Below are 57671 nucleotides of genomic sequence, written 5' to 3' on the forward strand. Positions count from 1 at the left end.
GCTTGAGGTAGTCGCTGGAGGAGAGCCCGGCGAAGACGCCGGTGCGGGTGCCGCGGACCGAGCGGGGGTCGATGCCGGCGCGTTCGAAGCTCTCCCAGGCGGTCTCCAGGAGGAGGCGCTGCTGGGGGTCCATGGCGAGGGCCTCGCGCGGGGAGATGCCGAAGAAGTCGGCGTCGAAGTCGGCGGCGTCGTGCAGGAATCCGCCCTCGCGGGTGCGGGAGCTGCCTTCGTGGGCGGGTACGGCGTCGTAGAGGGCGTCGAGGTTCCAGCCCCGGTCGGCGGGGAACGGCGCGATGGCGTCGGTGCCGTCGGCGAGGAGCTGCCACAGGTCCTCGGGCGAGCGGACGCCGCCGGGCAGTCGACAGGCCATGCCGACGATCGCGAAGGGCTCGTCGTCGCCGTGCGGGGCGTGCGCGGCGACGGGCGCGGCGGGTGCGGCGGTGAGGCCGTCGAAGAGTTCGGCGTCGAGGAAGGCGGCGAGTTCGGCGACGGTCGGGTGGTCGAAGACGAGGGTGGCGGGCAGCCGCAGGCCGGTGGCGCCGCTGAGACGGTTGCGGAGTTCGACGGCGGTCAGGGAGTCGAACCCGAGGTCGCGGAAAGCGCGTTGGGCATGCAGCAGGTCGGGGTCGGCGTGGCCGAGGACGGCCGCCGCGTAGGTGCCGACGAGGTCGCGCAGGGCGGTGTGCCGGTCGTCGGCGGAGAGTCCGGCGAGACGTCCGCGGAGGGCGTCGGTGCCGGAGGCGGTGCCCGCTTCGGCGGTGCGGCGGGCCGGTCCCCGGTACAGGGCGCGCAGCAGATGCGGTATCTCGTCGGTCTCGGCGCGGAGTTGACCGGTGGAGAGGCGGATGGGCACCAGGTGCGGGCGCTGTTCGGTGAGCGCGGCATCGAAGAGGGCCATGCCGTCGGCGGCGGAGAGAGGCAGTACACCGGAGCGGCGGACCCGGGCGAGGTCGGTGGCGTCGAGTTGGCCGGTGAGGGCGCTGGTGTCGGCCCACAGGCCCCAGGAGAGGGAGGTGGTGGGCAGTCCGGCGGCGCGGCGGCGGTGGGCGAGCGCGTCGAGGTAGGTGTTGGCGGCGGCGTAGTTGGCCTGCCCTGCGTTGCCGAAGACTCCGGCGCCCGCCGAGAACAGCACGAGGTCGGCGAGGTCGAGGTCGCGGGTGAGGCGGTCGAGGTTGCGGGCGGCATCGGCCTTGGGGGCGAGGACGGTGCGCAGCCGGTCGGGGGTGAGGGCTTCCAGGGCGCCGTCGTCGACGGTGCCCGCGGCGTGCACGACGGCGGTGAGGGGGTGTGCGGCCGGGACTGCGGCGAGGAGCGCGGCGAGGGCGTCGGGGTCGGCCGCGTCGCAGGCGGCGACGGTGACCTCGGCGCCGGACTCGCGCAGTTCGGCGGCGAGTTCGGCGGCGCCGGGGGTGTCGGGTCCGCGCCGTCCGGTGAGGAGGAGGTGGCGCATGCCGTGCCGGGTGACGAGGTGCCGGGCGAGGATGCCGCCGAGGACTCCGACGCCGCCGGTGACCAGAACGGTGCCCTCGGGGTCCCAGCTGCGCGGCAGGGTGAGGACGATCTTGCCGTAATGCTTGGCCTGCGCCATGTGCCGGAACGCGGCGCGGGCGTGGCGGACGTCCCAGGTGACGGTGGGCAGCGGAGCGAGGGCACCGGTCGCGAAGAGGTCCGTGAGGTCGCGGAACATCTCCTGGATGCGGTCCTCGCCCGCCTCGCGCAGCTCGTACGCCTGGTAGAGGGCGACGGCCGGGTGGTCGACGACGACCTGTCCGGGGTCGCGGACGTCGGTCTTGCCCATCTCGACGAGGCGGCCGCCGGGGGCGAGCAGGCGCAGGGAGGCGTCGATGAACTCGCCCGCGAGGGAGTTGAGGACGACGTCGACGCCGCGTCCGCCGCTGGTGGCGCGGAAGCGGTCCTCGAAGTCGAGGGTGCGGGAGGAGGCGAGGCGGTCGCCGGCCCAGCCGTCGGCGCGCAGCAGGTCGCGCTTGTGGTCGCCCGCGGTGCCGTACACGTCGGCGCCCCAGTGCCGGGCCAGTTGGGCGGCGGCCATGCCGACTCCGCCCGCGGCTGCGTGCACGAGGACGGACTCGCCCGCCTGCAGGTGGGCGAGGTCGCGGAGGCCGTAGTAGGCGGTGAGGTAGGCGACGGGCACGGAGGCGGCCTGGGCCCAGGTCCAGCCGTCGGGGGTGGGCGCGACCATGCGGGCGTCGGCGACGGCGTGGGTGGCGAAGCCGCCGGAGACCAGGCCCATCACGCGGTCGCCGGGGGCGAATCCGGTGACGTCCGCTCCGACGGCGGTGACGACACCGGCCGCCTCGGCGCCCAGGAGCACGGCGGGGCCGGGGTACATGTCGAGGGTGTTGAGGACGTCGCGGAAGTTGAGTCCGGCGGCGCGCACCTCGATGACGAGTTGTCCGGCGGCGGGCGTGGTGAGCTCCTCGGGGCAGGGCACGAGGTCGAGCTTGTCGACGGAGCCCTTCTCGGGGATGTCGAGACGCCAGGTGTCGGTGCCGGTGGGCACGGTGAGGACGTCGTCGCCGCGCGGGCGGGTCAGGCGCGGGGCGTACGCGGCGCCCTGGCGGAGGGCGAGTTGCGGCTCTCCGGAGGCGAGGGCGGCGGGCAGTGCGAGCCAGGAGTCGGTGTGCGGGTCGAGGTCGGCGAGGACCAGGCGGCCCGGGTACTGGGCCTGGGCGGACCGCACCAGCCCCCAGACGGCGGCGCCGCGCAGGTCGTGGGCGGGGTCGCCGCTCGCGGTGGCGACGGCGCCGCGGGTGACGACGACCAGCGGGGTGGTGTCGGTGCGGTCGTCGGCGAGCCACTCCTGGACGGTGGCGAGCACCTCGTCGAGGACGGTGTCGGGGACGTCGGAGGTGCTGTCCCCGTCGGCGGCGGCCCCGGCGAACAGGACGGCGACGGAGGGGAGTTCTGCGACGGCGTCGGAGACGGTGGTGTGACGGGGCAGCGGGTCGCCGCTGCCGTCGGGTGCGACGGGTTCGGCGGCGGGGTCGCCGAGGACGGCCCAGTCGGTGGCGGCAGGTGCGGCGGCGGGCGGGGTGACGGGGGTCCAGTCGAGGCGGAACAGCCAGTCGCGGGCGGCGCGGGCCGACGCGTCGAGGGTCTCGGCGGCGACCTCGCGGACGGTGAGCCGCTCGATGGCGGCGACGGGTGCCCCGGTGGGGTCGGTGAGGTGGACGGAGACGGTGTCCCGGCCGTCCGGGGAGACCCGTACCCGCAGAGCGGTCGCGCCGGTGGCGTGCAGGGCGACCCCGGACCAGGCGAACGGCACCACGGTGCGGCCGTCGGCGGCGCCCGGGGCGAGGTGGGCGGCGTGCAGGGCGGCGTCGAGGAGCGCGGGGTGGATGCCGAAGCGTCCGGCGTCGCCGGCGACCGCCTCGGGCAGGACGACCTCGGAGAACAGGTCGTCGCCGCGGCTCCAGACGGCGCGGACTCCCTGGAAGACCGGGCCGAAGGCGTAACCGCGGTCGGCGAGCGTCGAGTAGAAGCCGTCGGAGGCGAGAGCGGTGGCGCCGCGCGGGGGCCACACGGTGAAGTCCTCGGGCCGTTCGACGGCGGGTGCGCCGGGTTCGGTGAGGGTGCCCTGGGCGCGCAGGGTCCAGAGGTCCTCGGTGTCGCCGTCCGGTCCGGTGGCGCGGGTGTGCACGGTGACGGGCCGGCACCCGCCCTGGTCGGGTACGCCGACGCCGATCTGGACCTGGACCTCGCCGCGCTCCTGGAGGACGACGGGCGCCTGGAGGGTGAGTTCGTCGACGCGACCGCAGCCGAGGACGTCGCCGGCGCGGATCACGGACTCGACGAGCGCGGTGCCGGGGACGATCACGGTGCCGGACACGGCGTGGTCGGCGAGCCAGGGGTGGGTGCGCAGCGACCAGCGCGCGGTGGCCACCAGGCCGTCGCCACCCGCGAGTTCGACGGAGGCGCCGAGCAGGGGGTGGTCCGGGGAGTCGAGTCCGGCGGAGCTGACGTCGCCGCCGAGGTCGGCGAAGCGCGGCCAGTAGTGCTGCCGTTGGAAGGGGTAGGTGGGGAGGTCGACGCGGCGGGGCCGCAGACCCTCCCAGTGAACGCCCCAGTCGACGTCCGCGCCCAACGCCCACGCCTCGCTCAACGACAGCGCAAAACGCTCCAAACCACCCTCGTCACGCCGCAGCGTCCCCACCACACCCGCACGCACCCCCGCATCCTCAATCGTCTCCTGCACCCCCGTCGCCACCACCGGATGCGCACTGATCTCCGCAAACACCTGAAAACCATCAGCAAGCAACGCACGCGTCGCCGCCTCGAACTCCACCGTCCCCCGCAAATTCCGATACCAATACGAACCATCCAACTCGACGGTGTCAATCACAGAACCCGACACCGTCGAATAGAACGGCACCGCACCCGAACGCCCCACCACCGAAGAAAGCAACTCCGCCAACTCACCCTCAATACGCTCCACATGCACAGAATGAGACGCATAATCCACCGCAACCCGACGAACCCGAACCCCCAACCCCTCACACCGCTCCACAAAAACATCCAACACATCCGCATCACCCGACACCACCACCGACGACGGCCCATTCACCGCCGCCACACCAATACGACCCCCGAACTCCCCCAACAACGACCGCACTTCCTCCACACCCCGCGCAACCGAAACCATCCCACCCAAACCCGAAAGAGCCCGCAACGCCCGCGACCGCAACGCAACAACCCGCGCACCATCCTCAACCGACAAACCACCCGCCACCACCGCAGCAGCAATCTCCCCCTGCGAATGACCCACCACCGCAGCAGGCTCCACACCACCCACACGCCACACCTCAGCCAACGACACCATCACCGCCCACAAAGCAGGCTGCACCACATCAACCCGCTCCAACGACGCAGCACCCTCAACCCCCCTCAACACATCAAGCAACGACCAATCCGTAAACGCCTCCAACGCCACACCACACTCAGCAACCCGCGACGCAAACACCGACGACGAAGCAAGCAACTCCACCGCCATACCCACCCACTGAGAACCCTGACCCGGAAAAACAAAGACAACGCCGCCGGCGCCCTCACCCGCGGTCGCCTCGACGACCCGGGCAGACGCCTCGCCCGCGGCCAGCGCGTCGAGCCCGGCCAGGAAGGTGTCGGTGTCCCGGCCGACGACGACGGCACGCCGGTCCATCGGCGCCCGGGTGACGGCGAGGGCGTGGGCCACATCCAGCGGCGCGGCGCCGGAGGCGCGCACCCGGGTGGCCAGCCGTGCCGCCTGCTCGGCGAGCGCGGCGCCGGTCTTCGCGGAGATCACCCAGGGCAGCCAACGGCCCTCGGCGGCGGCGGAATCGGCGTCGGCGTCGCCCACTGTGACGGGCTCGGCCGCCTCCTCGACCCGCTCCTCGGCCGGCGCCTCCTCCAGAACGAGGTGGCCGTTGGTGCCGCTGATGCCGAAGGAGGAGATGCCCGCCCGGCGCGGACGGCCCGTCTCCGGCCACGGGGTGGCCTCGGTGAGCAGGCGCACCGCGCCGCTCGACCAGTCGACCACGGGGGTCGGGTTGGTGATGTGCAGGCTCCTGGGCAGCACGCCGTGCTCCATCGCCAGGACCATCTTCATCATTCCGGCGACACCGGCGGCGGCCTGGGTGTGGCCGATGTTCGACTTCAGGGAGCCGAGCAGCAGCGGCTGTCCGGGAGCGCGGCCCTGGCCGTAGGTGGCGAGGATGGCCTGCGCCTCGATGGGGTCGCCGAGCGGGGTGCCGGTGCCGTGCGCCTCGACGACGTCGACCTCGCCCGCGGTGAGCCCGGCGTTGGCGAGGGCCTGCCGGATGACGCGCTGCTGGGAGGGGCCGTTGGGCGCGGTGAGCCCGTTGGAGGCACCGTCCTGGTTGAGCGCGGAACCACGCACCACCGCGAGGACCGGATGACCGTTGCGACGCGCATCGGAGAGGCGCTCCAGCAGGACCAGGCCGACGCCCTCGGCGAAGCCCATGCCGTCGGCGCCCTCGGCGAACGCCTTGCAGCGACCGTCGGCGGCGAGACCTCGCTGCCGGGAGAACTCGACATACGGCTCGGGCGTGGACATGACGGTGACACCGCCGGCGAGGGCCATCGTGCACTCGCCGGTGCGCAGTGACTGCAGCGCCAGGTGGAGCGCCACCATGGACGAGGAGCAGCCGGTGTCCATGGTGACGGCCGGGCCCTCGAAGCCGTACGTGTAGGAGAGGCGGCCGGAGGCGATGCTGGAGGCGTTGCCGGTCATCAGGTGACCGGCCAACTCCTCCTGGGCTGCGGCTCCGCCGAGCCTGACCTGGTAGTCGGTGGTGATGCTGCCGACGAAGACGCCGGTTGCGCTGTTGCGCAGGGTCTGCGGGTCGATCCCGGCGCGCTCGAAGGTCTCCCAGGACGTCTCCAGCAGAAGCCGCTGCTGCGGGTCCATGGCGAGCGCCTCGCGCGGCGAGATCCCGAAGAAGGCAGGGTCGAATCCGGCGACGTCCCGGATGAAGCCGCCCTCGCGGCTGTAGGTGGTGCCCTGCCGCTCGGGGTCCGGGTCGTACATCGCGTCGAGGTCCCAGCCGCGGTCCTCGGGCGGGGTGGAGACGACGTCGAGTTCGGCCGCCACGAGGTCCCAGAGTTCCTCGGGTGTAGTGACGCCGCCGGGGAAGCGGCAGGCCATGGCGACGACGGCCATCGGCTCGTCGGTGACGCCCGCGGAGACCACCACGGGCTGGGCGGCGGGACGTTCGTCGCCGAGCAGCAGAGTGCGCAGATGGGCGGCGACGGCGGTGGTGTTGGGGTAGTCGAAGAGGAGCGTGGTGGGGAGGGCGACGTCGGTCGCGGCGGTGATCCGGTTGCGTACCTCGACGGCGGTCAGCGAGTCGAACCCGAGGTCCTTGAAGGCGCGGTTGACGTCGATGGCGTCCGGTGAGGAGTGGCGCAGCGCGGTGGCGACCTCCGCTCGGATCAGGTCGGTGAGCAGACGGTCCTGTTCGGCGGGGGCGAGGCCGCGCAGCCGCTCGCGCAGGGCGTGGGTGTCGGGGGCGGCAGGGGCGGTGGCGGCGGCCGTCTCCAGGGCGCGGCGGACCTCGGGCAGGTCGCCGAGGAGCGGGCTGGGCCTGGCCGCGGTCAGCACGCCCGCGTAGGACTGCCAGTCGACGTCGACGACGGTGGCGTGCGGAACGCCCTCGGCGACGGCGGCGCGCAGCGCGGCGACGGCGGTGTCGGGCGCCATGGGGGCGAGGCCGTCGTGGCTCATGCGGTCGGCGAGCACGTCGGCGGTGGCCATGCCCGCGTCGGCCCAGGGTCCCCACGCGACGGAGGTGACGGGCAGCCCGGCGGCGCGGCGCTGTTCGGCGACGGCGTCCAGGTAGGCGTTGGCGGCGGCGTAGTTGGCCTGTCCGGCGTTGCCGAGGACGCCGACGATCGACGAGAACAGCACGAACATCGTCAGCTCGTGACCGCGGGTCAGCTCGTCGAGGTTCGCGGTGCCGAGGGTCTTGGGGCGCAGGACGGCGTCGAAGCGGCCCGGGGTGAGGCCGTCGAGGACACCGTCGTCGAGGACGCCGGCGGCGTGCACGACGCCGGTCAGCGGGAGGTCGGCGGGGAGCGAGTCGAGGAGCCGGGCGAGCTGGTCGCGGTCGGCGACGTCGCAGTCGGCGACGGTGACCCGGGCGCCGAGGCCCTCCAACTCGCGGACGAGGTCGACGACTCCGGGCGCGTCGGCGCCGCGGCGGCTGGTGAGGACGAGGTGGCGGGTGCCGGAGGCGGCGAGCGAGCGGGCGACGTGCGCGCCGAGGGCGCCGGTGCCGCCGGTGACCAGGACGGTGTCGTGGGCGCCCCAGCCGCCGATTCCGTCGTCGTCGGTGGCCGGGGTGTCGGCTGCGCCGGACGCGTCGCCGGGAACGTCGCCGGACGCGTCCGTGGCGGGGGCCGGGTCGGGCAGGGGCATCCGGGCGAGGCGGCGTACGTGGGCGCCGGAGGGCCGTACGGCGATCTGGTCCTCGGTGCCGTCGAGGAGCGCGGCGAGCCGGGACAGGGTGCGGGCGTCGGGCGCGGCGGGCAGGTCGACGAGACCGCCCCAGCTGTCGGGGAGTTCGAGGGCGACGGCCCTGCCGAAGCCCCAGGTCTCGGCCTGGACCGGCGAGGTCAGCGGGTCGCGGCTGTCGACGGCGACGGCGCCCCGGGTGAGGGCCCAGAGGCGGGCTCCGGTGCCGGACAGGGCGTGCACCAGGTCCTTGGCGGCGGCGAGGCCGCGCGGCAGGGCGGGGTGGTCGGGGTGGGGGCGCTCGTCGAGGGCGAGCAGGGAGAGCACACCGGTGATGTCGGGGCCGTCGAGGAGCGCGGCGAGGGCCGCGGTGTCCTCGTCGCCGGTGAGGTCGTGGCGCTCGACGCGCAGACCGCGGGCGGTGAGGGCGCCGAGGACGGTGGCCACCCACGGGTCGTCGGCGTGGCCGGCCGGGACGAGGGCGGGCCAACGGCCGTCGGGTACCGCGCCGTCGGCGCCGGTGAGGGGGGACCAGCTGACGCGGTAGCGCCAGGAGTCGAGAGTGGAGAAGAGAGTGCGGCGGCGGCGCCAGGTGGCGAGTGCGGGCAGCAGCGCACCGAAGGCCTCGACGTCGTCGCCGGTGACCTCCAGTACGGAGGAGAGACGGGTGATGTCGCCGCTCTCGACGGCGGCCCAGAAGTCGCCGTCGGCCGCCTTTCCGGTGGCCGCGGGGGCGTCCGACTCGGCGGGGGTGAGCCAGTACCACTCGCGCTGGAAGGGGTAGGTGGGGAGGTCGACGCGGCGGGGCCGGAGACCGTCCCAGTGAACGCCCCAGTCGACGTCCGCGCCCAACGCCCACGCCTCGCTCAACGACAGCGCAAAACGCTCCAAACCACCCTCGTCACGCCGCAGCGTCCCCACCACACCCGCACTCACCCCCGCATCCTCAATCGTCTCCTGCACCCCCGTCGCCACCACCGGATGCGCACTGATCTCCGCAAACACCTGAAAACCATCAGCAAGCAACGCACGCGTCGCCGCCTCGAACTCCACCGTCCCCCGCAAATTCCGATACCAATACGAACCATCCAACTCGACGGTGTCAATCACAGAACCCGACACCGTCGAATAGAACGGCACCGCACCCGAACGCCCCACCACCGAAGAAAGCAACTCCGCCAACTCACCCTCAATACGCTCCACATGCACAGAATGAGACGCATAATCCACCGCAACCCGACGAACCCGAACCCCCAACCCCTCACACCGCTCCACAAAAACATCCAACACATCCGCATCACCCGACACCACCACCGACGACGGCCCATTCACCGCCGCCACACCAATACGACCCCCGAACTCCCCCAACAACGACCGCACTTCCTCCACACCCCGCGCAACCGAAACCATCCCACCCAAACCCGAAAGAGCCCGCAACGCCCGCGACCGCAACGCAACAACCCGCGCACCATCCTCAACCGACAAACCACCCGCCACCACCGCAGCAGCAATCTCCCCCTGCGAATGACCCACCACCGCAGCAGGCTCCACACCACCCACACGCCACACCTCAGCCAACGACACCATCACCGCCCACAAAGCAGGCTGCACCACATCAACCCGCTCCAACGACGCAGCACCCTCAACCCCCCTCAACACATCAAGCAACGACCAATCCGTAAACGCCTCCAACGCCACACCACACTCAGCAACCCGCGACGCAAACACCGACGACGAAGCAAGCAACTCCACCGCCATACCCACCCACTGAGAACCCTGACCCGGAAAAACAAACACCACACCACCGGCGCCCTCACCCGCCGTGCCGGTCACGGTGGCGGGCGAGGACTCTCCCGCAGCCAGCGCATCGAGCCCGGTGAGCAGCTCGTCGGTGGTGCGGCCGACGACGGCCGCGCGGTGGTCCAGGGCGACACGGGTGACGGACAGGGCGTGGGCCACATCGAGGGCGCCGGCGTCCGAGGAGCGGACGGCGTCCGCGAGCCGGGCGGCCTGCTCGCGGACCGCCGTGCGGGTCTTCCCGGAGATCACCCAGGGCAGCCAGCGCCCGTCGGCGTCGGAGCCGTCTGCGTCTGCGGGCGCGTCTGCGGGCGCGGCCTGCTCCTCGGACCTGTCCTCGGCGGGCGCCTCCTCCAGGACGAGGTGCGCGTTGGTGCCGCTGACGCCGAACGAGGACACCGCGGCCCTGCGCGGACGGCCGGTCTCGGGCCAGGCGGTGTGGTCGGTGAGGAGCTCGACACCGCCGTCCGCCCAGTCGGCGTGCGGGGTGGGCGCGTCGATGTGGAGGCTCTTGGGGAGGGTGCCGTGCCGCATGGCCTGCACCATCTTGATGACGCCCGCGACACCCGAAGCGGCCTGCGTGTGGCCGGTGTTGGACTTGAGGGAGCCGAGCAGCAGCGGCTGGGCGTCGCCCCGGTCGCGTCCGTAGGTGGCCAGGAGGGCCTGGGCCTCGATGGGGTCGCCGAGGGTGGTGCCGGTGCCGTGCGCCTCGACGACGTCGACCTCGCCCGCAGTGAGCCCGGAGTCGATGAGGGCCTGACGTATCAGGCGCTGCTGGGAGGGGCCGTTGGGCGCGGTGAGCCCGTTGGAGGCACCGTCCTGGTTGAGGGCGGAACCACGCACCACCGCGAGGACCGGATGGCCGTTGCGACGGGCGTCGGAGAGGCGCTCCAGCAGGACCAGGCCGACGCCCTCGGACCAGCCGGTGCCGTCGGCGCCCTCGGCGAACGCCTTGCAGCGACCGTCGGCGGCGAGACCGCGCTGCCGGGAGAACTCGGTGAACATCTTCGGCGTCGACATCACGGTGGCGCCGCCCGCGAGGGCGAGAGAGCTCTCCCCCTGGCGCAGGGACCGGACCGCGAGGTGGAGCGCGACCAGCGAGGAGGAGCAGGCGGTGTCGACGGTGACCGCGGGGCCCTCGAAGCCGTACGTGTAGGAGAGCCGGCCGGAGGCCACGGCGACGGTGTTGCCGGTCAGGAGGTGTCCGGCGACCTCCTCCTGACGTCCCCGGGAGGCGCCGTCGTAGTCGCCGTGTCCAGTGCCGACGAAGACGCCGGTGCTGCTGCCGGTGAGGGTGTCGGGAACGATCCCGGCGCGCTCCAGCGCCTCCCAGGACGTCTCCAGCAGGAGCCGCTGCTGCGGGTCCATGGCGAGCGCCTCGCGCGGCGAGATACCGAAGAAGGCCGGGTCGAACTCGCCCGCGGTGTGCAGGAATCCGCCTTCGCGCGTGTACGTGGTGCCGTGGTGCGCGGGGTCCGGGTGGAACAGTCGGTCCAGGTCCCAGCCGCGGTTGTCGGGGAACGCGGAGATGGCGTCGACACCCTCGCGGGCCAGATCCCACAGATCGTCGGGGGTGCGGACACCGCCCGGGTAGCGGCAGGCCATGCCGACGACGGCGATGGGCTCGCGGTCGCGGCCCTCGGCCTCGCTCAGCTGCTGCCTGGCCTCCTGAAGGTCGGCGACAGCCCGCTTGAGATACGCGCGGAGCTTGTCCTCGTTCGACATCAGGTAGCCCACCTCTCCATGAGATTCCGGAAACGCGAAGTTCGACGAACGGCGATCTCCGAACTCCACGACCCGACCGTTCCGAAGGCCAGTCTGGCGATCTCGGACTGCGTGTTTCCCTAGAGCATGGGGACGTTGCGGACGTACGGGGCCCGACAGCGGGCGGTAAGGGCGCGGAGGACTGGTGAATTCCCTCGACTGTTCTTGCTATCGGCGGGCGCCACCGGGCTTGGTGTCGGAAGTTTTCGGCGGGACGGCGTTTGCGGGAGCACGCCGAAGGCCCGGGACCGGCCGCAGCGCGACCGGTCCCGGGCCTTCGAGTGAGCGCGGTTCTCAGCCGGCCGGGGCCGTCTCCGTCCGCGCGGTGGCGCGGTCCTCCAGAGCGGTGAGCCACTCGTGGACGAGGTCGGCGGCGGGCCCCGAGTCCTCACGGATGAGGGACAGATGGTCGGAGTCGAGGGGCAGGACGTCGGCGCCGGGCACGACCGGCACGAGGAGCCGCTCGGGGTCCGGCGCGGGGACGCCCTCGATGAGGGCCCGGGTGCACTTGACCTCCAGGACGGGCGCGGTGGTGGGGTGCACGTCCAGGGCGTTGAGGAGCACCATCCAGCGACCCATCGCGGAGAGGCGGGAGTTGGTGAGGCGCACCGGGGAGTCGTCGACGGCGGTGAAGTTGAACTTCATCATGCCGTTGTAGTCGACGCCCTCGTCGCTGTTGTGCTGGATGCTGAGGGTGTCGAGGAGGACGACGGCGGTGGGTCGGATGCCCCAGGTGCTCTCCAGAACACCTGCCGCCGCGTAGGCGAGGGAGCCTCCGGAGGAGTGGCCGACGAGCACGAAGGGGTTGCCGTCGGCGGCCTGGAGGGCGCTCTCGGCGATGACCCGGGCCGCCGCGGCGGCGTGGGCGGGCAGCGCCTCACCGGTGTTGAAGCCGACGAGCGGCAGGGCGGCGACGTCGCGGCGGCCCCGGAAGTGCCCGGAGAGGGTGGCGTACTGGTGGACGCCGCCGTTGGCGGTGGGCGCGCTGACGCAGATCAGCCGGGTGGCGGCGGGCCCCTCGGCGAGCGTCACCGGCCAGGGCAGGTCCTCCAGTTCGGCGGTGACCTCGAAGGACGGGCGGAGCGCGGCGACGGTGGCGAGCATCCGCTGTGCCTCGCGCAGCTTGCCCTGGGCGAGTCCGTCGAGGAAGAGGCGCTCCATGGAGTCGTTCTCGGTGGGGCCGCCGCCGGTCTGCGGGGCCGCGCCGCCCTGGGCGCCGAGTTCGGTGCGCAGCCAGGCGGTGAGACCGTTCGGGGAGCCGCTGTCGTAGACGATGCTGGCGGGCAGCTGGAGGCCGGTGACGTCGCTGAGCTTGCGGCGCAGTTCGATGCCGATCAGGGAGTCGAAGCCGAGTTCGAGGAAGTCGCGCTCGGGGTCGATCTCGGTCGGGTCGGTGTGGCCGAGCAGCTCGGCGGAGCAGGCGATCACCAGGTCCAGCAGGGCGCTCTCCTGGTCGGCGGCGCCGAGCGAGGCGAAGCTCTCGCGGAAGGAGACCGCGTCGAGCACCCGGGCCGGAGCGGCGGCCGAGGCGGTCCTGCGGGGTGCGGTGACCAGACCGCGCATCAGCGGCGGCACCTCGTCGGCGTGGACGGCGGCCGGAGGCGTGCCGAGGGTGGTGGCGACGACGAAGGGGGTACGACGGGCCAGGGCCGCGTCGAGCAGCTCGAGCGCGCGGCCGCAGGGCAGGGTGTCGATGCCGCGGGAGCGGATGCGCTGGCGTCCGGCGTCGGTGAGCAGCTCGCTCGCCATGCCGTCGTCGAGGTCCCAGGCGCCCCAGGCGACGGACAGCGCGGGCAGGCCCTGCGCGGCGCGGTACTGGGCGAGGGTGTCCAGGAAGAGATTGCCGGCGACGTAGTTGGCCTGGCCCGCGCGGGCCGTGACACCGGAGATCGAGGAGTAGAGGACGAACGCCTCGAGGTCGAGGTGGCGGGTGAGGTCGTGCAGATGCCAGGCGGCGTCGGCCTTGGGCCGCAGCACACCGTCGAGCCGCTCGGGGGTGAGGGAGGTGACGACTGCGTCGTCGAGGACCCCGGCCGCGTGGACGATCCCGGTCAGGGGATGGTCGGCGGGCACCTCGTCCAGGAGGGCGGCCAGGGCGGCCCGGTCGGTGACGTCGCAGGCGGCGACGGTGACGTGGGCGCCCGACTCGCGCAGTTCGGCGGCGAGTTCGGCGGCGCCGGGGGCCTCCGCGCCGCGCCGTCCGACCAGCAGCAGCCGGGTGACGTGGTGCTCGGCGACGAGGTGGCGGGCGGTGAGCGCGCCGAGGGTGCCGGTCCCGCCGGTGATGAGGACGGTGCCGCCGCGGGCGCCGCCGAAGAGGTCGGGCTGACCGGGTCCGTCCTGGTCCTCGGCGGGCGGGGGCAGTTGGGCGAGGCGGCCGACGAGGAGCCTGCCGGAGCGGACGGCGTTCTGCGGTTCGTCGGCGGCGAGGATCTCGTCGAGGGGCAGCGTGGTGCCGGGTTCGAGGTCGACGAGGGTGAGGCTGCCGGGGTGTTCGCCCTGGGCGGTGCGGACCATGCCCCAGACGGCGGCGCCCGCGAGGTTGTCCGCCGGGTCGCCCGGCCCGGCGGTGACGACTCCGCGGGCCACGAAGACGAGCCGGGCGCCCGCCGGGCGCGGTGCGGCCAGCCACTCCTGGAGCAGGCCGAGGGTGGCGCGGGTCGCCCCGTGGGTGGCGGCGACCGGATCGTCCCCGCTGTCGGGCACGGGCACGAGGACGACGGTGCCGTCCTCGGTGACCTCGTCGAGGGAGGCGAGGGTGGTGCCGGTGCCGAAGGAGTCGGCCCCTAGGCCCGCGCGGGGGCCGGAGGCGGGTGTGCCGCCGGGCTCGGCGGGCACCCAGTCGAGGCTCAGCAGACAGGCCCGGTCGGTGGCTCCGGGCCCGAGCAGCCGGGCGGCGGACGAGGGGCGCAGCGCGAGCGCACCGACGGACAGCACGGGACGTCCCGCGGAGTCGACGGCGGCGAGGGAGACGGTGTCCTCGCCGCCCTTGCCGATGCGCACCCGCAGCCGGGAGGCGCCGGAGGCGTGCAGGGTGACGTCGGACCAGGAGAACGGCAGCAGCCCCTGGTCGGCGTCCTTGAGATCGACGTACTCCACCGCGTGCAGGGCGGCGGTGAGCAGCGCGGGGTGCATCCCGAAGAGGGCGGCGTCGTCGGCGCGGGCGGGCAGCTCCAGCTCGGCGAAGACGTCGTCGCCGCGGGTCCAGGCGGCACGCAGCCCCTGGAAGACGGGTCCGTACTCGGTGCGCTCGTAGAAGCCGGTGAGGTCGACGGGGGTGGCGCCGGCGGGCGGCCAGGCGGTCTCCTCGAAGGGCACCCCGTGCTCGCCGGGAACGAGTACGCCGTCGGCGTGCTGGGTCCACGGCTCGTCGGCGGACGCGTCGGCGGGCCGCGAGTGGATGCCGAGGGGGCGTCCGCCGGAGGCGTCGGGGGCGCCGACGGTGACCTGGACGGCGACGGCGGCACTCGGGTCGAGAGCGAGGGGCGTGGTGAGGACGAGTTCCTGGACCCGGCCGCAGCCGACCTGGTCACCGGCGCGGACGGCCAGTTCGAGGAAGCCGGTGGCCGGGAAGAGGACATGGCCCCCCATGGTGTGGTCGGCGAGCCAGGGGTGGGTGCGCAGTCCGACCCGTCCGGTGAGCAGGACGCCCTCGGACCCGGCGAGGGAGACGGCGGCGCCGAGCAGCGGGTGCTGGGCCGGGGCGAGCCCCGCGCCGGGGATGTCGGCAGCGTGGGCGAGCGGGCGGGGCCAGTAACGGCGGTGCTGCCAGGCGTAGGTGGGCAGGTCGGTGCGGTGGGCGCCGGTGCCCTCGAACCACGCGGGCCAGTCGATCCGGACACCGGACACGTGCAGCTGGGCGAGGCCGGTGAGCAGGGCGTCCTGTTCGGGCCGCTGGGCGCGCAGCGCCGGTACGGCCACGCTGTCGGGGGCGTCGGTGGAGTCGAGGGTCTGCCGGGTGAGGGCGGTGAGGACTCCCCCGGGCCCGACCTCGAGGAACGCGTCGGCGCCCGCCTCGGCGAGCGCACGGACCCCGTCTGCGAACCGGACGGTTCCGCGCACATGCTTCACCCAGTAGGCGGCGGTGGTCAGTTGACCCGGCTCCGCGAGGGCGCCGGTGACGTTGGAGACCACCGGAATCGTCGGCTCGGCGTACGTCAGCCCCTCGGCGACGACGCGGAACGCGTCGAGCATCGGCTCCATCAGCGCCGAGTGGAAGGCGTGACTCACCGCAAGACGCTGGGTCTTGCGGCCCTCGGCGGCGAACTCCGCAGCCAGCGCCAGGACTTCGGCCTCCGGTCCCGCAAGGGCCACGGAGTCGGGCCCGTTGACGGCGGCGAGCGAGACACCCTCGGCCAGCCGCGGCGCGACCTCGGCCTCGGTCGCCTGCACAGCCACCATCGCGCCACCGGACGGCAGTTCCTGCATCAAACGGGCACGTGCGGAGACCAAGGCACACGCATCGTCCAGCGAGAACACCCCGGCCACATGCGCGGCGGCGATCTCACCGATCGAGTGACCGGCCACGAACTCCGGCCGCACACCCCACGACTCGACCAACCGGTACAGCGCCACCTCGACGGCGAACAGCGCAGGCTGCGTACAGCCGGTCGAGTGCAGCCGCTCGTCGTCCTCCGCGAACAGCACCTCCCGCAGCTCCGGAACATCCAGACGCGCCAACGCCGCATCCAACGCCTCCGCGAACACCGGGAAACGACCGTACAGTTCACGACCCATCCCGGCCCGCTGCGAACCCTGACCCGAGAACAGCACGGCAAGTGAACGCTCCACGGCACGCCCCCGCGCCACTTCCACCGGAGCACCGTCAACACCGTCAACACCCTGCGCACCCGCCAGCAGCACCGCACGGTGCTCGAAGGAGGAACGGCCGGTGGCCAGCGAGAGGCCGACGTCCAGCGGGGAGGCGCCGGTGACGGACGTGACGCGGGCGAGCTGGGCGTCCAGGGCGTCCCGGGTCTTCGCGGAGACCGTCCACGGCACGACGGTGGGGGTGGCGGTCGGCTTCTCCGGTTCGCCCTCGGCCGGTTGCCCGTCGGCCGGTTGACCGTCCGGCGCCTGCTCGATGACGACGTGGGCGTTGGTGCCGCTGATACCGAAGGACGACACACCGGCACGGCGCGGGCGGCCGGTCTCCGGCCACGCGTGACGCTCGGTGAGGAGGGCGACGTTGCCCGCGCTCCAGTCGACGTGCGTGGACGCCTCGCCGATGTGCAGGGACTTGGGCAGGACACCGTGCCGGATGGCGAGGATCGTCTTGATGACGCCCGCGACACCGGCGGCGGCCTGCGAGTGGCCGATGTTGGACTTCACCGAGCCCAGCAGCAGCGGACGGTCCTCGGGACGGTCCTGGCCGTAGGTCGCCAGCAGCGCCTGCGCCTCGATCGGGTCGCCGAGCGGGGTGCCGGTGCCGTGTGCCTCGACGGCGTCGACGTCGGCGGAGGAGAGTCCGGCGCCGGCCAGCGCCTGCCGGATCACCCGCTGCTGCGACGGGCCGTTGGGCGCGGTGAGCCCGTTGGAGGCGCCGTCCTGGTTGATGGCGGAGCCGCGCAGCACGGCGAGGACCTCGTGGCCGTTGCGGCGCGCGTCGGAGAGTCGCTCCAGGACGAGGACGCCGGCGCCCTCGGACCAGCCGGTGCCGTCGGCGTCGTCGGCGAAGGCCTTGCACCGACCGCTGGTGGAGATGCCGCCCTGGCGGGTGAAGCCGGAGAAGCCCATGGGCGTCGACATGACGGTGACGCCGCCCGCGAGGGCGAGGCCGCACTCCCCGTTGCGCAGGGCCTGCGCGGCCAGGTGGATGGCCACCAGCGACGCCGAGCAGGCGGTGTCGACGGTGACGGCGGGGCCCGCGAGGTCGAAGGCGTAGGACAGGCGTCCGGAGACGACGCTCGCGGTGAGGCCGGTGGTGGCGTGGCCCTCGGCGTCCTCTCGGGAGTTCATGACCACGCCGACGTAGTCGACGCCTGCGGTGCCGACGAAGACGCCGGTGCGGCTGCCGCGCAGCGACACCGGGTCGATACCGGCTCGCTCCACGGCCTCCCAGGACGTCTCCAGCAGGATGCGCTGCTGCGGGTCCATGGCGACCGCCTCGCGCGGCGAGATCCCGAAGAACGAGGCGTCGAAGGCAGCTGCGTCGACGAAGCCGCCCTCGCCCGCGGCGCTGCTCCCGGCGCCCTCGCCGTTGAGGGCGTCGAGGTCCCAGCCGCGGTCGGCGGGGAAGGGCGCGATGCCGTCGCGGCCCTCGTCGAGGAGGTTCCAGTACTCCTCGGGCGAGTTCACCCCGCCGGGCAGCCGACAGGACATGCCGACGACGGCGATGGGCTCGCGCCCGCGGGCCTCGGCCTCCTCCAGCCGCTTGCGGGTCTTGTGCAGATCGGCCGTGACCCACTTGAGGTAGTCGACGAGCTTCTTGTCATCGGGCATGACGGGGGGAACCTTCCTGTGGTGGATCAAGCTCGTCTCAGCGGTCGCCCAGCCGGCCCAGCTCGTTGTCGATGAACGCGAAGACGTCGTCGGCGCTGGCCGATTCGAAGTCGTCGTCGACGGACGAGTGGGTCGGCTCCGGGGCGGCGCCGCGTACCTTGTCCAGCATCTGTCCGAGGCGCAGGGCGAGGCCCGCGCGGGTGATCTCGTCCGGGTCGCCCGCCGCGAACAGCGCTTCGAGCCGGTCGAGTTCGGTGAGGAGCGACGGCCCCTGCGGGGTGTCCTCGCCCACCAGCTCGGAGACGAAGTGCTCGGCGAGCGACGTGGGGGTCGGGTAGTCGAAGACCAGGGTCGCCGGCAGGCGCAGTCCGGTCGCGGTGGAGAGGTGGTTGCGCAGTTCCAGCGCGGTCAGGGAGTCCAGGCCGAGGTCTCGGAACTCCTGGGTGATGTCGACGGACTTCGGGGAGGCGTGCCCGAGGACCCGCGCGGTCTGTTCGCGGACCAGGTCGGTGAGGTGCCGGACGCGGTCGGCCGCGCCGAGTTCGGCGAGCCTGGCACCGAGCGCGGCGGAGGCCCCTGCCGCGTCGGTGGCGGCGGCGGTGCGCCGGCCGCTGCGGACCATGGAGCGGAACAGCGGCGGCAGGTCCTCGATGGCCGCGCCGCGCATGGCGCCCGCGGCGAGACCGACCAGGACGAGGAACGTCTCGTCGGAGCCCCGCGCGATGTCGAACAGTTCGAGGCCCTGCTCGACCGGGAGCGGCGGGAGGCCGCCGGACTGCATGCGGCGCATGTCGGTGTCGGACAGGGTGCTGGTCATGCCGCCGTCGTGGGCCCACGGGCCCCAGGCCAACGAGGTTCCGGCGAGGCCGAGTTCGCGGCGGTGGCGGGTGAGGGCGTCCAGGAAGGAGTTGGCGGCTGCGTAGTTGCCCTGACCGGGGCTGCCCATGACGCCCGCGATGGACGAGAACGGCAGGAACGCGGCGAGGTCCAGGTGCCGGGTCAACTCGTGCAGATGCCAGGCGGCGTCCACCTTGGGCCGCATCACGTCGGCGAGTCGCTCCGGGGAGAGCGAGGCGATGATGCCGTCGTCGAGGATGCCCGCGGTGTGCACGATCGCGGTGAGCGGGTGCGCCGCCGGCACCGAGCCGATCAGCACGGCGGTGGCGTCGCGGTCGCTGGTGTCGCAGGCGACGACGGTGGCCTCGGCGCCCAGCTCCCGCAGCTCGGCGGTGAGTTCGGCGGCGCCGGGGGCGTCGGCGCCGCGCCTGCTGGTGAGCAGCAGGTGGCGCATCCCGGCGGCGGCGAAACGGCGGGCGAGGTGTCCGCCGAGCGCGCCGGTGCCGCCGGTGATGAGGACGGTGCCGTCGGGGTTCCAGCGCTGCGGCACGGTCAGGACGATCTTGCCGATGTGCTTGGCCTGGCTCATGAAGCGGAACGCCTCACGGGCTCGCCGCACGTCCCACACCTTCACCGGCAGCGGCGACAGCGCCCCCGCGGCGAAGAGTTCGAGGAGTTCCCCGAGGAGTTCCCTGTTGCGCTCGGGCCCGGCCTCGCCGAGGTCGAAGGCCCGGTAGCGGACGTCCCCTGTGGAGCGCGGGTCGCGGATGTCGGTCTTGCCCATCTCCAGGAACCGGCCGCCGGGGGCGGTGATCCGGAGCGACGCGTCCACGAAGTCGCCCGCGAGCGCGTTCAACACGACGTCCATGGCCGGGAACCTGTCCGCGAAGGACAGATCGCGCGAGGAGGCGATGTGCTCGTCGTCGAGGCCCAGGGCCCGCAGCGCGTCCCACTTGCCCTCGCTCGCCGTCGCGTACACCTCGGCGCCCAGGTGGCGGGCGAGCTGGATCGCGGCCATGCCGACACCACCGGCACCGGCGTGGATCAGCACCTTCTCCCCCGCCGACAGACCGGCCAGATCGCGGAAGGCGTACAGGGCGGTGAGGAACACCAGCGGCACGGAGGCCGCCTCCTGCTGGGTCCAGCCGTCGGGCACGCGGGCCAGGTAGTGCTGGTCGGCGACGACGACGGGGCCGAAGCCGCCGCCGACGGTGCCGAGGACCCGGTCGCCGACGGCGAGCCCGCTGACGGCCTCGCCGATCCCGGTGACCACGCCCGCGGCCTCGGTGCCCATCGGGACCGACTCGCCGGGGTACATGCCGAGAGCGTTGAGGACGTCGCGGAAGTTGACGCCGGTGGCGTCCACGGCGACCCGTACCTCGTGGGCGCCGAGCGCCGCGAGGACCTCGGGGCAGGGGGCGAGGACCAGGTTGTCGAGGCTGCCCTTGCCCGTGGTGTCCAGGCGCCACGGCACGTGGGCCGGGGCGAGCAGGCCCGGCGCGGTGGTGAGCCGTTCCAGGCGGCCGACGAGCGGGGCGCCGTCGCGGACGGCGAACTGGGCGTCCCCGCCGGCGAGCAGAGCGGGCAGGTCGGGCAGCAGGGCGCTCAGCGCGTCCCGGCTGTCCGGGGCTCCGGTGGTGTCCAGGTCGAGCAGGACGAACCGGTCGGGGTTCTCGGACTGCGCGGACCGCACCAGGCCCCAGGCCGCGGCGGCTGCCAGGTCGTGGACGGTCTCGGTGTCTGTGGCGGCGATCGCGCCGCGGGTGACGAAGACCATCCGGGAGTGGTCGAGCCCGTCGGTCGCCAGCCACCGCTGGAGCAGGTCCAGGGTGTGGTTGGTCAGCGCGTGGACCGCGCCCGGCACGTCGCGGCCGGGCCCGTACAGGTCGTCGCCGCCCTCTCCGGTGAGCGGGACGAGGACGAAGTCGGGGACGTCGGAGGTGTCGCCCTCGGGGCCGGCGAGGTCGGTGAGAGTGGCGCCGAGGAGGTCGCCGCCGAGAGTGGCGGCGGTCAGGCCCTCGGTGGGCTTGACGTCGGGGACGGCCGTCCAGTCGAGGCGGAACACCGGCTCCTGGCCGCCGGTGGCGACCGGGGCGCTGGGCACGGTGGGCGCGCGCAGCACCAGCGACTCGGCGGAGAGCACCGGGACGCCCTCGGCGTCGGCGGCGGTCACCCGTACCGACTCGTCGCCGAGCCGCAGGATGCGCACCCGGAGCGTGGTGGCGCCCCGGGCGTGCAGGGAGACGCCGTTCCAGGCGAACGGCAGCAGCGGGTTGTCCGCGCTGCCGACCCCGAGGTAGCCGTTGGCGTGCTGTACGGCGTCCAGGAGCGCCGGGTGCATCCCGAAGTACTGGGCGTCACCGGCGACTTCCTCGGGCAGGGCGACCTCGACGAAGGCCTCCTCGCCCCGTATCCACACCTGGCGCAGGCCGTGGAATGCGGGCCCGTACTCGGTGCGGCTGTAGTCGCCGTCGAACTGGACGGAGACGGCGTCGGCGGGCGGCCAGACGGGCGCCTCGAAGGTGTCGGTGCGCTCCTCGACGGCGAGGAGGCCGTCGGCGTGCCGGGACCAGGGGCCTTCGACGACGTCGGAGGGCCGGGAGTAGAAGGTGATGGTGCGGGACTCGTCGTCGCCGGGGGCGCCGATGACGACCTGGACGGAGGTCGGGACCTTCTCGTCGAGGACCATCGGGGCGGCGAGGACCAGTTCCTCCACCCGGCCGCAGCCGACCTGGTCGGCGGCGCGGACCGCCATCTCCAGGTAGCCGGTGCCGGGCATGATGACCGTGCCGCCGACCTTGTGGTCGAGCAGCCAGGGGTGGACGTTGAGGGAGATCTGGCTGGTGAAGAGGGCGGCCTCGGAGCCGGCGAGCGGAACGGACGCGCCGAGCAGGGGGTGTTCGGCGGAGATCAGTCCGGCCGTGCTGATGTCGCCGGTGAGGGCGGCCGGGCGGGGCCAGTACCGCTCGCGCTGGAAGGCGTAGGTGGGCAGGTCGGTGCGGCGGGCACCGGTGCCTGCGAACCAGTCGCTCCAGCGGACGCGGACACCGTTGACGTGGAGGCCGGCGAGCGCGGTGAGCAGCGCGGTCTCCTCGTCGCGGTCCTTGCGCAGCGTCGGGAAGGCGACGGCCTCCTCGTGTCCCCCCTCGTCCAGGGTCTGCTGGGCGAGGGCGGTGAGCACTCCCCCGGGTCCGGCCTCCAGGAAGGCGTTGACGCCGGCCCCGGTCAGGGCGCGGACGCCGTCGGCGAACCGGACCGTACCGCGCACATGCTCCACCCAGTAGGCGGCGGTGCTCAGTTGGCCGGGCTCGGCGAGGGCGCCGGAGACGTTGGAGACCACCGGAATCTTCGGCTCGGCGTAGGTGAGCCCCTCGGCGACGGCGCGGAAGGCGTCGAGCATCGGGTCCATCAGCGCCGAGTGGAAGGCGTGACTGACCGAAAGACGCTGCGTCTTGCGGTCCTCGGCGGCGAACTCCTCGGCCAGCGCGAGGACTTCGGCCTCGTCACCGGCGATGACGACGGAGTCGGGCCCGTTGACGGCGGCCAACGAGACACCCTCGGTCAGACGACCGGCGGCCTCGGCCTCGGTCGCCTGAACGGCCACCATCGCGCCACCGGACGGCAGCTCCTGCATCAAACGGGCACGCGCCGAAACCAGCGCACACGCGTCATCGAGCGAGAACACCCCGGCGACGTGCGCGGCGGCGATCTCACCGATCGAGTGACCGGCCACGAACTCCGGCGTGACGCCCAGGGATTCGACCAGACGGAACAGCGCCACCTCGACGGCGAAGAGTGCGGGCTGCGTGTGGCCGGTCGAGTGCAGCCGCTCGTCGTCCTCCGCGAACAGCACCTCCCGCAGCTCCGGAACATCCAGACGCGCCAACGCCGCGTCCAACGCATCCGCGAACACCGGGCAACGACCGTACAGTTCACGCCCCATCCCGGCCCGCTGCGAACCCTGCCCCGAGAACAGCACCGCGAGGGAGCGGTGGGCGGCACGACCCCGGGCGGCCTCGACGGGCACGCCGTCGGGTCCGGCCAGGAGCACCGCACGGTGGTCGAACAGGGCCCGTCCGGTGGCGAGCGAGAAGCCGAGGTCGAGCGGGTCGGCGGTGTCGAGCGCGATGACGGCCGACGCCTGCGCGTCCAGGGCCTGTTCCGACTTGGCGGAGACCGGCCACGGCACGACGGTCGGGGTGACCGCGTCGGCGGCGGGGGTCGCGGGCTCCTCCGGCGCCTCGGGCGCCTGCTCGATGATGGTGTGGGCGTTGGTGCCGCTGATGCCGAAGGAGGAGATGCCGGCCCGCCAGGGGCGTCCGGTCTCGGGCCACGCGGACTCCTCGGTGAGCAGCCGGATCGCGCCGGCCTCCCAGTCGACGTGCGTGGAGGGCCGGTCGACGTGCAGAGTGCGCGGCAGAACGCCGTTGCGCATCGCCATGACCGTCTTGATGATGCCGGCGGCACCGGCGGCGGCCTGGGTGTGCCCGATGTTGGACTTGATGGAGCCCAGCAGCAACGGCCGGTCCTCGGGCCGGTCCTGGCCGTAGGTCGCCAGCAGCGCCTGCGCCTCGATCGGGTCGCCGAGCGGGGTGCCGGTGCCGTGACCCTCGACGGCGTCGATGTCGGAGGTGGTGAGTCCGGCACCGGCCAGCGCCTGCCGGATCACCCGCTGCTGCGACGGGCCGTTGGGCGCGGTGAGCCCGTTGGAGGCACCGTCCTGGTTGACGGCGGAGCCGCGGACCACGGCAAGGACCTCGTGGCCGTTGCGGCGCGCGTCGGAGAGGCGTTCGACGACGATCAGGCCGACGCCCTCGGACCAGCCGGTGCCGTCGGCGGCGTCGGCGTACGCCTTGCAGCGGCCGTCGGTGGACAGGCCGTTCTGGAGGGTGAAGCCGGAGAAGCTGGACGGTGTGCTCATCATCGTGATGCCGCCCGCGAGGGCGAGGTCGCACTCGCCCGCGCGCAGCGCCTGCATCGCCCAGTGCAGGGCGACCAGCGAGGACGAGCAGGCGGTGTCGACGGTGACCGCCGGGCCTTCGAGTCCGAAGGTGTAGGCGAGCCGCCCGGAGACGACGCTCGCGGCGAGGCCGGTGCCGGCGTGGCCCTCCAGGTCCTCGCGGGAGTTCATGACGAGGGTGGAGTAGTCCTGGCCGTTGGTGCCGACGAAGACACCGGTGCGGCTGCCGCGCAGCCCGTCGGCGTCGATGCCGGAGCGTTCGAACGCCTCCCATGTGGTCTCCAGGAGGAGGCGCTGCTGCGGGTCCATGGCGAGCGCCTCGCGCGGCGAGATCCCGAAGAACGAGGCGTCGAAGTCGGCGGCGCCCGAGAGGAATCCGCCGCGCAGGGTGGCGCTGCGGCCACGGCCGTCGGCGCCGCCGCTGGTCAGGGTGGCGAGGTCCCAGCCGCGGTCCTCGGGGAAGACCTCGACGCCGTCGCGGCCCTCGCTGAGCATCGCCCACAGGTCCTGCGGGGAGCGGACCCCGCCGGGCAGCCGGCAGGCCATCCCGACGATGACGACCGGGTCCTCGGCCGGCGCCGCGGCGGCGGCCGGGTCGGCGCCCCTGGTGTCGGGTTCGCCGAGCAGCGCCGTGACGAGGTGCTGGGCGAGCGCCTTGGCGGTCGGGTAGTCGTAGACCGTGGTGGCGGGCATCCGCAGGCCGGTGGCGAGGGCGAGCCTGTTGGGCAGTTCGATCGCGGTGAGCGAGTCGAAGCCGAGGTCGCGGAAGTTGCGGTCGGGGGCGACCGCCTCCGGTCCGGGGTGGCCGAGAACGGCCGCCGCGTGGGTGCGCACCAGGTCCGTGAGGAGCCCGGCCCGCTCGTCGGCGGGCAGCGGGCGCAGCCGCTCGGCGAGGCCGGAGGCGGCGGTCCTGGTCCGGTCGCGGGTGTTCTCGGCGTCGGCCAGGGCCTGCCTGGCCTCCGGCAGGTCGCGCAGCAGGGCGTTGCCGCGCATCCCGATCAGCCCGTCCAGGACCTGCGGCTGGCGCGGGTCGAAGAGGACGGGGGCCGCCTCGGGCCCGGTGACGGCCTGGCGGAGCGCGGCGAGCGCCAGATCGGGGTGGACGGCGGGGTGTCCCGCGCCGGTCTGCTGGGGGCGCGGCGCGGGGGTGTCGTCGCCGATCCAGGCGCCCCAGCCGATGGCGGTGGCGGGCAGTCCGGCGGCGCGGCGCCGGCGTGCGAGCGCGTCGAGGACTGCGGTGGCGGCGGCGAGGTTGGCGCGGCCCGCGGTGCCGATGGTCCCGGCGACGGACGAGCAGAGGACGAACGCGTCCAGGTCCAGGCCGCAGGTCAGCTCGTCCAGATGGAGGGCGGGCGCGGTCCTGGCGTGGTGCAGGGCGGCGAACCGGTCGGGGGTGAGGTCGTCCAGGACGCCGTCGTCGACGACACCGGCCGCGTGCACGACCGCGGTGAGCGGGGTGGCGTCCGGGATGTCGGCGAGGACTGCGGCCAGGGCGTCACGGTCGGCGGCGTCGCAGGCGGCCAGGGTGACGTGGGCGCCCAGGTCGGTGAGTTCGGCGCGCAGCGCGTCGGCGCCGGGGGCACCCGGGCCGCGGCGGCCGAGGAGCACCAGTCGTTCGGCGCCCGCACCGGCCAGCCAGCGCGCCACGTGGGCGCCCCGGCCGCCGGTGCCGCCGGTGACGAGGACGGTGCCGCGCGGCTGCCAGCCCGCGTCGGGCGCGGTCTCCGTCGCGGGGACGAGCCTGCGGCCGAAGACGGCGGAGGCGCGGACGGCGATCTGGTCCTCGCCGTCGTGTCCGGTGAGGACGGCGGCGAACCGGCGGGAGGCCCGTTCGTCCAGCTCGGCGGGGAGGTCGACGAGACCGCCCCACACGGCGGGGTGTTCGAGCGCGGCGACCCGGCCCAGGCCCCAGACTGCGGCCTGCGCGGGCGCGGTGACGGCCTCGGTTCCCGCGACCGTCACGGCTCCTTGGGTCAGGGCCCACAGCGGGGCGCCGACCTCGGCGTCCCGCAGCGCCTGCACCAGTACGGCGGTGGGGGCCGCGGCGGTGTCGGGCGCCCGGGTGGAGTCGGCGAGGGCGAGCAGGGAGACCACGCCGGTGAGGGCGGTGCCGTCGGCGGCGAGGCCGCGCAACCGGGCGGCGAGGGCGTCGCGTTCGACGGTGTCCACGGTGAGGCGGACGAGGTCGGCACCGCCGGCGCCGACGGCGTCGAGGACAGCGGACGTCCACGGGTCGTCGGCGTGCGCAGCGGGCACCACGGCGAGCCAGGTGCCGGTCGGGGCGGGCGCGGCGGCGGGCAGTGACAGCGGCTTCCACGTCTCGTGGTGCCGGTTGGAGTCGACCATGGCCTGGTCGCGCCGCCTGCGCCGCCAGGTGGAGAGGGCCGGCAGGACGGCGCCGAGGGCGTCGGTGTCCACGGCCAGGTCGGCGGCGAGGCTGGTGAGGTCCTCGCCCTCGACGGCAGTCCAGAACGCGCCGTCGAGGAGGTCGGCTCCGCCGGTGGGGTGGCGCCGGGTGTCGGGCCAGTAGCGGGAGCGCTGGAAGGCGTACGTGGGCAGCTCGACGCGGCGGGCGCCGGTGCCGTCGAGGGCGGCGGCCCAGTCGACGCGGACGCCGTTGACGTGGAGCCCGGCGAGCGCGGTGAGCAGCGCGGTCTCCTCGGCACGGTCCTTGCGGAGCAGCGGCACGGCGACCGGGGCGTCGGTGTCGGCGGGGCTGGCGGGGTCGAGGGTGTCGAGGGTCTGCTGGGTGAGGGCGGTGAGAACTCCGCCGGGCCCGACCTCCAGGAAGGCGTTGACGCCGGTGTCGGTCAGGGCGCGAACCCCGTCGGCGAACCGGACGGTGCCGCGCACGTGCTCCACCCAGTAGGCGGCGGTGCTCAGTTGGCCGGGCTCGGCGAGCGCGCCGGTGACGTGGGAGACGACCGGGATGTGCGGCTCGGCGTACGTCAGCCCCTCGGCGACGGCGCGGAAGGCGTCGAGCATCGGGTCCATCAGCGCCGAGTGGAAGGCGTGACTGACCGAAAGACGCTGCGTCTTGCGGTCCTCGGCGGCGAACTCCTCGGCCAGCGCGAGGACTTCGGCCTCGTCACCGGCGATGACGACGGAGTCGGGCCCGTTGACGGCGGCCAACGAGACACCCTCGGTCAGACGACCGGCGACCTCGGCCTCGGTCGCCTGAACGGCCACCATCGCGCCACCGGACGGCAGCTCCTGCATCAAACGGGCACGCGCCGAAACCAGCGCACACGCGTCATCGAGCGAGAAGACCCCGGCGACGTGCGCGGCGGCGATCTCACCGATCGAGTGACCGGCCACGAACTCCGGTGTGACGCCCAGGGATTCGAGCAGCCGGTAGAGGGCAACCTCGACGGCGAACAGCGCAGGCTGCGTACAGCCGGTCGAGTGCAGCCGCTCGTCGTCCTCCGCGAACAACACCTCCCGCAGCTCCGGCACGTCCAGACGAGCCAACGCCGCGTCCAACGCCTCCGCGAACACCGGGAAACGACCGTACAGTTCACGCCCCATCCCGGCCCGCTGCGAACCCTGACCCGAGAACAGCACCGCGAGGGACCGCTCCACGGCACGACCCCGCGCCACCTCCACCGGAGCACCCTCAACACCCTGGGCACCCGCCAGCAGCACCGCGCGGTACTCGAAGGAGGAACGGCCGGTGGCCAACGAGAGGCCGACGTCCAGCGGGGCGACCTTCGTGACGGATCCGATCCGGGCGAGCTGGGCGTCCAGGGCCTCGGGGGACTTCGCCGAGACAGGCCAGGCGGCGGCAACCGGAGCCGGGACCGGCTCAGCGGCAGGCGTGGGCTCCTCGGTCGGCGGGGCCTGCTCGATGATGGTGTGCGCGTTGGTGCCGCTGATGCCGAAGGAGGACACGGCGGCACGGCGCGGGCGCCCGGTCTCGGGCCACTCGGTGGTCTCGGTCAGCAGGCGCACCTCGCCCTCGGTCCAGTCGACGTGGGTCGAGGGCCGGTCGATGTGCAGGGACGTGGGCAGGAAGCCGTGCCGGATCGCCATGACGGTCTTGATGACCCCCGCGACACCGGCGGCGGCCTGCGCGTGGCCGATGTTGGACTTGATGGAGCCCAGCAGCAACGGACGGTCCTCGGGACGGTCCTGGCCGTAGGTGGCCAACAGCGCCTGCGCCTCGATCGGGTCACCCAGCGTCGTACCCGTGCCGTGCGCCTCGACGGCGTCGACGTCGGCGGAGGAGAGTCCGGCACCGGCCAGCGCCTGCCGGATCACCCGCTGCTGCGACGGGCCGTTCGGCGCGGTGAGCCCGTTGGACGCACCGTCCTGGTTGACGGCCGAGCCGCGCAGCACCGCGAGCACCGGATGCCCCTTGCGCTGCGCGTCGGAGAGCCGCTCGACGACCAGCATGCCGACGCCCTCGGACCAGCCGGTGCCGTCGGCAGCGTCGGCGAACGCCTTGCAGCGGCCGTCGCCCGCGAGACCGCCCTGCCGGGTGAAACCGGCGTACCCCATGGCGGTGGACATCACGGTGACGCCGCCCGCGAGCGCCAGGTCGGCCTCGCCCGAGCGCAGCGCGTGCGCGGCCCAGTGCAGGGCGACCAGCGAGGAGGAGCAGGCGGTGTCGATGGTGACCGCCGGACCCTCCAGACCGAACGTGTAGGACAGGCGCCCGGAGATGACGCTGGTGGCGAGGCCGGTGGGGGCGTGCCCCTCGGCGTCCTCGCGGGAGTTCATGACGAGGGTGGTGTAGTCCTGGCCGCTGGTGCCGACGAAGACACCGGTCCGGCTGCCGCGCACGGTGGCGGGGTCGATGCCGGCCCGCTCGAACGCCTCCCAGGACGTCTCCAGGAGCAGGCGCTGCTGCGGGTCCATGGCGAGCGCCTCGCGCGGCGAGATCCCGAAGAACCCTGCGTCGAAGTCGGCGACGTCGTGCAGGAATCCGCCCTCGGAGGTGGCGCTGCGGCCGTGGCCGCTCTCGCCGCCGCGCTGGAGAGTGTCGAGGTCCCAGCCGCGGTCGGTCGGGAAGGCGGAGATGCCCTCGTCGCCGTTGAGGACGAGCTGCCACAGCTCCTCGGGGGAGCTCACGCCGCCGGGCATCCGGCAGGCCATGCCGACGATGACGACCGGGTCCTCGGCGACAGCGGTGGCGACGACGGCCGGGGCGGACGCGCCGGCCTTGCGCTCCTCGTCGAGGAGCGCGGAGACCAGGTGTTCGGCGAGGACCGTGGGGGTCGGGTAGTCGAAGACGAGGGTGGCGGGCAGCCGCAGTCCGGTGGCGGCGGTCAGCCGGTTGCGCAGTTCGACGGCGGTGAGCGAGTCGAACCCGAGGTCGTGGAAGTCGCGGTCGGCGTCAATGGCCTTGGTCGAGGTGTGGCCGAGGACCGGGGCGGCCTCGCCGCGGACCAGGTTGACGGCGAAGCGCAGCCGCTCCTCCTCGCGCAGGTCGAGGAGTTGACGGGTGACGGCGGCTGCGGTGCTCGCGCCGCCGACGGCGGTCGCGGCGGCGCGACGGGTGCCGCGCACCAGATTGCGCAGCAGCGGCGGGACCTCGCCCGGCATCCTGCTGTCACCGGAGGCGCCGATCGGCACCAGGTACGGCTCGACGGAGACGGTGGCCGCGTCCCACAGGGCGAGGCCCTGCGCGACGGTGAGGGGCGGCGCGGCGGAGGCCGTCATACGCCTCATCCCGGCCTCGGAGAGGGAGCCGGTCATGCCGGCGGTCTGCTCCCAGGCACCCCAGGCCAGCGACAGACCCGGCAGACCCTCATCGGCACGACGCTGAGCAAGCGTGTCAAGAACGACGTTGGCCGCCGCGTAACTCGCCTGACCCGCACTCCCCATCACACCGGAGACGGACGAGAACATCACGAACGCGGCGAGATCCAGATCCCGCGTCAGCTCGTGCAGATGCCACGCCGCATCCACCTTCGGACGCAACACCGTCGCCAACCGCTCAGGCGTCAGCGCCGTCACCACACCATCGTCCAGAACACCCGCCGTGTGCACCACAGCCGTCAACGGATGCTCAACAGAGACCGAACCAAGCAGCCCCGCCAGGTCCGAACGACTCGTCACATCACAGGCACGAACATCCACATGAACGCCGGACTCCGCAAGTTCGTCACGGAACGCGTCGATGCCCTCAGCGGACGGACCGCTGCGAGAGACCAGAAGCAGACGACGAACACCCCGCTCCCGAACCAAATGACGAGCCAACTCACGCCCAAGACCACCCGTACCACCGGTGATCAACACCGTGCCCTCGGGATTCCAACGCGCCGGCATGGTCAGGACGATCTTGCCGATGTGCTTGGCCTGACTCATGAAGCGGAACGCCTCACGGGCCCGACGAACGTCCCACGTCTTCACCGGCAACGGCGACAGTGCCCCCGCCGCGAACAACCCAAGCAGCTCGGACAGCAACTCACCCGTCCGATCGGGCCCAGCCTCACCCAAATCGAAGGCCCGGTAACGGACATCACCCACCGACCCCGGATCACGGACGTCGGTCTTGCCCATCTCCAGGAACCGGCCGCCGGGGGCGGTGATCCGCAACGACGCATCCACAAACTCGCCCGCAAGCGCGTTCAGCACGACATCCATCGCCGGGAACTTCTCCGCGAAGGACACGTCGCGCGACGAAGCAATGTGCTCTTCGTCGAGACCCAGGGCCCGCAACGTGTCCCACTTGGACTCGCTCGCCGTCGCATACACCTCAGCACCCAGATGACGGGCAAGCTGGATCGCGGCCATGCCGACACCACCCGCACCGGCGTGGATCAGCACCTTCTCCCCCGCCGACAACCCACCCAAATCACGAAGGCCATACAGGGCAGTGAGGAACACCAACGGCACGGAGGCCGCCTCCTCATCCGTCCACGACTCAGGCACACGAGCAAGGAAACGCTCGTCGATGAGGGTCTCCAACGCGAGACCGCCCGGCACCATACCCATCACACGGTCACCGACCGCCAGCCCGGCGACGTCCGGACCGACCGCGGTCACGACACCCGTCGCCTCCGCGCCCAACAGACCGGCCTCGCCCGGGTACATGCCGAGCGCGTTCAGCACATCACGGAAGTTCAACCCCGCCGCACGCACCTCAACACGGACCTCACGCCCCACCGGCTCCTCCCACACCTCGGGGGCGGGCACCAGAGCGAGCGCGTCGATGCTGCCGGGAGCCGCGCTGGCCAGACGCCACGGCCCGTCGACGGGCGGAAGCAGGGTCGGCGCGGTCACCGCGCGGTCGAGCCGTCCGACGAGGAGCGCCCCGTCACGGACGACGAACTGGCTGTCGCCACCCGCCAACAGGGCGGGGAGCTGCGGCAGTACGTCCTCGACGCCGGCGTCGCCGTCGAGGTCGAGAAGGGCGAAACGGGTGGGGTTCTCGGACGTGGCAGCGCGGACCAGGCCCCAGACCACGGAGGCGGCCAGGTCGCCGATCCGGTCGTCCGCGCCGGCCCGTACGGCACGCCGGGTGACGAACACCAGGCGTGAGTCGGCGAACCGCTCCCCGGCGAGCCACTCCTGGACCAGGCCGAGGGCGTGCGCGGCGAGGTTCTGGGTGGCGGCGGGCACGTCGATGTCCCGGAGGTCGCCGGAAACCGGCACGCAGACCAGGTGCTCGTCGCCGGTGAGCTCGGCGAACGCGGTGGCGGGGTCGGTGCCGACGGGGGCGGTGACCGAGGCGTACCGGGCGGTCTCGGTGGTCGGGTCCCCCGGGGTCTCCGATGCGGCCGTCCAGTCGAGGCGCAGCAGCGAGTCCAGTTCGGGGCGACGGGCCGCGGGCGCCGCGATCCCGGCGGGCACCCGCAGGACCAGCGACTCCGCCGACAGGACGGGGGCACCCTCGACATCGACGGCAGCGATGGACACCGAGTCCTCGCCGGTGCGGGCGACACGGAAGCGGACCACGGAGGCGCCGCTCGCGTGCAGCGACACCCCGGCCCACAGGAACGGCAGCAGCTTGTGCTCGTCGTCGAGTCCGGCGAAGCCGACGGACTGGACGGCGGCGTCGAGCAGCGCCGGGTGCATCCCGTAGTAGCCGGCGTCGTCGGCCTGGGACGGCAGGGCCGCCTCCACGAACGCCTCGTCGCCGCGCTTCCAGACGGCGCGGATGGTGCGGAAGACGGGCCCGTACTCGGTGCGGTCGTAGAAGCCCTCCAGGTCGACGGCGACCGCGCCCTTCGGCGGCCAGACCGACGCGTCGAGGACGGCGGTGACGGCACCGGTGGTCAGGACGCCCGCCGCGTGCTCGGTCCAGGGGGCGTCGGACGCGTCGGCGGACCGGGAGTAGAGGCTGACCGTGCGGGCGCCGCTCTCGTCGGGGGCGCCCGCCCACACCTGGACGACCACGGCGGCGTCCTCGGGCAGGAGCAGCGGAGTGGCGAGGGTGAACTCCTCCACCCGGTCGCAACCGACCTCGTCGGCGGCGCGGACGGCCAGTTCGAGGAAGCCGGTGGCGGGGAAGAGGACCAGGCCGCCGCCGACGGTGTGGTCGGCGAGCCACGGGTGGGTGGTGAGGGAGAGGCGTCCGGTGAACAGGACGCCCTCGGAGGCGGCGAGCGCGGTGGCGGCGCCGAGCAGCGGGTGCTCGGCCGGGCGGAGCCCGGCACCGGTGACGTCACCGGTGTGGGTGGCCGGACGCGGCCAGTACCGCTCGTGGTGGAAGGCGTAGGTGGGCAGTTCGACGCGGCGGGCGCCGACGCCGTCGAAGCAGCGCGCCCAGTCGACGTCGACGCCGGAGGTGTGGAGCTGGGCCAGCGCGGTGAGCAGTGCGGGCTCCTCCGCCCGGTCCTTGCGCAGCAGCGGCACGGACAGACCCTCGTCGAGGGTCTGCTGGGTGAGGGCGGTGAGAACTCCGCCCGGCCCGACCTCCAGGAAGGTATCGGCACCCGCGTCGGCGAGCGCACGGACGCCGTCGCCGAACCGGACCGTACCGCGCACATGCTCCACCCAGTAGGCGGCGCTGCTCAGTTGACCCGGCTCCGCGAGGGCGCCGGTGACGTTGGAGACCACCGGGATCCTCGGCTCGGCGTAGGTGAGCCCCTCGGCGACCACGCGGAACGCGTCGAGCATCGGGTCCATGAGCGCCGAGTGGAAGGCATGACTGACCGAAAGACGCTGCGTCTTGCGCCCCTCGGCCGCGAACTCCGCGCCCAAGGCGAGGACTTCGGCCTCCGGCCCCGCGAGGACCACCGAACCGGGCCCGTTCACGGCGGCCGGCGAAACAGCTTCGGTCAGACGATCGGCGACCTCGGTCTCCGTCGCCTGCACGGCCACCATCGCACCGCCGGACGGCAGTTCCTGCATCAAACGGGCACGCGCGGAAACCAACGCACACGCATCGTCCAGCGAGAACACCCCGGCGACGTGCGCGGCAGCGATCTCACCGATGGAGTGACCGGCCACGAACTCCGGTGTGACGCCGAGCGATTCGAGGAGCCGGTAGAGGGCGACCTCGACGGCAAAGAGCGCAGGCTGCGTGTAGCCCGTGGCGTCGAGCCGCTCGTCGTCCTCCGCGAACAGCACCTCCCGCAGCTCCGGAACATCCAGACGCGCCAACGCCGCGTCCAACGCCTCCGCGAACACCGGGAAACGACCGTACAGTTCACGCCCCATCCCGGCCCGCTGCGAACCCTGACCCGAGAACAACACCGCAAGCGACCGCTCCACGGCACGACCCCGCGCCACCTCCACCGGACCACCGTCAACACCCGCCAGCAGCACCGCACGGTGCTCGAAGGAGGAACGACCGGTGGCCAGCGAGTACCCGAGGTCGAGCGGGTCGGCGTCGAGCGCGGTGAGGCGGTCCAGTTGACCCGGCAGGGCCTCCTCGGTGCGGGCGGAGACCGTCCAGGGCACGACGGCCGGGGTGACGCCCGGCTCCGCGGCGGCCTGCGGCTCGGCGGTGTCGGGTTCCGGCCGCTCCAGGATCACGTGGGCGTTGGTGCCGCTGAGGCCGAAGGAGGAGACGCCGGCCCGCCAGGGGCGTCCGGTCTCGGGCCACTCGGCGTGCTCGGCGAGCAGCCGGACCGCGCCGGCCTCCCAGTCGACGTGCGTGGAGGGGCGGTCGATGTGCAAGGACTTGGGCAGCGTGCCGTGGCGCATGGCGAGGACCATCTTGATGACGCCCGCGACACCGGCGGCGGCCTGGGTGTGGCCGATGTTGGACTTGATGGAGCCCAGCAGCAGCGGCTGCTGCTCGTTCCGGTCCCTGCCGTAGGTGGCCAACAGCGCCTGCGCCTCGATCGGGTCGCCCAAGGTGGTGCCCGTGCCGTGCGCCTCGACGGCGTCGACGTCGGCCCCGGTCAGCCCGGCACCGGCCAGCGCCTGCCGGATCACCCGCTGCTGCGACGGGCCGTTCGGCGCGGTGAGCCCGTTGGACGCACCGTCCTGGTTGACGGCCGAGCCGCGGACGACCGCGAGGACCTCGTGGCCGTTGCGGCGGGCGTCGGAGAGTCGTTCCACGACCAGCATGCCCACGCCCTCGGCCCAGGCGGTGCCGTCGGCGTCGTCGGAGAACGGCTTGCAGCGGCCGTCCGGGGAGAGCGCGCCCATCTCGCCGAACTCGACGAAGCCGACCGGGGTCGACATCACGGTGACGCCGCCCGCGAGGGCAAGGGAGCACTCCCCCGCGCGGATCGCCTGGGCGGCGAGGTGCAGGGCGGTCAGGGAGGAGGAACAGGCGGTGTCGACGCTGACCGAGGGGCCTTCGAGGCCGAGCGTGTAGGAGAGGCGGCCGGAGAGGAGGCTCGCCGACTGGGCGGTCTCGACGTGTCCCGACTGGCCGATGGCGGGGCGGTAGTCGCCGCTGCCGCCGCCGACGAAGACGCCGGTGTCGCCGCCGCGCAGCTCCGCCGGGTCGATCCCGGACCGCTCCAGGGCCTCCCAGGCGGCCTGGAGAACGATCCGCTGCTGCGGGTCGATGACCAGGGCCTCGCGGGGCGAGATCCCGAAGAAGGCGGGGTCGAAGTCGGCGACGTCGTAGAGGAATCCGCCCTCGCGGGTGACGCTGCGTCCGCGTCCTTCGCGGTCGCCGTGCAGGAGCCGTTCGAGGTCCCAGCCGCGGTCGGTCGGGAAGCCGGTGATGCGGTCCTCGCCGTCGGCGAGCATCCGCCACAGCGCGTCGGGGGTGTCGACGCCGCCGGGCATCCGGCAGGCCATTCCGACGATGACGACCGGGTCGTCGGCGACGTCGGCCGCCACCAGCGGAGCGCCCGACTCGCCGTGCTCGTCGAGGAGTTCGGCCACCAGGTGCTCGGCGAGGCCGTGCGGGGTGGGGTAGTCGAAGACCAGAGTGGCGGTGAGGCGCAACCCGGTGACGGTGGTGAGCCGGTTGCGCAGTTCGACGGCGGTCAGCGAGTCGAAGCCGAGCTCGCGGAACTCGCGGCCGGGCTCGACGGACTTGGCCGAGAGGTGGCCGAGTACGGCGGCGGCCTCGGCGCGCACCAACTCGACGGCGTGCGCGACCCGTTCGTCGGCGGGGAGTTCGAAGAGGCGGCGGGCGAGGTCGGCTGCGGTGCTCGCGCCGCCGACGGCAGTCGCGGCGGCACGGCGGGTGCCGCGCACCAGATTGCGCAGCAGCGGCGGGACGAAGCCGAGGACACGGCTGTCGCCAGAACTGGCGCCGATGGCGACGATGAGGGGTTCGTCGGAGCCGGTGGCGGTGTCGAAGAGGGCGAGGCCCCGTTCGACGGGCAGGGGGGCGGCGCCGGAGGCGGCGATGCGCTGCATGTCGGCGTCGGAGAGGGCGCCGGTCATGCCGGCGGTCTGCTCCCAGGCACCCCAGGCCAGCGACAGACCCGGCAGACCCTCATCGGCACGACGCTGAGCAAGCGTGTCAAGAACGACGTTGGCCGCCGCGTAACTCGCCTGACCCGCACTCCCCATCACACCGGAGACGGACGAGAACATCACGAACGCGGCGAGATCCAGATCCCGCGTCAGCTCGTGCAGATGCCACGCCGCATCCACCTTCGGACGCAACACCGTCGCCAACCGCTCAGGCGTCAGCGCCGTCACCACACCATCGTCCAGAACACCCGCCGTGTGCACCACAGCCGTCAACGGATGCTCAACAGAGACCGAACCAAGCAGCCCCGCCAGGTCCGAACGACTCGTCACATCACAGGCACGAACATCCACATGAACGCCGGACTCCGCAAGTTCGTCACGGAACGCGTCGATGCCCTCAGCGGACGGACCGCTGCGAGAGACCAGAAGCAGACGACGAACACCCCGCTCCCGAACCAAATGACGAGCCAACTCACGCCCAAGACCACCCGTACCACCGGTGATCAACACCGTGCCCTCGGGATTCCAACGCGCCGGCATGGTCAGGACGATCTTGCCGATGTGCTTGGCCTGACTCATGAAGCGGAACGCCTCACGGGCCCGACGAACGTCCCACGTCTTCACCGGCAACGGCGACAGTGCCCCCGCCGCGAACAACCCAAGCAGCTCGGACAGCAACTCACCCGTCCGATCGGGCCCAGCCTCACCCAAATCGAAGGCCCGGTAACGGACATCACCCACCGACCCCGGATCACGGACGTCGGTCTTGCCCATCTCCAGGAACCGGCCGCCGGGGGCGGTGATCCGCAACGACGCATCCACAAACTCGCCCGCAAGCGCGTTCAGCACGACATCCATCGCCGGGAACTTCTCCGCGAAGGACACGTCGCGCGACGAAGCAATGTGCTCTTCGTCGAGACCCAGGGCCCGCAACGTGTCCCACTTGGACTCGCTCGCCGTCGCATACACCTCAGCACCCAGATGACGGGCAAGCTGGATCGCGGCCATGCCGACACCACCCGCACCGGCGTGGATCAGCACCTTCTCCCCCGCCGACAGACCGGCCAGATCGCGGAAGGCGTACAGGGCGGTGAGGAACACCAGCGGCACGGAGGCCGCCTCCTCATCCGTCCACGACTCGGGCACACGAGCAAGGAAACGCTCGTCGATGAGGGTCTCCGACGCGAGACCGCCCGGCACCATACCCATCACACGGTCACCGGCGGCGAGGCCGGCGACGTCCGGACCGACCGCGGTCACGACACCCGTCGCCTCCGCGCCCAACAGACCGGCCTCGCCCGGGTACATGCCGAGCGCGTTCAGCACATCACGGAAGTTCAACCCCGCGGCACGCACCTCAACACGGACCTCACGACCCGCCGGCTCCTCCCACACCTCGGGGGCGGGCACCAGAGCGAGCGCGTCGATGCTGCCGGGGGCGGTGCTGTCCAGACGCCACGGGAGTCCGGGCACCGGGAGCAGTCCGGCGCCGGTGGTCAGCCGGGCCAGGCGGGCGACCAGGAGGGTGTCCTCGCGGACCGCGAACTGGGTGTCTCCGCCTGCCAACAGGGCGGGCAGCTGCGGCAGTACGTCCACGGCGCGGGCGTCGCCGTCCAGGTCGAGAAGGGCGAAGCGGCCGGGGTTCTCGGCCTCGGCGCTGCGGACGAGGCCGTGGGCGGCGGCGGCCGGGAGGTCCCGCGCGGTGGTGTCGGTCCCGGCGGCGACGGCGCCCCGGGTGACGAACACCAGCCGACCGGTGCCGGCCGGGTCGAGCTCGAGCCACTCCCGGACCAGGTCGAGGGTGCGGGCGGTGAGGGCGTGGACGGCGGCGTCGAGCAGCGCCGGGTGCATGCCGTAGTACTCGGCGTCGTCGACCTGGGAGGGCAGAGCGACCTCCACGAAGGCCTCGTCGCCCCGTGCCCAGACGGCGCGCAGCCCCTGGAAGACGGGACCGTACTCGGTGCGCTCGTAGAAGCCGTCCAGGTCGGCGGCGACCGCGCCGCGCGGCGGCCAGACGGAGGCGTCGAGCCCGGCTGTGCGCTCGCCGGTGGTGAGGAGGCCGGTGGCGTGCTCGGTCCAGCGCTGCTCGGGGTCGTCGACGGTCTGCGAGTAGACGGAGACGGGGCGGGCGCCGGACTCGTCGGGGGCGCCGACCCAGACCTGGACGAGGGCGGCGGAGGTGTCGGTGAGGATGAGGGGCTTGGCGAGGGTGAGTTCCTCGATCCGGTCGCAGCCGACCTGGTCGCCTGCGCGGACGGCGAGTTCGAGGAAGCCGGTGGCGGGGAAGGCAGCCATCCCACCGACCGTGTGGTCCATCAGCCAGGGGTGGGTCTGCGCGGAGAGGCGTCCGGTGAACAGGACGCCGTCGGTTCCGGCGAGGGAGACGGCGGCGCCGAGCAGCGGGTGCTCGGCGGAGGCCAGGCCGGCGGCGCTGACGTCTCCGGCGGCGGCCATCAGGACGGGCCAGTACCGCTCGTGCTGCCAGCTGTAGGTGGGCAGATCGGTGCGACGGGCGCCGGTGCCCTCGAAGCAGGTCGCCCAGTCGACGGCGACACCGGCGACGTGCAGCCGGGCGAGGCCGGTGAGCAGGGCGCGTTCCTCGGCCCGGTCCTTGCGCAGCACCGGCACCACGACGGTGTCGGCGCTCTCCAGGGACTGCTGGGCGAGCGCGGTGAGGACGCCGTCTGGGCCGAGTTCGACGAACGCGTTGGCACCGGCGTCGGCGAGGGCGCGGACGCCGTCGGCGAAGCGGACCGTGGCGCGGACGTGCTCGACCCAGTAGTCGGGGCTCGCGAGGAGGCGTTCGTCGGCGAGGGCGCCGGTGACGTTGGAGACGATCGGCAGGAGCGGCTCGTGGTACGTGAGGCTCTCGGCGACGCGGCGGAACTCCGCGAGCATCGGCTCCATCAGCGGCGAGTGGAAGGCGTGGCTGACGGAGAGGCGCTGCGTGTTGCGGCCCTCGGTGGCGAACTCGGCGGCCAGGGCGAGGACTTCGCTCTCCGCACCGGCGAGGACGACGGAGTCGGGCCCGTTGACGGCGGCCAGCGAGACGCCCTCGGTCAGGCGCGGCGCGGCCTCGGCCTCGGTCGCCTGGACGGCCACCATGGCGCCGCCGGACGGCAGTTCCTGCATCAGACGGGCGCGGGCGGCGACGAGGGTGCAGGCGTCGGCGAGGGAGAGGACCCCGGCGACGTGCGCGGCGACGATCTCGCCGATGGAGTGGCCGGCCACGAACTCCGGTGTGACGCCGAGCGATTCGAGGAGCCGGTGGAGGGCGACCTCGACGGCGAACAGGGCGGGCTGGGTGTACCCGGTGGAGTCGAGGAGGGCGGCCTCGGGGGTGCGCCGGTCGGCGAACATGAGGTCGCGCAGCGGGCGGTCGAGATGCGGGTCGAGGAGGGCGAGGACCTCGTCGAGTGCGGCGGCGAAGACCGGGAAGCGGGCGTACAGTTCGCGGCCCATGCCGGGGCGCTGGGAGCCCTGGCCGGAGAACAGGACGGCGAGGGAGCGTTGGCCGGCCCGGCCGCGGGCCGCCTCGGCGGGGATGCCGTCGAGCCCGGCCAGCAGGACGGCGCGGTGCTCGAAGAGGGAGCGTCCGGTGGCCAGGGAGTGGCCGATGTCGAGGGGGGTGCCGGAGGTGGAGTCGAGGCGGGTCAGCTGCGCGGCGAGGGCGGCCTCGGTACGGGCGGAGACCGGCCACGGGACGACGGGGGCCACGGTCACGGGCCCCGCGGGGCTCTCGGGAGCCGCGGGTGCCTCGACGGGCTCGACCTGTTCGAGCAGGACGTGGGCGTTGGTGCCGCTGATGCCGAAGGAGGAGACACCGGCCCGACGCGGGCGGCCGGTCTCGGGCCAGTCCTGGGCGTCGGTGAGCACACGTACGGCGCCGGCGGTCCAGTCGACGTGCCGGGAGGGCGTGTCGGCGTGCAGGGTCCTGGGCATGACGCCGTGGCGCATCGCCATGACCATCTTGATGACGCCCGCGACGCCCGCGGCGGCCTGGGCGTGCCCGATGTTCGACTTGATGGAGCCGAGCAGCAGCGGCTGGTCGCCCGGCCGGTCCTGGCCGTAGGTGGCCAGCAGCGCCTGCGCCTCGATCGGGTCGCCGAGGGGTGTGCCGGTGCCGTGCGCCTCGACGGCGTCGATGTCGGCGGTGGTGAGTCCGGCGGCGCCGAGCGCCTGCCGGATGACGCGCTGCTGGGCGGGCCCGTTGGGCGCGGTGAAGCCGTTGGAGGCGCCGTCCTGGTTGACGGCGGAGCCGCGGACCACGGCGAGGACGGGGTGGCCGTTGCGGCGTGCGTCGGAGAGGCGCTCCAGGAGGAGCACGCCGACGCCCTCGGACCAGCCGGTGCCGTCGGCCTCGTCGGCGAACGCCTTGCAGCGGCCGTCGCCCGCGAGACCGCCCTGGCGGGAGAACTCCATGAGCGAGCCGGGCGCGGACATCACGTTGACGCCGCCCGCGAGGGCGAGGGTGCACTCCCCCGCGCGCAGGGCGTGGGTGGCGGCGTGCAGAGCGACGAGCGAGGAGGAGCAGGCGGTGTCGACGGTGACGGCGGGGCCTTCGAGGCCCATGGTGTAGGAGAGGCGCCCGGAGGTGGCGCTGGCGGCGATGCCGGTGCCGATGTCGCCGGTGGCGTCGGACAGGGACCTGATCATCAGGTACGCGTAGTCCTGGCCGTTGGTGCCGACGAAGACGCCGGTGCGGCTGCCGCGCAGAGCGCGCGGGTCGATGCCCGCACGTTCGACGGCCTCCCAGGACGTCTCCAGGAGGAGGCGCTGCTGCGGGTCCATGGAGACGGCCTCGCGGGGCGACACTCCGAAGAAGGCGGCGTCGAAGTCGGCGACCCCGTCGAGGAATCCGCCCTGCTGGCTGACCGCGTGGCCGCGGGCGTCGACGCCCGCCTCGCGCAGCGCGTCCAGGTCCCAGCCGCGGTCGGTGGGGAAGCCGGAGACGGCGTCGGTGCCGGTCTCGACGAGGTTCCACAGGTCCTCGGGAGAGTTGACGCCCCCGGGGTAGCGGCAGCTCATCGCGACGACGGCGATGGGCTCCGAGGCCGCGGCGGAGAGTTCGCGGTTCTGCCGCCGCAGGCGCTCGGTCTCCTTGAGCGAGGCCCGAAGAGCTTCGACAACTTTTTCGCTGGGCGTGGTCATGTTGGCTCCGTCAGTCCCGCTCATTGTCAGAGTTGCCGTTGAGTGCCGCTTGCACCAGGTCGTCGATCTCCATGGCGTCGATCGACGCGTCGGACGCGTCGTCGCTGCCGTCGCCGGCCGGGGTGTCCTGGTCGCTGCCGGCCGGGTGCTGCCCGGCGAGTTCCAGCAGTCGGTCCAGGAACCCGTTCTCGCGCAGCCGTTCCATCGGGACGGCTGCGAGGACGGCGCGCACGGCCCGCTCCTCGGCACCGTCGCCGTCGGCGGCGGCGCCGTCGGCAGCGGCGCTGTCGGCGGCGCCCTCGGGGAGGAGCTGTCCGAGGATGTGCCCGGCGAGAGCGGCCGGGGTGGGGTGGTCGAAGACGAGGGTCGCGGACAGGGTGAGTCCGGTGGCGGCGCCGAGCTGGTTGCGCAGCTCGACGGCGCCGAGTGAGTCGAATCCGAGGTCGCGGAAGGCCTGGTCGGGTCCGATCTGGTCGGTACCGGTGTGGCCGAGGACCTCGGCGGCGCGTTCCCGCACCAGGGTGAGGACGCTGGGGGCGCGGCGGCCCTCGGGGAGGCGGGCCAGCCGCTCCCGCAGGCCGGTCGCCGACGGCCCGGTGTCGCCGGCGGGAGCAGCGGTGAGGGCGGCGTGGGCGGGCATCTCGGCGAGCAGGCTGCTGGGCCGGACGCTGGTGAAGGCGCGGACGAACCGCTCCGGATCGACGTCGGCGACGACGGCGACCGGGTCGTTGGCGGCGACGACCTGGCGCAGGGCCAGGACCGCGAGGTCCGGGTCGAGCGGCCGGATGCCGGTGCGGCGGGCGAGCGCGGCGGCGCGGGCGCCGTCGGCCATGCCCTCCCCGCCCCAGGCGCCGTAGGCGACGGAGGTCGCCGGAAGGCCCTCGGCGCGGCGCCGTTCGGCCAGCGCGTCCAGGACCGCGTTGGCGGCCGCGTAGGTGCCCTGGCCGGGGTTGCCGACGGCGGCGGAGGCGGACGAGAAGAGCGCGAAGACCTCCAGTTCGTGGCCGCGGGTCAGCTCGTCGAGGAGCAGCGCGGAGGCGACCTTGGCACGGAAGACGGCGGCGAACCGGTCGGGGGTGAGGCCGTCCACGACACCGTCGTCGAGGACGCCCGCGGTGTGGACGACGCCGGTCAGGGGCGCGTCGTCGGGCACCGTGGCGAGTACGGCGGCGAGCTGGTCGCGGTCCGCGGTGTCGCAGGCGTGGATGACGGGTTCGGCGCCGAGCGCCCGCAGGTCGGCGGCGAGTTCGGCGGCGCCCTCGGCGTCGGGTCCGGTGCGGCTGAGGAGCAGCAGGCGGCGGGCGCCCGCTCCGGCGAGCCTGCGGGCGGTGCGGGCGCCGAGGGCGCCGGTGCCGCCGGTGATCAGGACGGTGCCGCTGGGCTGCCAGCCCTGGGGCGTGCCGGGGCGGACGGCGGCGAGACGGCGGCCGAAGACCGCGCCGGGCCGTACGGCGAGCTGGTCCTCGCCCTCGGGGTCGGCGAGGACGGCGGCCAGGCGCTCCGCGGTCCGCTCGTCGAGGGCGTGGGGCAGGTCGATGATGCCGCCCCAGCGCTGCGGGTACTCCAGCGCGGCGACCCGGCCGAGTCCGTGGACGGCGGCCTGGAGGGGCGCGTCGACGGTGTCGGCGGGTGAGACGGCGGCCGCGGCGCGGGTGAGGCACCACAGCGGGGCGTCGGTGCCGGCGTCGCCGAGCGCCTGGACCAGGGTGGCGGTGAGGGCGGCGCCGGTGGGCACTCCCCCGGTGAGTCCGGCTGCCGCTCCGGCGGTGGTGCCGTCCAGTCCGGCGAGCGCCAGCAGGGACACCACACCCGTCAACCGGCCTGCCCGGGTGAGGAGTTCACGGATCTCGGCGGCGAGCGCCGCGCGGTCCTGCCCGGTCACCGTGAGGACGCGGGCGCCGGTGCCGAGGGTGCTCAGCACGGAGCCGGTCCACGGGTGGTCGGCGTGGTCGGCGGGGACCACGGCGAGCCAGCTGCCGGTGGGGGTGCCGGTGGTGGCGCGGTTCAGGGGCCGCCAGGCGATGCGCTGGCGCCAGCCGTCGACGGTGGACTGGTCGCCGTGTTTGCGGCGCCAGTCGCGCAGGGCGGGCAGAACCTGCTCCAACGCCTCGCCGTCGACGCCCAGTTCACCGGCGAGGGAGTCGAACTTCTCGTCCTGGACCGCGGCCCAGAACTCGGCGTCGCCCGCGTCGGAGGGGGTCGGCGCCGTGGCGGCCGGTGCCTCGTCTGGCCAGAACCGCTGCTTGCGGAACGGGTAGGTCGGCAGGTCGACGCGGCGGGCGCCGGTGCCGTCGAGGAGCGCGGGCCAGTCGACGGACTGTCCGGCCGCGTGCAGCCGGGCGACCGCGGCGATCAGGGAGCGCTCCTCGTCACGTCCGGTGCGCAGGGCCGGGACGACCGCGGGGGCGGGCCGGTTCTCGTCGGCGAGGACGTCGAGGGTGTCCTGGGCGAGGCTGCACAGCACACCGTCGGGGCCGAGTTCGAGGTAGCGCGTCGCGCCGCGGCCCGCGAGGGTGCGGACCCCGTCGCCGAAGCGGACCGCCCGGCGGACGTGCTCGACCCAGTACCCGGGGTCGCACACCTGGTCGTCGGTGGCCGGTTCCCCGGTGAGGTTCGACACCAGGGGCAGCTTCGGCGAGGTGTACGACACGCTCCGGGTGACCTGTTCGAAGTCCTTGAGCATGGCGTCCATGTGCAGTGAGTGAAACGCATGGCTCACCCGCAAACGCCTAGTCTTCCGGCCGAGTGCGGCGAACTCGTCGGCGAGCGCGGTCACCGCGTCCTCGTCACCGGAGACCACGACGGCCTCGGGGCCGTTGACGGCGGCCAGCGAGACGCGGTCGGTGAGACGGGGGGCGACCTCGTCCTCGGTGGCGCGGACGGCGAGCATGGCGCCGCCGGCCGGAAGCGCCTGCATGAGGCGGGCGCGGGCGGCGACGATCCGGCAGGCGTCCTCCAGGGTGAACACCCCGGCGACGTGGGCCGCGGCGATCTCGCCGACCGAGTGTCCGGCGAGCAGGTCGGGCCGCACGCCCCAGGACTCGACGAGCCGGTGCAGGGCCACGCCGAGCGCGAAGAGCGCGGGCTGCGTCCAGCCGGTGGAGTCGAGGAGATCGGCCTCCGGGGCGCCCTCGGACGCGAACATGACCTCGCGCAGCGGGCGTTCGAGGTGGCGGTCGAAGTGGGCGAGGACCTCGTCGAGGGCGGCGGCGAAGACCGGGAAGCGGGCGTAGAGGGCGCGTCCCGCTCCGGCCCGCTGGGAGCCCTGGCCGGGGAAGAGGAACGCGGTGCGTCCGCCGGGCGCGGAGCGGCCCCGCAGGACGTTCGCGTCGGAGCGGCCCTCGGCGAGCGCGGTGAGCGCGTCGAGCAGCTCGTCGCGTCCCTGGACGGCGAGGACCGCGCGGTGTTCGAACGCGGACCGGGTGGTGCCCAGGGAGAGCGCGAGGTCGGCGGGGGTGGGCAGGTCCGCGGGTGCGGCGGCGAGCCGGGCGCGCAGCCGGGCGGCCTGTTCGGCGAGTGCGTCGGCGGTGGCGGCGGACAGCGGTACGGGCAGCGGCCGGGCGTCGGCGTCCGGCGCGGTGCCGGCGGTGGACGGGGCGGCGGCTGCGTCCGGTCCGGCGGTGGACGGGGCGGGGGCCTGTTCGAGGATGACGTGGGCGTTGGTGCCGCTGGCGCCGAAGGAGGAGACGGCGGCGCGGCGGGGCCTGCCGTTCTCGGGCCATTCGGCGGTCTCGGTCAGCAGCCGCACCGCGTCCGGGTCCCACTCGATGTGCCGGGAGGGCGTGTCGGCGTGCAGGGTGCGGGGCAGGGTCCCGTGGCGCATGGCGAGGACCATCTTGATGATCCCGGCGACGCCGGACGCGGCCTGCGTGTGGCCGATGTTGGACTTCACTGAGCCCAGCAGCAGCGGCCGGTCCGCGGGCCGGTCCCGGCCGTAGGTGGCGAGCAGGGCCTGCGCCTCGATCGGGTCGCCCAGTGTGGTGCCCGTGCCGTGCGCCTCGACGGCGTCGACATCGCGGGCGGTGAGCCCGGCGGCGGCCAGCGCCTTGCGGATGACGCGCTGCTGGGAGGGGCCGTTGGGGGCGGTGAGGCCGTTGGAGGCGCCGTCCTGGTTGACGGCGGAGCCGCGCAGCACGGCCAGTACCTCGTGACCGCGGCTGCGGGCGTCGGAGAGTCGTTCCACGACCAGCATGCCCACGCCCTCGGCCCAGGCGGTGCCGTCGGCGTCGTCGGAGAACGGCTTGCAGCGGCCGTCCGGGGAGAGCGCGCCCATCTCGCCGAACTCGACGAAGCCGACCGGGGTCGACATCACGGTGACGCCGCCCGCGAGGGCAAGGGAGCACTCCCCCGCGCGGATCGCCTGGGCGGCGAGGTGCAGGGCGGTCAGGGAGGAGGAACAGGCGGTGTCGACGCTGACCGAGGGGCCTTCGAGGCCGAGCGTGTAGGAGAGGCGGCCGGAGAGGAGGCTCGCCGACTGGGCGGTCTCGACGTGTCCCGACTGGCCGATGGCGGGGCGGTAGTCGCCGCTGCCGCCGCCGACGAAGACGCCGGTGTCGCCGCCGCGCAGCTCCGCCGGGTCGATCCCGGACCGCTCCAGGGCCTCCCAGGCGGCCTGGAGAACGATCCGCTGCTGCGGGTCGATGACCAGGGCCTCGCGGGGCGAGATCCCGAAGAAGGCGGGGTCGAAGTCGGCGACGTCGTAGAGGAATCCGCCCTCGCGGGTGACGCTGCGTCCGCGTCCTTCGCGGTCGCCGTGCAGGAGCCGTTCGAGGTCCCAGCCGCGGTCGGTGGGGAAGCCGCCGATGGCGTCCGTACCGGCGCCGAGCAGCGCCCACAGGTCCTCGGGCGAGCGGACGTCGCCGGGGTAGCGGCAGCTCATGCCGACGATGACGATCGGGTCGTCGGTGTCGGCGCCGACGCGGGCCGTGACAGCGGCCGACTCGGCCTGTGCGCCGAGGAGTTCGTCGAGCAGGTGGTCGGCGAGGACGGCGGGCGTCGGGTAGTCGAAGACCAGGGTCGCGGGCAGGGTGAGGCCGGTGCCGGTGGCCAGGCGGTTGCGCAGGTCGACGGCGGTGAGCGAGTCGAAACCGAGGTCCTTGAAGGCGAGTTCGGCGGGGACGGTGCCCGCGTCGGCGTGTCCGAGGACGGCGGCGACGTCGGTGACGACCAGGTCGAGCAGCCTCCGGGTGCGGTCGGCGGGGTCCGTCTGCCGCAGCCGGTCGCGCAGCAGGGCGGCGGTCCCGACATCGCCGGCCTCGCCCTCGGCGCCGCGCAGGGCGTCGCGGGCCTCGGGCAGTTCGGTGAACAGTGCACCGGGGCGGGTGCGGGTGAAGGCGGGCGCGAAGCGGTCCCAGGCGACGTCCGCGACGGTCACGGAGGCGTCGGCGGTCGGGTCCTCGGCCGCCTCGCCGGTCACTGCGGCGAGTGCGGCGAGGGCGCGGTCGGGTGCCAGGGCGGGCAGTCCGTTGGCGCGCAGATGGGCGGCGAGCCCCTCGGGCTCGGCGCCGTCCCAGGCGCCCCAGGAGACGGAGACGGCGTTGGTGCCGCGGGCCCGGTGCTGCTGGACGAGCGTGTCGAGGCAGGCGCCCGCGGCGGCGCCGGTGCCCTGCCCGCTGACGCCCCAGACGGCGGAGATGGAGCCGAAGACGACGAACGCGTCGAGGACGGACGTTCCGACGGCGGCCGTCAGCGCGTCGTACGCGGCCCGCGACCCGGCCACCGCGGTCGCCGGATCCGGCGCCTGCGCAGCGCCGCTGTCGCCGGTGTGGACGACGGCGGTGAGCGGGCGCTCGGCGGGCAGCGCGGCGACGGCGTCGACGAGCGGGCCCGGCGCGGCCGGGTCGTTGTGGCGGACGACGGTGAGGACGGCGCCCGCCGCCTCGACGTCGGCGAGGAGCGCGTCGACGGCGTCCTGCGGGGCCTCGGGCCCGGCGAGGAGCACCTCGGCGGCACCGTGCGCGGCGAGCCAGCGGGCGACGTGCCCGCCGAAGCCCTCGGGGCCGCCGGTGACCAGGACGGTCCCGGTGGGCCGCCAGTCGGCACGCTGCCCGCCGGCCGCCCGGCTGAGGCGGCGGCCGTAGAGACCGGAGGCGCGCAGTGCGACCTGGTCCTCGGCGGGGGTGTCGGCCGGGGCCGGCGCCAGGACGGCGCGCAGCCGTTCGGCGGCGCGTGCGTCGGCGATCAGGTCGACGTCGAGGAGTCCGCCCCAGCGCTCGGGCTCCTCCAGGGCGAGGACTCGGCCCTGGCCCCAGACGGCGGCCTCTTCGGGGTCGGCGGCCCGGTCGGCGCGGCCCACGGCGACGGCGCCCCGGGTGACGCACCACAGCGGGGCGTCGATCGCGGCGTCGGCGAGGAGCCGCAGCAGGGCGTCGGGAGCGGCAGCACGCAGGGACAGGACGCCGGCCCAGGCGGTGTCGGCGGCCGCGTCGCGCAGTGCGGCGAGGGCGTCGGCAGCAGCGTCGGCGGCGGCGTCCGGGAGGGTGAGGCGGGTCGCGTCGGTGCCGAGCGCGGTGGCAAGGGCCTCGGCCCACGGGTCGCCGTCGAGCGTCGCCGGGGTGAGGATCAGCCACGGTCCGCTCGCCCCGGTGGCGGCGGTCGGGGTGATGGGCCGCCAGGTCACCCGGTAGCGCCAGCCGTCGAGCAGGGAGCGCTCGGACAGGCCGCGCCGCCAGGTCGACAGGGCGGGCAGCACGCTCGACAGGAGTGCGTCGTCGAGGTCGAGGGTGCTGGAGAGGGACTCCAGGTCCTCGCTTTCGACGGCGGCCCAGAACGCGGCGTCCACCGGGTCCTGTCCGGTGTGGGCGCCGGTCCCGGCGGCGGGCTCGGGCCAGTACAGCTCGCGCTGGAAGGCGTAGGTGGGCAGTTCGACGCGGCGGGCGCCGCTGCCCTCGAACCACGCGGTCCAGTCGACGGCGACACCGGCCGCGTGCAGCCGGGCCACCGCAGTGAGCAGGGCGGTCTCCTCGCCGCGGTCCTTGCGCAGGGCGGGGACGGAGACGGCGTCGTCGTCCAGGACGGCGGCGGCCATGCCGGTCAGCACGCCGTGCGGGCCGACCTCCAGGAAGGCGTCGGCACCCGCGTCGGCGAGCGCACGGACCCCGTCGGCGAACCGGACCGTCTGCCGGACGTGCTCCACCCAGTAGGCAGCGGTGGTCAGTTGGCCGGGCTCGGCGAGCGTGCCGGTGACGTGGGAGACGACCGGGATGTGCGGCTCGGCGTAGGTGAGCCCCTCGGCGACGGCGCGGAAGGCGTCGAGCATCGGGTCCATCAGCGCCGAGTGGAAGGCGTGACTGACCGAAAGACGCTGCGTCTTGCGGTCCTCGGCGGCGAACTCCTCGGCCAGCGCGAGGACTTCGGCCTCGTCACCGGCGATGACGACGGAGTCGGGCCCGTTGACGGCGGCCAACGAGACACCCTCGGTCAGACGACCGGCGACCTCGGCCTCGGTCGCCTGAACGGCCACCATCGCGCCACCGGACGGCAGCTCCTGCATCAAACGGGCACGCGCCGAAACCAGCGCACACGCGTCATCGAGCGAGAAGACCCCGGCGACGTGCGCGGCGGCGATCTCACCGATCGAGTGACCGGCCACGAACTCCGGCGTGACGCCCAGGGATTCGAGCAGCCGGTAGAGGGCAACCTCGACGGCGAACAGCGCAGGCTGCGTACAGCCGGTCGAGTGCAGACGCTCGTCGTCCTCCGCGAACAACACCTCCCGCAGCTCCGGCACGTCCAGACGAGCCAACGCCGCGTCCAACGCATCCGCGAACACCGGGCAACGACCGTACAGTTCACGCCCCATCCCGGCCCGCTGCGAACCCTGACCCGAGAACAGCACGGCGGGGCGGCGGTCGGTGGCGCGGTCGCGGACGGTCTCCACCGGCTCGCCGTCGGGCGTGACCAGCAGGACCGCGCGGTGTGCGAAGGCGCTGCGGCCGACGGCCAGGCTGTAGGCGGTGTCGAGGGCCGGGACCTCCGGGCGGGTCGCGGTGAAGGCGTCGAGGCGGGCCGCCTGGGCGGTGAGCGCCTGCTCGGTGCGGGCGGAGAGCAGCCACGGCAGGACGGTCGGGACGGGCCCGGTCGCCTCCGGTGCCTGCTCCTCGGTGACCGGCACGGGCTGTTCGAGGATGACGTGGGCGTTGGTGCCGCTCACGCCGAACGCGGAGACGCCGGCCCGGCGCGGGCGGCCCGTCTCGGGCCAGGCGCGCTGCTCGCGCAGCAGTTCCACGGTGCCCGCGGACCAGTCGACGTGCGAGGACGGGGCGTCCACGTGCAGGGTGCGCGGGAGGTGCGCGCGGCCCAGGGCGAGGACGGTCTTGATGACACCGGCGGCGCCGGCGGCGGCCTGGGTGTGGCCCAGGTTGGACTTGACGGTGCCGAGCAACAGCGGCCTGGACGGGTCGCGGCCGTCCCCGTAGGCGGCGATCAGGGCGTGCGCCTCGATCGGGTCGCCGAGGGCGGTGCCGGTGCCGTGCGCCTCGACGGCGTCGATGTCGGCGGGGGCGAGGCGGGCATCGGCCAGGGCCTGGCGGAGAACGCGCTGCTGGGCGCGGCCGTTGGGGGCGGTGAGCCCGTTGGAGGCGCCGTCCTGGTTGACGGCGGAGCCGCTGAGGACCGCGAGGACGGGGTGTCCGTTGCGGCGGGCGTCGGAGAGCCGCTCCAGGACGAGGACGCCGGCGCCCTCGGACCAGGCGGTGCCGTCGGCGGCGTCGGCGAACGCCTTGCAGCGGCCGTCGCCCGCCAGGCCGCCCTGCGCGGTGAACTCCACGAACGCGTCGGGGCTGGCCATCACGGAGACGCCACCTGCGAGGACCAGGGAGCACTCGCCCGAGCGCAGTGCGCCCGCGCCCATGTGGAGGGCGACCAGGGCGGAGGAGCAGGCGGTGTCGACGGTGACCGCCGGGCCTTCGAGGCCGAGGGTGTAGGAGAGGCGGCCCGACATGACGCTGGCGGTGGTGCCGGTGGCGGCGTGGCCGCGGACGTCGGTGGTGCCCCGGCGGAGCATGGTCGCGTAGTCCTGGCCGTTGGTGCCGACGAAGACGCCGGTGGCGGAGCCGCGCAGGCGCTGCGGGTCGATGCCTGAGCGCTCCAGCGCCTCCCAGCCGGTCTCCAGGAGGAGGCGCTGCTGCGGATCCATGGCGAGGGCCTCGCGCGGGGAGATGCCGAAGAACGCGGCGTCGAAGCGTCCGGCTCCGTCGAGGAAGCCGCCCTCCAGGGTGGCGGAGCCGCCGCGGGCGAGGGCGTCGAGGTCCCAGCCGCGGTCGGTGGGGAAGCCGGAGACGGCGTCGCGGCCCTCGTCCAGGAGGCGCCACAGGTCCTCGGGCGACTCGACGCCGCCCGGGAAGCGGCAGCCCATGCCGACCACGACGACCGGATCGTCGTCGGTGGCGCGGCCGGCGCCCTCGGTGGCGCCCGTGGTGGTGTCGGGCAGAGCGCCGAGGATCTCGGTGAGGAGGTGGGCGGCGAGGTCGCGGGCGGTCGGGAAGTCGTAGACGAGGGTGGCGGGCAGCCGCAGTCCGGTGGTGGCGCCCAGGGTGTTGCGGAGTTCGACGGTGGTCAGCGAGTCGAAGCCGAGGTCGGTGAAGGCCCGGTCGGGTTCGACGGCGTCGGGGTCGGGGTGGCCGAGGACGGCGGCGACCTGGGCGCGCAGGAAGTCGAGCACGTACCGCTCGCGGGCGGCTCCGGTGCGGGCGGCGACCTCCCGGCGCAGGGCCGGTTCGGTGTCGCCCGGGGTGGTGGCGGTGACGGCGGCGCGCAGTTCGGGCAGGTCGCCGACGAGGGCCCGGTTGGGGGCGAAGACGGCGGCGTAGCGCTGCCAGTCGATGTCGGCGACGACGAGCGCGGTGTCACCGTGTCCGACGGCGGCGTCGAGGGCGGCGAGGGCGTCCTCCGGGCTCATCGGCTGGTAGCCGCCGCGGCGGACCCGGTCCTCGACGCCGGTGCCGTCGCCGGCCATGCCGGTGCCGGACCACGGGCCCCAGGCCACCGAGGTGGCGGGCAGGCCGAGTTCGCGCCGGTGCTCGGCGAGGGCGTCGAGGTAGGCGTTGGCGGCGGCGTAGTTGCCCTGTCCGGCGGCGCCGAGGGCACCGGCGGTGGAGGAGAACAGCACGAAGTCGGTGAGGCCGAGGTCGCGGGTCAGCTCGTGGAGGTGGGCGGCGGAACGGGCCTTGGCGTCCAGGACGGTGGCGAACCGCTCGGGGGTGAGCGTGTCCAGGAGTCCGTCGTCGAGGACCCCGGCCGCGTGGACGACGGCGGTGAGCGGGTGTTCGGCGGGGACGGCGGCCAGCAGCGCGGCGAGGGCGTCCCGGTCGGCGGTGTCGCAGGCGGCGACGGTGACCCGGGCGCCCGACTCCCGCAGTTCGGCGGCGAGTTCGGCGGCGCCGGGGGCGCCGGCGCCGCGCCTGCCGGCGAGCAGCAGGTGCGGGGTGCCCCGGTCGGCGAGGCGGCGGGCGACCCGGGCGCCGAGGGCGCCGGTGCCGCCGGTGATCAGCACGGTGCCCTCGGGGGCGAAGGTGCGCGCGGGCCGCTGCGGTGCCGGGTGGTGGGCGAGGCGACGGACGTGGGCGGCGGAGGCGCGGACGGCGAGCTGGAGCTCGTCGCCCGGGGTGGCGAGGTGGTGGGCGAGACGACGCACGATGCGGTCGTCGATCTGCTCGGGCAGGTCGACGAGGGCGATGCGTCGGTCGGGCTGTTCGAGGGCGGCGGCGCGGCCGAGACCCCAGAGGGCGGCCTGCCCGGGGTGGGCGAGGCGGTCGGCGCGGCCGGTGCTGACGGCCTGGCGGGTGATGATCCAGACCGGGGCGTCGATCCCGGCGTCGGCGAGCGCCGTCAGGGCGGTGGCGGTGGGGACGACCGCGCAGGTTCCGGCCGGGTCGTCGTCACGGCCGCCGTCGGTGAGGGCCAGGAGGGCCAGGACGCCGGTGAACCCGCCTTCGGGGCGCGGGAGTCCGCGCAGGGTGTCGGCGAGCGCGGCGCGATCGGTGGTGTCGACGGTGACGTCGGTGGTGGTGAGGCCGAGGGTGTCGAGGAGGGCGGTGGCGTCGGGCGTCGGGTCGCCTGCGGAACGCAGGACCAGCCAGCTGCCGTCGGGGCGGGCGGTGGGGGCGCCGTCGAGCACCTTCCACAGGACGCGGTGCCGGCGGCCGTCGGCGGTGACGCGCTCGGCACGGCGGCGCCGCCACGAGGAGAGCGCCGGGACGAGGGCGGCGACGGTGTCGTCGTCCAGGCCGAGGTCGGCGCCGAGCGCGGGCAGGTCGGCGCGTTCGACGGCGGCCCAGAACGCCGCGTCGGTGCCGTCGTCGGGGGCTCCCTGGGCGGCGATCGGGGCGCCGGTGGTGTCGGGCCAGTAGCGGCTGCGCTGGAAGGCGTACGTGGGCAGGTCGACGCGGCGGGCGCCGGCGCCGGCGAGGGCGGCGGCCCAGTCGACGGGGGTGCCGTCGACGTGCAGACGGGCCAGGGCGGCGGTGAGGAAGGGCACTTCGGCGCGGTCGCGGCGCAGCGCGGGCACGGTGGTGGCGGGGCGGGCCGCCGCGGCGTTCTCCGGGCCCTCGGAACCGTCGGGACCGTCGAGTACGGCGCGGGCGGCGGCGGACAGGGTGCCGTCGGGGCCGAGTTCGAGGTAGGAGGTGACGCCCTGGCGGTGCAGGGTGCGGACCGCGTCGGCGAACCGGACGGTCGCGCGGACCTGGCCGACCCAGTAGTCGGGGGTGGCGAGTTCGGCCGCGCCGGCGAGGTCGCCGGTGACCGTGGAGACCACGGCGAGCAGGGGCGCCTCGTAGGTCAGGGTGCGGGCGACGCGGGCGAAGTCGTCGAGCATGGCGTCCATGCGCGGCGAGTGGAAGGCGTGGCTGACCCGCAGTTCGCGGGTGCGGCGGCCGTCCTCGGCCAGGAGGGCGGCGACCCGGGCGACCGGTTCGGCGTCCCCGGCGACGACGACGGCGCGGGGGCCGTTGACGGCGGCGAGGGAGACCCGGTCCTCCAGGCCCGCGAGGAGGGGCAGCACCTCGTCCTCGGCGGCCTCGACGGCGATCATGGCGCCGCCGGACGGGAGGGCGGCCATCAGTCGGCCGCGGGCGGCGACCAGGGTGCAGGCGTCCGCCAGGGAGAAGACCCCGGCGACGTGCGCGGCGGCGATCTCGCCGATGGAGTGGCCCGCGACGCTGTCCGGACGCACGCCCCAGGACTCGACGAGCCGGTACAGGGCGACTTCGAGGGCGAACAGGGCGGGCTGGGTGTAGGCGGTGTCGTGCAGCAGGTCGGCTTCCGGGCTGCCGTCCTCGGCGAACAGGATCTCGCGCAGCGGGCGGTCGAGTTCCTGGTCGAAGTGGGTGAGGACGGCGTCCAGGGCGTCGGCGAACTCCGGGTGCCGGTCGTACAGTTCGCGGCCGGCGGCGGCGCGCTGGCTGCCCTGTCCGGTGAAGAGGAAGGCGAGCCCTCCTCGGGCGGGGCTGCCGGTGAGGAGGGCGCCGTCGGGGGTGCTGTCGCGCAGTGCGGTGAGGGCGCGCAGCAGGTGCCCGCGGTCGCCGGGCAGGACGGCGGCCCGGTGTTCGAGGGCGGCGCGGGACCCGGCGAGGGAGGCGGCCAGGTCGGTCAGGGGCAGTTCGGGGTGGTCGGTGAGGTGGGTGAGGAGGCGGTCGGCCTGGTCGCGCAGGGCGGGGGCGGTGCGCGCGGAGAGCACCGCGGGTACGCCGTCGGGGAGCGCGTCCGGGTCGGTGGCGGGCGCGGTGGCGGGCTCGTCGGTGACGACCTGCTCGACGATGGTGTGGACGTTGGTGCCGGAGAGGCCGAAGGAGGAGATGCCGGCCCGGTGGGGGCGGCCGGTCTCGGGCCAGGCCACGGTGTCGGTGACGAGGTCGATGGCGCCCGAGGTCCAGTCGACGTGGCTGGAGGGGGTGTCGATGTGCAGGGTGCGCGGAACGGTGCCGTGCCGCATCGCCATGACCATCTTCATGACGCCGGCGATGCCGGACGCCATCTGGGTGTGGCCGATGTTGGACTTCACCGAGCCCAGCAGCAGCGGCCGTTCGGCGTTCCGGTCCTGGCCGTAGGTGGCGAGCAGGGCCTGCGCCTCGATCGGGTCGCCGAGCGCGGTGCCGGTGCCGTGGCCCTCGACGACGTCCACCTCGCCCGCGGTGAGCCCGGAGTTGGCGAGCGCCTGCCGGATGACGCGGGCCTGGGAGGGGCCGTTGGGGGCGGTGAGCCCGTTGGAGGCGCCGTCCTGGTTGACGGCGGAGCCGCGGATCACGGCGAGGACGGGGTGGCCGTTGCGGCGTGCGTCGGAGAGCCGTTCGACGAGGACGAGACCGACGCCCTCGGCGAGGCTCATGCCGTCGGCGCCCTCCGCGTACGCCTTGCAGCGGCCGTCGGGGGCCATGGCGCGCTGCCTGCTGAAGCCGGTGAAGGCCTGCGGGGTGGCCATCACGCTGACACCGCCGGCCAGCGCGAGAGTGGACTCGCCGTTGCGCAGCGACTGGCAGGCCAGGTGCAGCGCGACCAGCGAGGAGGAGCAGGCGGTGTCCAGGGTGACGGCGGGGCCCTCGAAGCCGAAGGTGTAGGCGAGGCGGCCGGACATGACGCTGGAGATGGTGCCGGTGATGAGGTGACCCTCGGCACCCTCGGTGCTGCTGCCGCCGGCGCTGTAGTCCTGGTAGCTGGCGCCGATGAAGGTGCCGGTGAGGCTGGAGCGCAGGGTGTGGGGGTCGATGCCCGCGCGTTCCATGACCTCCCAGCCGGTCTCCAGGAGGAGGCGCTGCTGCGGGTCCATGGACAGCGCCTCGCGGGGCGAGATGCCGAAGAACCCGGCGTCGAAGTCGGCGACGTCGTGCAGGAACCCGCCCTGCGTGGAGTAGGTGGTGCCGGGGCGGTCGGGGTCCGGGTCGTAGAGGGCGTCGGCGTCCCAGCCGCGGTCGGCGGGGAAGCCGCTGATGGCGTCGCCGCCCGCCGCGACGAGGTCCCAGAGGGCCTCGGGCGAGGTGACGCCGCCGGGGTAGCGGCAGCTCATCGCGACGACGGCGATCGGGTCGTCGTCGACGGCGACCGCGGTGCGGACCGGCCCTTCGGAGTCGGCTTCGGGCCCGCCGATCAGGCCGCGCAGGAAGCCGACGAGGGCCAGCGGGTCCGGATAGTCGAACACCATGGTGCTCGGCAGGGTGAGGCCGGTGACCGTGGCCAGCCGGTTGCGCAGGTCGACGGCGGTGAGGGAGTCGAAGCCGACGTCACGGAAGGCGCGGCGCTCGGAGAGGACCTCCGGGGAGGCGTGGCCCAGGACGGTGGCGGCCTCGGAGCGCACCAGGTCGAGCAGGAGCCGGTCCTGTTCGCCAGCGGGCAGGGCGCGCAGCCGGGCGGTGAACTCGCCGCCCTCGGCGGCGCGGGCCTCGTTCTCCTCGGTGAGGGCCCGGACCTCGGGGACGTCCTCGAAGAGGTCGGTGGGCCGGGAGGAGGTGAAGACGGGGTGGTAGCGGTCCCAGTCGACGTCGGCGACGGCGATCGAACCCTCGTCGCCGTCGAGGACCTGGCGGAGCCCGGCCAGGGCCAGCTTGGGGTCCATGAAGTCCAGGCCACTGCGGCGGATCTGGGTCGGGTCGACGCGGCCGAGCTTCATGTCGTCGGCCCAGATGCCCCAGGAGACGGCGGTGCCGTGGGCGCCGCGGGCACGCCGGTGCTCGGCGAGGGCGTTGAGGTGGGCGTTGGCGGCGACGTACGCGGCGTGGCGGCCACTGCCCCACATGCCGGCGGTGGAGGAGTAGAGGACGAACGCGTCGAGCTGGTCGTCGTCGAGGAGTTCGTCGAGGTGCCGGGCGCCCGCCGTCTTGGCGTGGACGACCTTCGCGAACGCGTCGAGGCCCGTTTCCTCCAGGGACTGGAGCTCGATGACGGCGGCGGTGTGGAAGACGCTGCGGACGGTGCGGCCCTCGGCGGCGAGGCCGTCGAGGAGCGCGGCGACGGCGTCGCGGTCGGACACGTCGCAGGCGGCGACGGTCACCCGGCAGTCGCGTTCGGCGAGTTCGGCGACGAGGTCGTCGGCGCCGGGCGCGTCCGGGCCGCGCCGTGAGGTGAGGACGAGGTCGCGGGCGCCCTGGTCGGCGAGCCAGCGGGCCAGGTGCGGGCCGAGGGTGCCGGTGCCGCCGGTGACCAGGACGGTGCCGCGCGGGCTCCAGTCGCCGCCGGTGGGCGCCGGCGCGGGGGCGATACGACGGGCGAGAACACCGCCTGCGCGTACGGCGAGTTGGTCCTCGTCCCCGGTGGTCCCGGCGAGGACGGCGGCCAGGCGTTCGCCTGCGCGCCGGTCGAGGGTCTCGGGCAGGTCGACGGTGCCGCCCCATCGGTCGGGGTGTTCGAGGGCGGCGGTCCAGCCGAGACCGGTGACCATGGCCTGGACGGGCCGGGTGAGGCGGTCGGCGCGGCCGGTGGAGACGGCACCCGTGGTGACGGCCCAGACGGTTGCGTCGGTGCCCGCGTCGCCGAGCGCCTGGACCAGCCGGACGCTGAGGGCGAGACCGTCGGTCAGGACGGGGTGGACGGTGCCGGCGTCCTCGGCGTCGGCGAGCAGCGAGACGACGCCGGCGAGGTCGGGCAGGGCGCGCAGCCGCTCGGTGAGGGCCTCGCGATCGGCGTCGGCGGCGCTCAGCACCAGCGGGAGCGCGGTGGCTCCGTGGGCGGTGAGCACCTCGGAGACGGCGGCGGCGCGGTCGGGGTCGGTGCCGTCGGCGGTGACCAGGAGCCAGGTTCCGTCGAGGTGGGCGGTGGGCAGCGCGCCGAGCGGCTTCCAGGTGGCGCGGTAGCGCCAGGAGCCGACGGTGGAGCGGTCGCGGCGCTGCTTGCGCCAGGTGGAGAGGGCGGGCAGCAGCGGGGTGAGGGCGTCGGGGTCGAGGCGGAGCCGGGAGGCGAGGGAGTCCACGTCCTGCTGCTCGACCTCCGCCCAGAACTCGGCGTCCGCGGGGTCCCCGGTGCCGCCCTGCGGCCGTCCGGCGACGGCCCACAGGTGTTCCCGCTGGAAGGCGTAGGTGGGCAGGGGTGTCCTGCGGGCGCCGGTCCCGGCGTAGACGGCGGCCCAGTCGGCGCGTCCGCCGCGGGTCCACTGCTCGGCGAGGGAGGCCAGGAAGCGGCCGGTGGTGCCCTGGTCGCGGCGGAGGGTGCCGACGGCGGCGATCTGGCGGCCGGTGTCCTCGGCGGTGGCCTGGACTGCCATGGTGAGCACGGGGTGCGGGCTGATCTCGACGAAGACGGTGTGCTCGGCGTCGAGAAGGGCGCGGACGGTCTCGTCGAAGCGGACGGTCTGCCGCAGGTTGCGGTACCAGTAGGCGGCGTCCATGCCGGTGGTGTCGAGGAGTTCGCCGGTGACGGTGGAGTGGAACGGGACGCGGGCGGCCCGCGGGGCGACCGGGGCGAGCACGTCGAGGAGTTCGGACTCCAGGCGTTCGACCTGGGCGGAGTGCGAGGCGTAGTCCACGGCGACGCGGCGGGCGCGCAGGTCGCGGGCGGTGAACTCGGCCTGCAGGGTGTCCAGTGCCACGGGGGTGCCGGCCAGGACCACGGAGTGGGGCCCGTTGACGGCGGCGACGCAGACGGCGCCGTCGTACGGGGCGAGGTGCTCCTCGGCCTCGGCGGCGGAGATCTGCACGGACATCATGCCGCCCGCTCCGGCGAGGACGCGGCCGATGGCCTGGGAGCGCAGGGCAACAACGCGGGCGCCGTCGGCCAGGGAGAGCGCACCGGAGACGACGGCGGCGGCTATCTCGCCCTGGGAGTGGCCGATGACGGCGTCGGGGGTGACGCCGTGGGCCCGCCACAGTTCGGCGAGGGAGACCATCACGGCCCAGGTGGCGGGCTGGACGACGTCCACCCGGTCCAGGGTGGGGGCGCCGTCGGCCTGGCGGACGACGTCGACCAGGGACCAGTCGGTGTGGGTCGCCAGGGCGGCGGCGCACTCGTGGAAGCGCTCGGCGAACACCGGTGAGGTGTCGA

The 57671-nt window shown here is 74.1% G+C and carries 4 protein-coding genes (1 of these 4 cut by a window edge); all 4 read right to left on the reverse strand.

The window, feature by feature from the left end:
- The coding region (locus JGS22_RS25585; protein ID WP_443742862.1) for a type I polyketide synthase at positions 1-11506 on the reverse strand (11506 nt) is incomplete at its 3' end.
- A gap of 321 nt (positions 11507-11827) precedes the next feature.
- Positions 11828-17974, reverse strand: coding sequence for a type I polyketide synthase (locus JGS22_RS25590; protein ID WP_211041205.1), 6147 nt, complete (start codon positions 17972-17974; stop codon positions 11828-11830).
- 37 nt (positions 17975-18011) lie between these two features.
- A complete protein-coding gene (locus JGS22_RS25595; protein ID WP_216815183.1) occupies positions 18012-40709 on the reverse strand; it encodes a type I polyketide synthase in 22698 nt (7565 codons plus the stop codon).
- A 10-nt stretch (positions 40710-40719) separates the two neighbouring features.
- Positions 40720-57671: the 3' portion of a type I polyketide synthase gene (locus JGS22_RS25600; protein ID WP_216815184.1), read on the reverse strand. Its footprint extends 11641 nt past the window's final position; only the last 16952 of its 28593 coding nucleotides appear in the window; its start codon lies beyond the right edge, outside the window — the gene reads right to left on this strand; it ends in the stop codon at positions 40720-40722.

The sequence above is a fragment of the Streptomyces tardus genome (genome assembly GCF_018101125.2).
GTDB classification, from domain to species: Bacteria; Actinomycetota; Actinomycetes; order Streptomycetales; family Streptomycetaceae; genus Streptomyces; species Streptomyces tardus.

What these genes read in the sequence shown, in the direction of transcription:
- JGS22_RS25590 (WP_211041205.1), bottom strand. Translation starts at nt 17,974, where the DNA reads ATGCCCGATGACAAGAAGCTCGTCGACTACCTCAAGTGGGTCACGGCC.
- JGS22_RS25595 (WP_216815183.1), bottom strand. Translation starts at nt 40,709, where the DNA reads ATGACCACGCCCAGCGAAAAAGTTGTCGAAGCTCTTCGGGCCTCGCTC.